At 62.9% G+C, this 56,423-nt stretch carries 53 protein-coding genes and 1 pseudogene (2 of these 54 only partly in view); 28 read left to right on the forward strand and 26 right to left on the reverse strand.

What is annotated here, in order from left to right; genetic code table 11:
- Positions 1-1,460, forward strand: partial view of a CRISPR-associated endonuclease Cas3'' gene (locus EJJ38_RS20880; RefSeq protein ID WP_420836857.1) — the 3' portion only. Its footprint begins 493 nt before the window's first position; only the last 1,460 of its 1,953 coding nucleotides appear in the window; the start codon falls outside the window, past its left edge; its stop codon occupies positions 1,458-1,460.
- Between the two features lie 283 nt (positions 1,461-1,743).
- Here EJJ38_RS20880 and EJJ38_RS01070 read toward each other — a convergent pair whose 3' ends face one another.
- From EJJ38_RS01070 to EJJ38_RS01085, 4 genes are all read right to left on the reverse strand, one after another.
- On the reverse strand, positions 1,744-2,844 hold the full coding sequence (locus EJJ38_RS01070) for an HNH endonuclease family protein (protein ID WP_127088256.1): 1,101 nt from the start codon (positions 2,842-2,844) through the stop codon (positions 1,744-1,746).
- 1 nt (position 2,845) lies between these two features.
- Positions 2,846-5,173: an AAA family ATPase gene (locus EJJ38_RS01075; RefSeq protein WP_127088257.1), complete on the reverse strand. Its 2,328-nt coding sequence runs from the start codon at positions 5,171-5,173 to the stop codon at positions 2,846-2,848.
- A 63-nt stretch (positions 5,174-5,236) separates the two neighbouring features.
- On the reverse strand, positions 5,237-6,688 hold the full coding sequence (locus EJJ38_RS01080) for a hypothetical protein (RefSeq protein WP_127088258.1): 1,452 nt from the start codon (positions 6,686-6,688) through the stop codon (positions 5,237-5,239).
- Positions 6,689-6,748: 60 nt separating this feature from the next.
- Complete coding sequence (locus tag EJJ38_RS01085; protein WP_164738363.1) at positions 6,749-8,461, reverse strand: phospholipase D-like domain-containing protein; 1,713 nt, start codon at positions 8,459-8,461, stop codon at positions 6,749-6,751.
- A 391-nt stretch (positions 8,462-8,852) separates the two neighbouring features.
- On the opposite strand from EJJ38_RS01085, the gene EJJ38_RS01090 reads away from it, so the two are divergent.
- Positions 8,853-9,911 carry a DUF2252 family protein gene (locus EJJ38_RS01090; RefSeq protein ID WP_127088260.1) on the forward strand — a complete coding sequence of 353 codons (1,059 nt, stop codon included), beginning with the start codon at positions 8,853-8,855 and terminating at the stop codon, positions 9,909-9,911.
- 58 nt (positions 9,912-9,969) lie between these two features.
- Here EJJ38_RS01090 and EJJ38_RS01095 read toward each other — a convergent pair whose 3' ends face one another.
- The 8 genes and pseudogenes from EJJ38_RS01095 to EJJ38_RS01125 all read right to left on the reverse strand — a co-directional run bounded on the left by EJJ38_RS01095 (position 9,970) and on the right by EJJ38_RS01125 (position 18,129).
- Positions 9,970-10,155: a hypothetical protein gene (locus tag EJJ38_RS01095; protein WP_127088261.1), complete on the reverse strand. Its 186-nt coding sequence runs from the start codon at positions 10,153-10,155 to the stop codon at positions 9,970-9,972.
- A 253-nt stretch (positions 10,156-10,408) separates the two neighbouring features.
- Positions 10,409-11,314 (reverse strand): branched-chain amino acid ABC transporter permease, encoded by a 906-nt coding sequence (locus tag EJJ38_RS20840; protein ID WP_338021837.1) that lies wholly within the window; start codon positions 11,312-11,314, stop codon positions 10,409-10,411.
- Positions 11,315-11,452: 138 nt separating this feature from the next.
- A pseudogene (locus EJJ38_RS20845) lies at positions 11,453-12,331 on the reverse strand (branched-chain amino acid ABC transporter permease); the annotation flags it as partial.
- A 1-nt stretch (position 12,332) separates the two neighbouring features.
- Positions 12,333-13,043 carry an ABC transporter ATP-binding protein gene (locus tag EJJ38_RS01105; protein WP_127088263.1) on the reverse strand — a complete coding sequence of 237 codons (711 nt, stop codon included), beginning with the start codon at positions 13,041-13,043 and terminating at the stop codon, positions 12,333-12,335.
- Positions 13,036-13,791 carry an ABC transporter ATP-binding protein gene (locus EJJ38_RS01110; protein WP_127088264.1) on the reverse strand — a complete coding sequence of 252 codons (756 nt, stop codon included), beginning with the start codon at positions 13,789-13,791 and terminating at the stop codon, positions 13,036-13,038. Before EJJ38_RS01110 ends, EJJ38_RS01105 begins: the two co-directional genes overlap by 8 nt.
- Before the next feature lie 93 nt (positions 13,792-13,884).
- Positions 13,885-15,084, reverse strand: a complete 1,200-nt coding sequence (locus tag EJJ38_RS01115; RefSeq protein ID WP_127088265.1) for an ABC transporter substrate-binding protein — start codon at positions 15,082-15,084, stop codon at positions 13,885-13,887.
- Between the two features lie 40 nt (positions 15,085-15,124).
- Positions 15,125-16,807, reverse strand: a complete 1,683-nt coding sequence (gene ilvD, locus EJJ38_RS01120; RefSeq protein WP_164738364.1) for a dihydroxy-acid dehydratase — start codon at positions 16,805-16,807, stop codon at positions 15,125-15,127.
- A 23-nt stretch (positions 16,808-16,830) separates the two neighbouring features.
- A complete protein-coding gene (locus EJJ38_RS01125) occupies positions 16,831-18,129 on the reverse strand; it encodes an FAD-dependent oxidoreductase (protein ID WP_245454054.1) in 1,299 nt (432 codons plus the stop codon).
- Between the two features lie 172 nt (positions 18,130-18,301).
- On the opposite strand from EJJ38_RS01125, the gene EJJ38_RS01130 reads away from it, so the two are divergent.
- On the forward strand, positions 18,302-19,303 hold the full coding sequence (locus tag EJJ38_RS01130) for a LacI family DNA-binding transcriptional regulator (RefSeq protein ID WP_164738365.1): 1,002 nt from the start codon (positions 18,302-18,304) through the stop codon (positions 19,301-19,303).
- Here the strand turns inward: EJJ38_RS01130 and EJJ38_RS01135 are convergent.
- Positions 19,260-19,823: a hypothetical protein gene (locus EJJ38_RS01135; protein ID WP_127088268.1), complete on the reverse strand. Its 564-nt coding sequence runs from the start codon at positions 19,821-19,823 to the stop codon at positions 19,260-19,262. The genes EJJ38_RS01130 and EJJ38_RS01135 overlap by 44 nt on opposite strands.
- A 53-nt stretch (positions 19,824-19,876) precedes the next feature.
- Here EJJ38_RS01135 and EJJ38_RS01140 point away from each other — a divergent pair, with 53 nt between their 5' ends.
- The 3 genes from EJJ38_RS01140 to EJJ38_RS01150 all read left to right on the forward strand — a co-directional run bounded on the left by EJJ38_RS01140 (position 19,877) and on the right by EJJ38_RS01150 (position 21,323).
- On the forward strand, positions 19,877-20,095 hold the full coding sequence (locus EJJ38_RS01140) for a hypothetical protein (protein WP_245454055.1): 219 nt from the start codon (positions 19,877-19,879) through the stop codon (positions 20,093-20,095).
- 375 nt (positions 20,096-20,470) lie between these two features.
- Positions 20,471-20,878 carry a tudor domain-containing protein gene (locus EJJ38_RS01145; RefSeq protein ID WP_127088269.1) on the forward strand — a complete coding sequence of 136 codons (408 nt, stop codon included), beginning with the start codon at positions 20,471-20,473 and terminating at the stop codon, positions 20,876-20,878.
- Between the two features lie 58 nt (positions 20,879-20,936).
- Complete coding sequence (locus EJJ38_RS01150; protein WP_127088270.1) at positions 20,937-21,323, forward strand: hypothetical protein; 387 nt, start codon at positions 20,937-20,939, stop codon at positions 21,321-21,323.
- Between the two features lie 15 nt (positions 21,324-21,338).
- Here EJJ38_RS01150 and EJJ38_RS01155 read toward each other — a convergent pair whose 3' ends face one another.
- Complete coding sequence (locus EJJ38_RS01155) at positions 21,339-21,608, reverse strand: helix-turn-helix domain-containing protein (RefSeq protein WP_338021833.1); 270 nt, start codon at positions 21,606-21,608, stop codon at positions 21,339-21,341.
- Positions 21,609-21,682: 74 nt separating this feature from the next.
- On the opposite strand from EJJ38_RS01155, the gene EJJ38_RS01160 reads away from it, so the two are divergent.
- From EJJ38_RS01160 to EJJ38_RS01170, 3 genes are read left to right on the forward strand one after another with little or no spacing between them, the layout of a single operon-like run.
- Positions 21,683-23,074, forward strand: a complete 1,392-nt coding sequence (locus EJJ38_RS01160) for a hypothetical protein (protein WP_127088271.1) — start codon at positions 21,683-21,685, stop codon at positions 23,072-23,074.
- Between the two features lie 14 nt (positions 23,075-23,088).
- The gene (locus tag EJJ38_RS01165) at positions 23,089-23,709 is read left to right on the forward strand and encodes a hypothetical protein (RefSeq protein ID WP_127088272.1); all 621 of its coding nucleotides are present in this window, start codon (positions 23,089-23,091) and stop codon (positions 23,707-23,709) included.
- Positions 23,706-24,140, forward strand: coding sequence for a hypothetical protein (locus tag EJJ38_RS01170; RefSeq protein WP_127088273.1), 435 nt, complete (start codon positions 23,706-23,708; stop codon positions 24,138-24,140). Before EJJ38_RS01165 ends, EJJ38_RS01170 begins: the two co-directional genes overlap by 4 nt.
- A gap of 436 nt (positions 24,141-24,576) precedes the next feature.
- Here the strand turns inward: EJJ38_RS01170 and EJJ38_RS01175 are convergent, their stop codons facing one another.
- The 3 genes from EJJ38_RS01175 to EJJ38_RS01185 all read right to left on the reverse strand — a co-directional run bounded on the left by EJJ38_RS01175 (position 24,577) and on the right by EJJ38_RS01185 (position 26,107).
- Complete coding sequence (locus EJJ38_RS01175) at positions 24,577-25,182, reverse strand: hypothetical protein (protein WP_127088274.1); 606 nt, start codon at positions 25,180-25,182, stop codon at positions 24,577-24,579.
- A 20-nt stretch (positions 25,183-25,202) separates the two neighbouring features.
- Positions 25,203-25,496: a PepSY domain-containing protein gene (locus EJJ38_RS01180; protein ID WP_127088275.1), complete on the reverse strand. Its 294-nt coding sequence runs from the start codon at positions 25,494-25,496 to the stop codon at positions 25,203-25,205.
- A gap of 95 nt (positions 25,497-25,591) precedes the next feature.
- Positions 25,592-26,107: a YciE/YciF ferroxidase family protein gene (locus EJJ38_RS01185; RefSeq protein WP_127088276.1), complete on the reverse strand. Its 516-nt coding sequence runs from the start codon at positions 26,105-26,107 to the stop codon at positions 25,592-25,594.
- A 258-nt stretch (positions 26,108-26,365) separates the two neighbouring features.
- Here EJJ38_RS01185 and EJJ38_RS01190 point away from each other — a divergent pair, with 258 nt between their 5' ends.
- Both EJJ38_RS01190 and EJJ38_RS01195 read left to right on the forward strand, forming a co-directional pair.
- Entirely contained in the window at positions 26,366-26,788 is a 423-nt protein-coding gene (locus EJJ38_RS01190) for a CopG family transcriptional regulator (protein WP_127088277.1), read from the forward strand.
- Positions 26,789-26,838: 50 nt separating this feature from the next.
- The gene (locus EJJ38_RS01195) at positions 26,839-28,035 is read left to right on the forward strand and encodes an extracellular catalytic domain type 1 short-chain-length polyhydroxyalkanoate depolymerase (protein WP_127088278.1); all 1,197 of its coding nucleotides are present in this window, start codon (positions 26,839-26,841) and stop codon (positions 28,033-28,035) included.
- A gap of 213 nt (positions 28,036-28,248) precedes the next feature.
- Here EJJ38_RS01195 and EJJ38_RS01200 read toward each other — a convergent pair whose 3' ends face one another.
- Positions 28,249-28,497 (reverse strand): hypothetical protein, encoded by a 249-nt coding sequence (locus EJJ38_RS01200; protein WP_127088279.1) that lies wholly within the window; start codon positions 28,495-28,497, stop codon positions 28,249-28,251.
- 595 nt (positions 28,498-29,092) lie between these two features.
- Between EJJ38_RS01200 and EJJ38_RS01205 the strand changes: the two genes are divergently transcribed.
- From EJJ38_RS01205 to EJJ38_RS01280, 16 genes are all read left to right on the forward strand, one after another.
- Positions 29,093-29,305 (forward strand): cold-shock protein, encoded by a 213-nt coding sequence (locus tag EJJ38_RS01205; RefSeq protein WP_127088280.1) that lies wholly within the window; start codon positions 29,093-29,095, stop codon positions 29,303-29,305.
- 128 nt (positions 29,306-29,433) lie between these two features.
- On the forward strand, positions 29,434-29,751 hold the full coding sequence (locus tag EJJ38_RS01210) for a hypothetical protein (protein ID WP_127088281.1): 318 nt from the start codon (positions 29,434-29,436) through the stop codon (positions 29,749-29,751).
- A gap of 8 nt (positions 29,752-29,759) precedes the next feature.
- A complete protein-coding gene (locus EJJ38_RS01215; protein ID WP_205666068.1) occupies positions 29,760-30,029 on the forward strand; it encodes a DUF1488 family protein in 270 nt (89 codons plus the stop codon).
- Between the two features lie 24 nt (positions 30,030-30,053).
- Positions 30,054-30,275, forward strand: a complete 222-nt coding sequence (locus tag EJJ38_RS01220) for a hypothetical protein (protein ID WP_127088282.1) — start codon at positions 30,054-30,056, stop codon at positions 30,273-30,275.
- A 156-nt stretch (positions 30,276-30,431) separates the two neighbouring features.
- Positions 30,432-38,975 carry a GH36-type glycosyl hydrolase domain-containing protein gene (locus EJJ38_RS01225; protein ID WP_127088283.1) on the forward strand — a complete coding sequence of 2,848 codons (8,544 nt, stop codon included), beginning with the start codon at positions 30,432-30,434 and terminating at the stop codon, positions 38,973-38,975.
- Positions 38,972-39,421: a hypothetical protein gene (locus EJJ38_RS01230; protein ID WP_127088284.1), complete on the forward strand. Its 450-nt coding sequence runs from the start codon at positions 38,972-38,974 to the stop codon at positions 39,419-39,421. Before EJJ38_RS01225 ends, EJJ38_RS01230 begins: the two co-directional genes overlap by 4 nt.
- Before the next feature lie 211 nt (positions 39,422-39,632).
- Positions 39,633-39,950, forward strand: coding sequence for a hypothetical protein (locus EJJ38_RS01235; protein ID WP_127088285.1), 318 nt, complete (start codon positions 39,633-39,635; stop codon positions 39,948-39,950).
- 808 nt (positions 39,951-40,758) lie between these two features.
- Positions 40,759-41,040, forward strand: a complete 282-nt coding sequence (locus EJJ38_RS01240) for a ribbon-helix-helix domain-containing protein (protein WP_127088286.1) — start codon at positions 40,759-40,761, stop codon at positions 41,038-41,040.
- Positions 41,037-41,321 (forward strand): type II toxin-antitoxin system RelE/ParE family toxin, encoded by a 285-nt coding sequence (locus EJJ38_RS01245; RefSeq protein ID WP_127088287.1) that lies wholly within the window; start codon positions 41,037-41,039, stop codon positions 41,319-41,321. Before EJJ38_RS01240 ends, EJJ38_RS01245 begins: the two co-directional genes overlap by 4 nt.
- 366 nt (positions 41,322-41,687) lie before the next feature.
- Positions 41,688-42,779, forward strand: a complete 1,092-nt coding sequence (locus EJJ38_RS01250) for an RES family NAD+ phosphorylase (protein WP_127088288.1) — start codon at positions 41,688-41,690, stop codon at positions 42,777-42,779.
- Positions 42,780-43,044: 265 nt separating this feature from the next.
- Positions 43,045-44,214, forward strand: coding sequence for an ABC-three component system protein (locus EJJ38_RS01255; protein ID WP_127088289.1), 1,170 nt, complete (start codon positions 43,045-43,047; stop codon positions 44,212-44,214).
- Positions 44,214-44,702 (forward strand): three component ABC system middle component, encoded by a 489-nt coding sequence (locus EJJ38_RS01260; protein WP_127088290.1) that lies wholly within the window; start codon positions 44,214-44,216, stop codon positions 44,700-44,702. Before EJJ38_RS01255 ends, EJJ38_RS01260 begins: the two co-directional genes overlap by 1 nt.
- Positions 44,702-46,669 carry a DUF3732 domain-containing protein gene (locus tag EJJ38_RS01265; RefSeq protein WP_127088291.1) on the forward strand — a complete coding sequence of 656 codons (1,968 nt, stop codon included), beginning with the start codon at positions 44,702-44,704 and terminating at the stop codon, positions 46,667-46,669. The genes EJJ38_RS01260 and EJJ38_RS01265 overlap by 1 nt, the downstream gene beginning before the upstream one ends.
- Before the next feature lie 155 nt (positions 46,670-46,824).
- Positions 46,825-48,369: an AAA family ATPase gene (locus tag EJJ38_RS01270; protein ID WP_127088292.1), complete on the forward strand. Its 1,545-nt coding sequence runs from the start codon at positions 46,825-46,827 to the stop codon at positions 48,367-48,369.
- A 56-nt stretch (positions 48,370-48,425) separates the two neighbouring features.
- Positions 48,426-49,217 (forward strand): hypothetical protein, encoded by a 792-nt coding sequence (locus EJJ38_RS01275; RefSeq protein ID WP_245454056.1) that lies wholly within the window; start codon positions 48,426-48,428, stop codon positions 49,215-49,217.
- A 170-nt stretch (positions 49,218-49,387) separates the two neighbouring features.
- Positions 49,388-49,744 (forward strand): hypothetical protein, encoded by a 357-nt coding sequence (locus EJJ38_RS01280; protein WP_127088294.1) that lies wholly within the window; start codon positions 49,388-49,390, stop codon positions 49,742-49,744.
- A gap of 242 nt (positions 49,745-49,986) precedes the next feature.
- Here EJJ38_RS01280 and EJJ38_RS01285 read toward each other — a convergent pair whose 3' ends face one another.
- From EJJ38_RS01285 to EJJ38_RS01300, 4 genes are all read right to left on the reverse strand, one after another.
- Entirely contained in the window at positions 49,987-50,772 is a 786-nt protein-coding gene (locus EJJ38_RS01285; RefSeq protein WP_205666069.1) for an abortive infection family protein, read from the reverse strand.
- A gap of 284 nt (positions 50,773-51,056) precedes the next feature.
- A complete protein-coding gene (locus tag EJJ38_RS01290; protein ID WP_127088295.1) occupies positions 51,057-51,584 on the reverse strand; it encodes a 3'-5' exonuclease in 528 nt (175 codons plus the stop codon).
- 55 nt (positions 51,585-51,639) lie between these two features.
- The gene (locus EJJ38_RS01295; RefSeq protein WP_338021834.1) at positions 51,640-52,239 is read right to left on the reverse strand and encodes a recombinase family protein; all 600 of its coding nucleotides are present in this window, start codon (positions 52,237-52,239) and stop codon (positions 51,640-51,642) included.
- A 22-nt stretch (positions 52,240-52,261) separates the two neighbouring features.
- Positions 52,262-52,468 (reverse strand): hypothetical protein, encoded by a 207-nt coding sequence (locus tag EJJ38_RS01300; protein ID WP_127088297.1) that lies wholly within the window; start codon positions 52,466-52,468, stop codon positions 52,262-52,264.
- Between the two features lie 189 nt (positions 52,469-52,657).
- On the opposite strand from EJJ38_RS01300, the gene EJJ38_RS01305 reads away from it, so the two are divergent.
- Positions 52,658-53,170, forward strand: a complete 513-nt coding sequence (locus EJJ38_RS01305) for a hypothetical protein (RefSeq protein ID WP_127088298.1) — start codon at positions 52,658-52,660, stop codon at positions 53,168-53,170.
- Positions 53,171-53,177: 7 nt separating this feature from the next.
- Here EJJ38_RS01305 and EJJ38_RS01310 read toward each other — a convergent pair whose 3' ends face one another.
- The 4 genes from EJJ38_RS01310 to EJJ38_RS01325 form a co-directional block, all read right to left on the reverse strand.
- Positions 53,178-53,741: a hypothetical protein gene (locus EJJ38_RS01310; protein ID WP_127088299.1), complete on the reverse strand. Its 564-nt coding sequence runs from the start codon at positions 53,739-53,741 to the stop codon at positions 53,178-53,180.
- 481 nt (positions 53,742-54,222) lie between these two features.
- The gene (locus EJJ38_RS01315; protein ID WP_127088300.1) at positions 54,223-54,819 is read right to left on the reverse strand and encodes a hypothetical protein; all 597 of its coding nucleotides are present in this window, start codon (positions 54,817-54,819) and stop codon (positions 54,223-54,225) included.
- 4 nt (positions 54,820-54,823) lie between these two features.
- Positions 54,824-55,030, reverse strand: a complete 207-nt coding sequence (locus tag EJJ38_RS01320) for a helix-turn-helix transcriptional regulator (protein ID WP_127088301.1) — start codon at positions 55,028-55,030, stop codon at positions 54,824-54,826.
- A gap of 269 nt (positions 55,031-55,299) precedes the next feature.
- A protein-coding gene (locus EJJ38_RS01325) for a tyrosine-type recombinase/integrase (RefSeq protein WP_127088302.1) crosses the window boundary here: on the reverse strand, positions 55,300-56,423 show its 3' portion. The gene runs 85 nt beyond the window's last position; the window shows 1,124 of its 1,209 coding nt (coding positions 86-1,209); its start codon lies off the right edge, out of view; its stop codon occupies positions 55,300-55,302.

Below are 56,423 nucleotides of genomic sequence, written 5' to 3' on the forward strand. Positions count from 1 at the left end.
GAAGCGTCACAGGCCCTCTGCCGGAGCGGCGCGACCTCGTCCCCACGGGCCCCTTCCGGCTTAAGGAGGGGCCTAAGGGTTTCACGACTTCCTTCCTGGTCCGGATGCTGTTCTCCTGCCTCGTGGATGCGGACTTCATCGCGACGGAAAAGTTCTACGCGGCAGCCAAGGGGGAGAATGTCGAGCGGGGCGGGCACATCGCCCTATCGGTTCTCCTGGAGCGCCTGCGCACCCACATGGCGGGCCTTGCCGCCCGCGCGCCGGCCAGTGAACTCAATGGCCTGCGCGCCGGCATTCTGCGCCATGCGACCGAGCAGGCCGCCCTGTCGCCCGGGCTGTTCACGCTGACGGTCCCGACCGGCGGCGGGAAGACGCTGGCGTCCCTCTCCTTCGCGCTGGAACATGCGGTTCGGCACAAGCTGGACCGCATCATCTACGTCATTCCCTATACATCCATCATCGATCAGACCGCGTCCGTCTTCCGCTCTGCCCTGGGTGATGACGCCGATATTCTCGAACACCATGCCAGCTTCGATTGGGAGGCGGCGCGCGGCAAGGGCCTGCCCGATGACGAGGCGCCCGCCGCCATCGCCAAACTTCAGCGCGCGGCGGAGAATTGGGACGTTCCCATCGTGGTGACCACGGCGGTGCAGTTCTTCGAGAGCCTGTACGCGAACCGCACCTCGCGCTGCCGCAAGCTGCACAACATCGCCAACAGCGTCGTCATCCTGGACGAAGTGCAGACTTTGCCCGTCCATCTGCTGCGGCCCTGCATGGCGGCGCTGGAGGAGCTGGCGCGGAACTATTCCACAAGCATCGTGCTGTGCACGGCAACCCAGCCCGCCCTGCGCAAGATGGACGATGCCATCCGCGACAAGCAGAAAACTCCCATCGGGTTCGACATCGATGACGCGCGCGAACTCGCGCCGGATCCGAAGGGGCTTTATGAGAAGCTGAAGCGCGTCCGGGTCGAGCGTTTGCCGGGCAAGGTGAGCGATGCGGAGGTGGCCGCGCGCTTCGCCGAGCAGCCGCAAATGCTGTGCATCGTGAACACGCGCGCCCATGCGCAGGCGCTGTTCGAGATGATCCGCGCCCTGCCGGGAGCGGCCCATCTGTCCACCCTCATGTGCCCCCGGCATCGGCGTATGGTGCTGGAGGATCTGCGCGTGAGGCTGCGCAATGGCGAACCCGTCCGCCTCGTCGCCACCTCGCTCATCGAAGCCGGCGTGGACATCGACTTTCCCGAAGTCTGGCGCGCGGCGACGGGCGCCGACAGCACGGCGCACGGGGGCGCGGATCGAAACTCCCCTCGTTTTACCAGGGCTCCCTTATTGCGACATGTCGCTCCCTCACGGGGGCGCGGATCGAAACCGGTCCAGCTGATTCTGACTGCCAACCCTGGCGGCGGTCGCTCCCTCACGGGGGCGCGGATCGAAACGCGATCCCAAACCAGTCCTTAGCGGCGATATTGGTCGCTCCCTCACGGGGGGCGCGGATCGAAACTGTTCGGCGATCAGGATGTCCCCGATGCAGCGGCGGTCGCTCCCTCACGGGGGCGCGGATCGAAACAGCTCGATGCGCTCACGGTCCCACAGGACGTCGGTCGCTCCCTCACGGGGGCGCGGATCGAAACCACCAGACGGAGCGGTTCAATCTTGAGGTGACGTGGTCACTCCCTCAGGGGAGTGCGAATCGAAACATCTACAAGCTTCGTGAGATCATCGGCAAAAGCTGGTCGCTCCCTCACGGGAGCGCGGGCGGCACAGGTGGCTGCAACTCAGTCTTGAAGGCCTCTATCCAGCTTCTGGAAAGCGAGGAGAAGGGGGCGTCCGGTGCCGCCATCTGGCGGATTTCCGCCAGGGTGCGGCCCGCATGCGCCTCCAGTCGCTCGACCGCACGGTCGCGCAGGAGCGCTGCGTCGTCGTCCAGCTTGAGCGCGCCAAGCTCTTCGGCGGTGCGGGCGAGGGTGATGACGGTGTCGCCCAGGAATTCGAGGCGCCGCAGGATGCGCGTGCGCTCCTGGACCAAGGCGAGGCGGTTGAGGCCGTAGACCTGGATCGAGACCGCGCCGCGCACGCTGATGCCCGCGGCTCGTGCGTCATCTTCGATCTTGGAGACTTCGTGCGAATAAGACGGGAGCGCACCCGTCCCGATCGCACCGACGGGGGCGGCGAACACGACGCCGATGGGCTTCTCCGTTGCCCCTCCCGCCCCCCTGCGCGGGATATTGAAGCGCAGGTGCTGGCTGGGATCGTCCCGTTCCGAACACGGGTCCAGCAGCAGCGGCTCTTCGCGTTGGAGGGCGATCTCCATCTCATGGGCGGCCGGTTCTCCGGTCACCCGCACGCCGCTGACGGGGAAGCAGGTTTCCTTCCCCGTCCTGAGAGTCCTCATGCCCTTCTTCTGCTGCATATCCAGAAGGCCGCTGAGACTGGAGAGGCTTTCGGGGGTCTGCTGATAGCGGCGCCGGTTGCAGTCGAGGCAGCTCGGCAGAAGGTTGGTCCAGGTGGCGGCCAGCCACCAATAGCCGGAATGCGCTTTGTCGCGGTCCAGCCCCTTCTTCGGCCGGAAATGCTCCACATCCACGGGCCCGCTGACCTCGTAGCGGGCCTCGCAATAGGCGCACTTGCCGTGAAAGAGGGTTTCCAGCGCATGCCGCACATCGTCACCCTTATAGGCGCTGAATGTGAAGCTAGCCGACGCCTTGGGCGCAGGCGCGGCTGCGTCTGTGTCCGTCGATGGCCGGAAATGATGGCGGGCACGGTCCAGCTCCTTGGGCCCCGGCGATGTCGCTCCCATCAGGCTCGCGGGCACGGGAACGGACATGCGGTTGACCTTGCGCATGCTACAGGCCCTCCAGAGCCGCGATGATCCTTTCGCGGGTTTTGGCGTTCAGCTCGCTGATTTCGCTGGGTCGCTTGGTCCGACGCTCCGCCAGATGAAGCTCCACGGCTTCCTGGACGATGCGCTCCACCTCGGTGGAGCCCACGGGCAGGGCGCGGGTGATCTGTGCCTTGATGGCGGCGCGCGCGTCCTGCAGCTGAGTGTCGTCCGGCGATATGCCGCCGCTCGCCTGTCGCGCCAGCGCATCCCCGAACCGCGCCAGGGCGCGCTCCGTATCGGGGGCATCGGTGGAGAAGAGCTGGAACAGGTCTGAGGTCAGCAACTGCTCGATGGTCAGGGTTCCGATGGCGGGAAGCTCGTCCAGTTGCTCCACATATTCGGGCAGGTCGTCGTCACCCGCGCCGGGGCGCAGGCTGCGCCGCAGGACCATGACCTCGCCGGACGAGAGCCCGCGCAGGCAGAGCGGATCATGGGTGGTGACGATGAAGGTCACATTGGGCAGGGCCTCGCGCAGGCCCTGCAGAATGCGCATCTTCCAGCGCGGATGCAGATGGGCTTCCACCTCGTCGATCAGCACCACGGCCCGGGCCTTGGCGAGCGACGCGCTGGTGGCGCCCTGCGCATCCAGCAGGCCGCTCATGATATCGCAGGCCATGCCGAGCACCGCGCGGAAGCCGGATGAGACCGAGATGAAGGGGGTTTTCACGGTGATGGGATCAGCGCCCGGCCGCGCCGTCCGTGTCACCAGATAGCAGTCCTTTCCGGTCTCGCCGACCTCGATCACATCCACATCCTGGTCGATGGCGAGGACATATTTCAGCGCGCGTGCCACCTCGCTCAAGGTGGGCGTGCCCTTCAGGGATGCGAGCCATTTTTCCGGGTTCGGCAGCACATAGTTCGGCTCGAACAGTGACCGGATGACCGAGGACGGGCGATCCTTCTTGTCGGCTTTCAGGAACAGGCGGAAGGCGCCATAGGCGAACACCGGCAGCGTCGGCACTGGATCGCCGTTGCGCTCCGACATGCCACCCACGTCGATGTCGAGCGTGCGCGTCCGGCCTTCCTCATAGGTCACCTCGACGCTCGCCTGCTGCGGGGCGCTCCGCTGGGTGTTTCCCATGAAGGCGGGATCGAGGATGAAGTGTTGGGTATCCGGTGTCAGGTCGTCCCGGACGCCCTGGCTGCAAAGCCCCAGGGCCATGGCTTCGAGGATGGAGCTTTTGCCGGCGGCGTTTTCCCCGAGAATGACGAGGGCCGGAGCAAGCGACTGCCTGTCCTCCATGGACACCGCATCGGTCTGGCCCGGAATGTCTACCTTCAGCTCCTCCAGCGCCTTGAAATGTCGGATGTGAAAGGAGCGCGGTCTCAAGCCTTCGCTGGCATATGGCGTGGGCGGCGGACTTCCCTGGCGTATGATCTGCTCGGGATTGGCGATCAGGTCCGTAACGATACGCCGGACCCGATCTGCGAATTCAGGCTGGTGTCGGCGCCGGGCATAGTAACCAGCGATCCGATGCTGTGAGAGGGTGGGGCGTTGCCCGCCGCCGCCGCCGAGCTTCCTGGCGATCTGATACAGCAGAAGGAACCATCCCCCGCCATAGGGCATGTCTTCGAACGCGAAGAGGCTGGCGAAGGTGAAGCGGAAATCGTCCGTGGTCATCAGCTTGGCGAGGTTCGCCTCGAATGCCTGCCGGCGGCTATGGATCAGATCCTCGCGCTGGAGGTGAAAATGCGAGATCGTGAAACTGCCGCGGTCCGTGAGCGCGACCAGCCCTCCGTCCGGGAGGGCCGCCAGATGCTTGCGGAAGTCTTCCGAACCGCACGGATCGAGCAAGAGGGGGCGCTCGTTCAGCTTTCCGGCCCATGTGCCCGCCGGATAGCGCGCATAGGCCTCCACCTCCTTTGCGGTCGGTAAGGCGCAGCGGCGCCCAATCACGGGAAAAACGGAAGCTTCCAGCGGCTCGCAGCGCTTGCAGATGCTGTAGATGTTCTGCCAGGAATTCGCGAGCCACGTATAATAGAGATGACCGCGATGGGCATCGCCCCTCGGCGCGCTCTCCGCCGGGCCGGCTTCTTCGGTCGGCCGGAAGCGGTAGGCGCGGGCGCGCGTCGGGCTCTCACAGAACGCGCAGCGGTTTCGGAACAGGCGCCTCAGGGATTCGTCCAGCTCGGGATCGCGCAGCGCATACTGGGCCATGCTGAAGCGCGTCTGAGCCGATAGACTTTCCTCGGTCAAAAAGATGTCCCGCAGGGCAAGCCGCGCCTCCGCCGTGCGGCTATCGGACAGGCAGGCCGGGGCGGGCTCGGTATCGCGATCGAATGACAGCATCACTCTCCCCCATGGCGACGAGGCTGCGCGGCCTCCCGCGAGCCGTGTTTGCCGGCGCCCGTCCTAGCTCGCCCCGTTTGGACGACCGGGAAGGCCATTGGTTGCGATCATGCCGCCGGTGTCGGCATTGCCCCAGAGGTCGCCCTCGGCCTCAAGGCGCAGGTTGAGCCCCCGGCGCAGCGCGTCCACCGGCGTGCCGGGCGAGGCATCCTGCGGGCGTATCCAGTAATCATTGTGCGTGAAGCGAAATCCGGGCTGCGGCAGTTCCAGATCCATCACGCCCGGCCCGAACAAGGGGGCTACGGGCCCGGAGATGATGTCGCCGCAGGCGACGAACCGATGGGGCTGGTAGACATTCGTCCAGACCGTGGGGCCATAGACCGCCCCGTGGTGGGGAATGGCGGCGCCGCCGGTTCGATACGAGAATTTCGGCGGCTTGCGGGTTTCAAGCTTGGGCGGGCAGGTGGGGATCTCGCGGCGCGCCTTGAACAGCTCCAGCTCTCCCGCAGTCCGTGCCACCAGGATATCCGCCTTGCTGAGAGGCGAGCCGAGCGTCACGAAATCCGTGACAAGCCAGGGAGAAATACCTTCCGACCAGCCGGCCCGCAAAGCCGCGGCATAGGCGCGTTGTGCCGTTCGGAACGCCGCGCGTCCGGCCGGATCACCGGGCGCCTCGAGAAGCTGGCCGGCGGCCTTCTCCAGTGCGGCCAGGGCCGCGACGGCAGGCGAGCCGTCCGCATGCGCGGCCTCCCACCGCTCCCGCGTCACGCGCCCGAAGGCGTGGTGCAGGATGTCGAGCCCTATGGCCGAGCCCAGGCTGTGGCCCACCAGAATGATGCGATCATAGTCCCCGGTGGCGGTGAGGCGCTCGATCACCTGGACGCCCGCGCGCATGATCTTCTGGCGCGCGTCCACATTATCGGGGTTCGGACTGAAATAGCGGGCCGCGTCGCCTGCGACCGGAGCCAGCCAGGACGCGGCGAAGAGCGACAGGAAAAAGGATACCGCTGCAAGACCGGCGGCCCACCCCTGGGGTATCCAGCGCTCGGCCACCTCGCCGGGAAGCATGGCCGCGCCGGCAAAAAACAGGCAGAGGGCGAGGAGCGCCAAGCCGACGAGCCAGGCCCAGAGCAGCGATCGCGGCACGGAACTCGGCCATCTCACGAAGAGCGAAACGAGCCAGCCGACGACCCCGTGCACGGTATTCCCGCGCATGAGATGGGCCCAATAAAACTCAAAGAAATCCACGCGGCGCTGGGGCTCGCCTTTCCAGTATCGGGTCGTGACGCGCCGCAGTTCGAAGCTGTCATTGATGGTGTCGGGCTTGGCATAGACTTCGGCGTCATAGCCATCCACGAGGCGACGGTCGGCGCACCAGGCCGCTTCGACAAAGCCCCACAGGGTTCCCATGGGTCGCTGCTCGCCCATGCCGTGGATGAGGACGATGGCCGTCTTGGGCTTGCGTCCGCCGGCTTCGGCCTGTGGCGGCAAGGGGTTGTCCGTGGGCTCATCCATGCCTGTCTCGATGTCCGTCTTGCGGGGCCGGTCGCCGGCGCTGCGGGGAGGTTTTCGCGGCTAATTGGGTGAGGTGGGGAAGAAGAGTTTCCGGCGCTTCGACTTCATGCGGGTGGGTCCGAAATTCGGCTCCACCCAGGCGGCGGTGGGATCCAGGAAGATGGGCTCCTGCCCCTCCTTGCCTTCGAGCGCGAGCTTGTTCGCGATGTTCCTGAAATAGAAATGCCGGAATATCCGGTCGAACTCCGTCATGTAAATATCTGCGACCCGCGTATCACCGCGAATGAGCAGCATGTTCTCGTCATTATTGACGAGGGAGTTTTTCGAGAAGTTTGCCGACCCGGAAATGACCAATGGATCGTCGGACAGAGGGTCGATGAGAAGGATCTTCGTGTGAATGTAAAAGACGTTGCCTTCGTAGCGATAATGGCCCTCGTCCAGGAACCACTTGTCCAACTGCCACCCGGGGATCTTCGCGCGTAAAGCGAGCTTGCCGAGGGCGGCGCCGTTGGCGATCTGGAGGTCCCGGTCCGTGGAGAGGAGCGTCTCCGCGTCCCCTTTCAGCGGCTTTTCCAGCAGGATGTAGCGCAGGAAGGCCGCATCCTTGGCGAAGACCTTGGCGAGCGTCGCGTTGACGCCGAAGGCGGCGGTGAACATCACCGTCTGCTTGGCCTCGGCGATCCGCTGGGCGTACCAGTCCAGCAGGCGGTCATTGGGCCGGGGGCTGAACAAGGGCGTGACGGAGCCCATGGGCGGAGGCCCGTCCGGCGCGGGCGTTTCCGTGTCGGTCCAGGCGCGCAGCGCGTTCCATTCCGCATCGTCCGCGAGCTGCTTCCAATAGTTCAGATAGGTGGCGGCAATGGCGGCGTCCCGCACGATGTGGCCCACATTGCTCTGCCCCAGGAAGCCGGACGGGGTGAAATTGACCGAGCCCGTCCAGACCGCGACGCGGCTGGGATCATCCGAGAGGCGCACCATGAATTTGTTGTGGGGAATGTCGTTGCGCCGGGTGCGGGTGCGCAGGATCTTCTTCGGCAGGCGGGCGGCCTTGATGGCCTTGGCATTGGCTTCCGTCGCCTGCGTCGGCTCGCGCTTGCCTTTCCGCGTTTCGTCCCCCGCTTCATAGACGATGGCGAGATCGACGCCGCGTTTATGGGCATCGGCCAGGGCGTTCAGGATGGGTGCGTAGCTGAACTCATATGCGGCGACCCGCAGGGTTTCGCCCGGCAGCGTGCCGTCGATGAAACCGAGCGCCGCTTCCAGCAGACCGCGCGACAGCCACTTCGTGGTGGGATCCTGGGGATCATTGGCGTCTTTGGGCGGCTGGTTTCCGAACTTGTCGGCGAAAGCCCGGCTGGCGATGGCGCCGCGATTGAAATAGACCGCATGGGAGCCGACATCTTCGTCTTCGGTCGTGATCCGGATTTCCAGATCCTTGCCGTAACTCAGATTCTTGGGCGTTCCATAGACCGGGCGGATAATGAAGCTGTAGGTCCGTCCCGGCTTTGCGGAATAGTCGCCCCACAGGAAACTCTGAAACGGGTGCTCAAGGCACGAATATGTCTGCCCCGAGATCGGCTGCGGCACCACGTCCTGGAAGACTTTCTGGCCGCGCAGCCAATAGGACTGGCTTTCCGTGTCGTCCGTTCGCTTGATGGCGAAGCCGAGCAAGCCTGTGCGCGTGGCCTTGTCCGCATCCATGGCCAGCAGGACCACATGGCTTCCCGCGATCGCCCGCACGTCCAGACCGTCACCGCTTGACTGTGCCCGCATGCCAGCCTCCCCAACTCCCGGTTGGTAGTCTAGTCGCGGTTCAATGCAATCGCGAGATGTATTGTGACTGCGCGGGCAACTTGTTTGCGCGGCGGGAATACCCGAAAGGCAGGCGGAGTTTTCATTAGGAAGCCGTCTAAATGAAACGCTTTGGCGTTCGTATCGCGCAAGCGGGCGGTGGGCAGTCATCCCTCTCCTTCTCACACCCGAGGGTTGAATGGGGCGTGCGAGTATGCCCCAATCCCCGTCGTGCGGCCGGGCAAAGGCGGGAGGGGGCGGTGGACAGGATCATGGCCATCAGGCATGGCATGGCATCGCCGGCGTCTTCCGGCGGGTCGTGCGTGAATGCGCTGTCCTGCGATCGCGCCAGCTGCATGGGCGGAGAGCGATGATGGGCATCATCGACGATGTCGCCGACTATGAAGCCTGGCTGCGGACGCAGTGCGCCGTGGTGGAAGGCGGACTGAAGACGAAGCACAAGCGCATGGCCAAGAACAGCCTCATGTTCTTCCGCGCCACATGCTTCCGCTTTGCCCGCCAGCTTGCCTCCATTGTGCCGGATCTCGCGGAGGCGCCGGCCGTCATCAGCGTCGGCGACGCGCATATCGAGAATTTCGGAACCTGGCGGGATGGAGAGGGGCGCCTCGTCTGGGGTGTTAACGATTTCGACGAGGCGGCGCGCCTGCCTTACACGTTCGATCTCATCCGCCTCGCCACCAGCGCGCGCCTCGCCGACACCCTGCCCATTTCGGCGGGGGACTGTGCGAAGGCCATCCTCAAGGGATATGGCGCGGGCCTGCGGAACCCGGCGCCGTGCTTCGTCACTGAGGATGCGCCCTGGATGGTGCGGCTCGTGGCGAAGGCCTCCATGAAAGCGCTCCCGCTCAGTCATGATCTGGAGGATCTCAAGCCCACCACACCGCCCGAAGAGGTGAAACGGCTGCTTCTGGCGCGGCTTCCGGAGGGGGCGAGCGTGGAGCTTTTCGGTGCCTGGCAGAAGGGCGGCGGCTCCCTGGGGCGCCCCCGCTTCGTGGCAGCGGGCACCTGGACGTGCGGTCCCGCCGTGCGCGAGGCCAAGGCGCTGGTCCCGTCCGCCTGGGAGTGGGCGTCCGGAGCCGGGACGGGCGAAACGCTGTTCAAGCAACTGGCGGAGGGGAGATACCGGTCCCCCGACCCGTTCCTGGATGTGGCCGAAGGCTATGTGGTGCGTCGTCTTGCGAACGACTCGTTCAAGATCGACCTGTCCCACACCACGGCGCGCGCCTACGGCGCCTCATTGTTCCGCGCCATGGGGGCGGATCTGGCGGCCGTTCATTTGGGCGAGAGCGGGCAGGGGACGGACATACGGGCACATCTCGATGCCCAGCGCGAGGATTGGCTGCATCGGGCGGCCCAGCGTGTCGCCTCTTATGTGGAGAGGGATTTTGCGGATTGGGTAGAAGCCTATTGAAGAGGCCGGGTGCCTGCCGGGGTATTGTGTCGATGGGCTGGTGAGCGAACATGGCAGGTCAGAATTTCAGCGAGACCGGAGCGGTGAAGGCGTTCTGGCCGGTGTCGTTCACCTGCAGCCTTGCAAGGTCGGAGGACAGCACCGTGCCGCCGCCGGTGAAGGTCACGAAGCCCGTGCCGGCAACGGCGCCCGTGAAGGCGTAGGTGCCGGAACGGTTGTAGATCAGGTTGGCGTCGTTCAGCACGTCGCCGGAGATGGGGGCGGCGGTGCCGCCGTCGCCCAGTTGCAGCGTGCCGGCCGAGATGGTGGTCTGGCCCGTTTAGATGTTGGACCCGGCGAGGATCAATGTCCCCTCGCCGGTCTTGGTGGGGCCTCCCGAACCGCCCACCGCGCCTGCCGGGGTGAAGGAGCCGGTGGCCTCGAGCACGTCCATGCGCGTGGATATGAGGAGCAGATCTTCGGCCTCCTCAGTCCAGGAGTGAATCCCGGATTCCTCCTCAAGCCGGGGGCGTTGAGAGTTTGCTTTCCCCATGGGACGCACCGGCATTCAGCTTGCCGGAGCGTTTCATCAGGTCGCTGCTCCAACCCTGTATCTCGCCCACGATCCCGCGCCGGAACACCAGCACGCAGATGATGAAGACCAGTCCCTGGATGATCGTCACCCAGGCGCCGAACTGGGCGAGGTAGTTCTGCAGGCCGGTGATGAAGAAGGCGCCGACCACCGGGCCCAGCAGCGTGCCAAGGCCGCCGATGAGCGACATGAGCACCACCTCGCCGGACATGGACCAGAACACGTCCGTGAGCGAGGCGAGCTGGAGTGCCAGGGCCTTCGTGGCCCCCGCAACGCCCGCGAGCGTCGCGGAGAAGACGAACAGCATGAACTTGTAGCGGTTCGCCTCATAGCCCAGCGAGACGGCGCGGGGCTCGTTGCCCTTCACCGCGGAGAGGACACGGCCGAAGGGCGAGTGCACGATCCGCACGATGGCCAGATAGACCAGGGCGAACATGGCCAGCACGAAATAGTACATGGTCATGTCGCTGGAGAGGTCGATGAGGCCGAACAGGTGCCCGCGCGGCACGCTCTGGATGCCGTCCTCGCCATTGGTGAAGGGCGCCTGGAGACAGAAGAAGTAGACCATCTGCGCCAAAGCCAGCGTGATCATGGAGAAGTAGATGCCCTGGCGGCGAATGGCGAGGCCGCCAATGGCCGCCCCGAGCCCGCCCGAGACCAGAGCCGCCGCGAGGATGGAGAGCTCCGGATTGAAGCCCCACTGCTTGGCTGTGTAGGCGCTGATATAGCTCGCCATGCCGAAGAAGGCGGCGTGGCCGAACGAGAGCAGGCCGCCATAGCCGATCATCAGGTTGAAGGCGCATGCGAACATGGCGAAGCACAGGGCCTTCATGAGGAAGATGGGATAGACCGCGAAGGGCGCCACCGCGAACACCGCCAGCAGCACCGCGAGCGGAATGCCCAGCGTCTTCAGGTTGCCCCGCTCGGACCGTGCGTGGCCGTTGTCCGCCTGCGCCGCCCCGCCGGTTTCCTTGCCGAACAGGCCCGCCGGCTTCACCAGAAGCACGAAGGCCATGACGAGGAAGATCACGGTGCTGGATGCCTCGGGATAGATCACCTTGGTGAGCCCTTCGAGGATGCCGAGCCCGAAGCCGGTGACCACCGAGCCGAGGATGGAGCCCATGCCGCCGATCACCACCACGGCGAACACCACGATGATGAGGTTGGAGCCCATGAGCGGGTTCACGGAATAGATGGGCGCGGCCAGCACCCCCGCGAACCCCGCAAGCGCAACGCCGATGCCGTAGGTGAGCGTGATGAGCACGGGCACGTTGATGCCGAAGGTGCGCACCAGAGTGGGATTCTCGGTGGCGGCGCGCAGATAGGCGCCGAGCCGGGTCTTATCCACCGCCAGCCACACGCCGATGCAGACCACCACGGACGCCGCCACCACCCACAGCCGGTAGATGGGCGCATAGAGGATGCCGAGGTCCAGGCCGCCGGTGAGGATCTCAGGGACCGCGTAGGGCATTCCGGAGACGCCGTAGAGCTGGCGGAAGAAGCCCTCGATGAGCAGCGAGATGCCGAACGTGAACAGCAGGCCGTACAGGTGATCGAGCTTGTACAGGCGGCACAGCATGGTCCGCTCGATGATGATGCCGACGATGCCCACCACCAGCGGGGCGAGCAGCAGCGCCCACCAGTAGCCAAGCCCCAGATAGGTGAGGCTGAGCCAGGCCACGAACGCACCCATCATGAACTGCGCGCCATGGGCGAAGTTGATGATGTTGAGCATGCCGAAGATGAGCGCCAGCCCCAGGCTGAGGATGGCGTAGAAGGCCCCGTTGATGAGGCCGAGAAGGAGCTGGCCCGACAGCGCGGCCAGCGGAATTCCGAACAGCGTGGCCATGTCAGACCCCCAGATAAGCTTGAATTTCGGGCATGCGCCGCGTGACATCGGAGGCCGCCACCTCGTCCACCACCTTGCCGTGCTCCACCACGTAGTGGCGGTCGGCCACCTTGGCGGCGAAGCGGAAGTTCTGTTCCACCAGCAGGATGGTGAAGCCGCGCTGCTTGAGGCTCAGGATCACCTCGGCGATCTGCTTCACGATCACCGGGGCGAGGCCCTCGGTGGGCTCGTCCAGCAGCAAGATGTTGGCGCCGGTGCGGATGATGCGGGCGATGGCGAGCATCTGCTGCTCGCCGCCGGAGAGCTTCGTGCCCTGGCTGGAGGCGCGCTCCAGCAGCCGGGGGAACAGCCCGTAGACTTCCTCGTCCGTATAGCCCCCGGCCTTCAGGCGCGGCGGCAGGCGCAGATTCTCGGCGACGGTGAGCGAGGAAAAGATGCCCCGCTCCTCCGGGCACAGGGCGATGCCGAGGCGTGCGATGCGCTCGGAGGGCAGGCGGATGGTCTCCGTGCCCGATACGCGGATGGAGCCCTCCCGCTGGCCGAGAATGCCGATGATGGCGCGCAGCGTGGAGGTCTTGCCCGCACCGTTGCGGCCGAGCAGCGTCACCACTTCGCCGGCGCGCACCGACAGGTTCATGCCGTGCAGGACGTGGGATTCGCCGTAGTGACCGTGAAGGTCGCTGATGACCAAGAGATCGGACGTGTCAGGCATCCACCCCTCCCATATAGGCTTCGATGACGGCCGGATGGCGGGAGATCTCCTGGTAGGAGCCCTCCACCAGAACCTGGCCGCGGGTGAGAACGGTGATGCGGTCCGACAGCTCGGCGACCACGTGCAGGTTGTGCTCCACCATGAGGATGGTGCGCCCGACCCGGATCTTCTGGATAAGGGCGACGATCTGGTCGATGTCGCCGTGGGCCATGCCGGCCATGGGCTCGTCCAGGAGCATCACCTCCGGCTCCAGGGCGAGGGTGGTGGCGATCTCCAGGGCGCGTTTGCGGCCATAGGGCAGGTCGCCCGCCGCCACGTCCGCGAAGGCGCCGAGGCCCACCATGTCCACCAGTTCCCGGGCGCGCGGCAGGTCTCCGTCGAGGCGCCGTTCGCTGCTCCAGAAATTGAAGGAATTCCCGCCCCGTGCCTGGAGCGCGATGGCCACGTTCTCGATGCAGGAGAGCTGCGGGAAGGTGGAGGAGATCTGGAACGAGCGGACGAGGCCGAGCCGTGCCACATGGGCCGCCGAGAGGGCGGAAATGTCCCGTCCGTTGAACAGGATGGAGCCGCGTGTCAGCGGCAGGAAGCGGGTGAGGAGGTTGAAGCAGGTGGTCTTGCCTGCTCCGTTGGGGCCGATGAGGGCGTGGATGGACCCGCGCTCCACGGAGAGATCGACGTCATCGACCGCCTTGAAGCCCCGGAACTCCTTGGTGAGGCCCTTCGCCTGAAGAACGATGCCTGCGCTCATGAATGGTCCTCGTGCATGCGGGCGCGCGCCGCCGTGGGGAGCAGCGGTGCTGCTCCCCCGACCTCGTGCGCGGCTGCGGAAAAGGGGCTTGGGCTACTTCACCAGCGCGCAGGAACCCGCGCCGAGCGGGCGGAACGCCTGGTCGGCGGGCACTGTCGCCAGCAGCTTGTAGAAGTCGTACGGCCCCTTGGATTCCGCCGGGCTCTTGACCTCGAACAGGTACATGTCGTGGATGGCGCGGCCATCGGCGCGCACCTTGCCCTTGCCGAACAGCGGATCGTCGGTGGGGATTTCCTTCATGGCCTCCACCACCTTCAGGCCGTCCTTGGCGCTGCCCACCTTCTGCACGGCCTTGAGGTAGTGCATCAGGCCCGCATAGACGCCCGCATGGACCATGTTGGGATAGCGCCCGTTATTGGCGGCGGCGAAGCGCTTGGAGAAGGCGCGGGTCTCGTCGTTGAGATCCCAGTAGAAGGCTTCCGAAAGCAGGAGGCCCTGCGCCGTCTGGAGCCCCAGCGCGTTGATGTCGTTCAGCACCATGAGCATGGCCACCAGCTTCTGGCCGCGCTTGGTGATGCCGAACTCGGCCGCCTGCTTCACCGCGTTGATGGTGTCCGCGCCGGCGCTGCCGAGGCCGATCACCTTGGCGCCGGAGGATTGGGCCTGGAGCAGGAAGGAGGAGAGGTCGGCGGTGCCGAGCGGGTGCTTCACGGTGCCGAGGATCTTGCCGCCGGCCGCCTTGATGGCCTCCGAAGCATCACGCTCCAGCGCATGGCCGAAGGCATAGTCCACGGTGATGAAGTACCAGGTGTTGGCTCCGGACTTGGTCACGGCATTGCCGACCGTATTGGCCTGCGCCCAGGTGTCATAGGTCCAGTGCACCGTGTTGGGCGAGCAGTCCTTGCCGGTGAGGTCCGAGGTGCCGCCGCCGGAGACGATGACCACCTTGTTCTTCTGCTTGGCAATGCCCGCCACGCCCAGCGCCACCGCCGAGTTGGGCACGTCCATGATCACGTCCACATGGTCGGTGTCGAACCACTGGCGGGTGACGTTGACGCCGATGTCCGCCTTGTTCTGGTGGTCCGCCGAGACCAGCTCGATGGGCATGCCGGCGACCTTGCCGCCGAAATCCTCGATGGCCATCTTCGCCGCCAGCACCGAGCCGGGGCCGGCGAAGTCCGCCTGCACGCCCGACTGGTCGTTGAGGACGCCCACCTTCACGCTTTGCGCTGACACAGGGCCCGCCATGGCGAGCGCCGCAATGGCCACCGAGGCCAGGATCGTTTTCTTCATCTCTTCCTCCCGATTGAATGTCTGTTTTGTTTTTTGGTCGTCAGGTCTGCGCGCGTGCGGGCTTGAGCACCGCGCCCTTGGAGAGCGGCTGGACCATGGCCGCGTATTGCCCGAGCCAGCCGCGGATGTGGCTATGGTCCGGCGCCTTCCAGTGTGTGCGGCGCTCCGCCAGGACCGCCGGAGACACGTCGAGATCGACACGCCGTTCGGTGATGTCGATGGAGATGGTGTCTCCCTCCGCCACGAGGCCGAGCGGGCCGCCTTCCGCCGCCTCGGGCATCACCTGGCCGATGGTGATGCCGCTGTTGAGGCCGGACAGTTCGCCGTCGGTGACCACCGCGACGCCGGAGCCCAGCCCCGCGCCCACCAGCGCCGCCATGAAGCTCGCCGCGAACACGGTGCCCGGGCCGCCGCGCGGGCCCATGCCGCGCAGAACCACCACGTCACCCGTACGGATGGAGTGGGTCTCCAGCGCCTTGATGGCCTGGCTCTCGTCCTCATAGACGCGGGCGGGGCCGGAGAAGGTGCGCACCGCAGCGGGCACGGCCGAGACCTTCACCACCGCGCCGTCCGGCGCCAGCGTGCCGCGCATGATGGTGAGGCCCGGCTCGTTGCGGAACGGGTCCGCCAGCGGGCGGATCACGTCGCTGTCGGGCGCGGGCGCCTCGTCCAGGATCTCGCCCACCGTGCGGCCGGAGACCGTGACGGCGGTGAGGTCCAGCACGTCGCGCAGCTCGCGCATCACGCCCCGGCATCCGCCCGCCTCGTCGAGTTGCTCGATGCGGTGGGGGCCGTTGGGGCGGACGGTGGTGATCTGGGGGATGTGGTTCAGCGCCTCCAGTTCGGCGATGACGTCGATGTCCAGCTCCGCCTCCGAGGCGACGGCGGTCAGGTGGCGCACGCAATTCACCGAGCAGCCCGTGGCCACCGCCACGCGCAGGGCGTTGCGGAACGCGCCGGGCGTGAGGATGTCGCGCGGGCGCAGGTCCTTCTCGATGAGGTCCACGATGGCGGCGCCCGCACGGGTGGCGGAGGCCGTGAGCGCGTCCGATCCCGCCCGGATGGGGGCCGAGCCGGGCAGGGCCATGCCGATGGCCTCGGAGAGCACATGCATGGTGTTGGCGGTGGCAAGGCCGGCGCAGACGCCGGGGCCGGTGATGGCCGCGCAGGTCATGGCCTTGAGGTCGCCCAGCGAGATGGTGCCCGCCTTCAGCGAGCCCACGCTCTTGTAGACTTCCTCGATGTCCACATGCTGGCCCGCGCAATGGCCGCCGAGCTGGTAGCCGCAGGGGACGATGATGGAGGGAATGTTGAGGCGGGCGGCGGCCATGAGCTGGCCGGGCGTGGTCTTGTCGCAGGAGGCGAGCAGCACCATGCCGTCAAGCTCGGCGCCTTCCACCTGCACTTCCACGTCGTTCACCAGCAGGTCGCGGCTCGGCATGAGGTAGCGGGCCTGACGGCCCGCGCTCGTCACGAAGTCGGACGGGGCGACCGTGCGGATCTCGAACGGCAGGCCGCCCGCCGCGCGGATCGCGTCCTCTACGATGCGCACCACCCCGTCCAGATGGGCATAGCAGACGGAGAGTTTACTGGAGCTGTTGACGATGGCGATCTTGGGCTTCAGGAGGTCTTCCTCCGTGTAGCCCATGGCGAGCCACTGGGCCCGCCGCACGGCCCATCTGGTGGTTCCCGGTTCAAAATTGCTGCGCAGATCCTTGGGCATGTTGTTCTCGTTGTCTGTTCGTCTCAATCAAGCGCCGCGCCGAGCCGGTTCAGCTCGGATCGGATATCGGCGCCGGTGGGCATGCGGGAGGGGTCCGCGCAGAGCTGGTCGGCCACCAGGCCCATGGCCTGGCCGTAGCCGAAGCACTGGGCGGTGACGCGCGCGGAGGCCATGGCCTCGTGCTCCGCCGAGAGGCAGCGGCCCGCCATGATGAGGCCGGTGCCGGTGGCGGGAATGAAGCAGTTGAGCGGAACCTCGTAATAGTCGTCGAGGATCCAGTGCAGCTTCGGCTTGGCGCCGGAATGCAGCTCGATGGGCCAGGGCGAACGGCAGATGCCGTCCGGCCGCTTGCGCGCCGAGGTGACGTCGTCATTCATCAGCCGGTCCACGCCGACGATCTGCCAGGTCTGGCGAATGCCCACCTGCACGCCGGTATCGTTGACGAAGGACGCCTCGCAGCCCGCGATATGGTCGCGGATGAAGCGGGCATATTCGCGCACCTGCCGGCGCCCCTGCACTTCCGCCTCGCTGAGGTCGGCGGCGCGGGTGGCGTCCAGCTCCCGCCCGTCCGCGCCGATGATGCGGGTGGCGTTGCACAGAAGCTCGCCGGGCCGGGGCGTGGTGAACAGGAAGATCTTCGCCCGCGGCAGGTGATAGGCGCCGGACGCATTGAGGTCGGAGATCAGGTGGGAGACCCGCTCGTCCAGGATGGAATCCGGACCGTGCGCCTCCAGGAAGCGCGGCACGTCCACGCCCAGCACCCGGAAGATCATGGTGGGGTTCTGGATCGCCCCATCGCGCCCCTTGGTGAGGGCGCGCCCGGCCATGGCCGCCACGTCCGCGTCGCCCGAGGCATCCACGGTAATGCGCGCGCGCACCTCCAGCGGCCCCTGCTTGGTGAAGACATGGACGCCCGCCACATGGTCCCCGTCCGCGATCACGCCGGTGACGGTGGCGTGATAGAGCACGCGGATCTTTGCCTCGGCGCCAAGGAGATGGTCCGCCGCCTCGCGCCAGACATGGGGATCGTGGACGCGCGTATAGGTCTTGCCATACGCCACCGGCCCGGTGATGCCGCCCTTTTCCTCCATGAGCCCCAGGAATTCGTCCACGAAGCCGTGGGCCACCTGCTCGGGCGGGGCGTTGCGGCGATCGGAGGCCGCGTAGAGGCCGCAGACCGTGCCCGAGAGCCCGGCCACCGCCGCCCCGCCGCTGAACCCGTACCGCTCCAAGAGGATGACGCTGCGTCCCCGGCGGGCGGCGGCGACAGCGCAGGCAAGCCCGGCCGCTCCTCCTCCCACCACCAGCACGTCGGCGCTCATAACCTCCCTAGGTCTTATATCGACCATTTCTATTATCCTGTTAGCGCTAACCAATTTGTTAGCGCTAACCATTATCTGTTGTCAAGCCAACGGAAACACATATGTTGCGAGCAGATGTCCGGGGCTTGAGACGATGCGGCAGAGACGGAACGGGGGCGCAAGCGGAGCAACCATGGGAGACGTGGCGCGCCATGCGGGCGTCTCCGCCATGACCGTGTCGCGCGTGCTGCGGCAGCCGGAGCTTGTGAACAAGGACCTGCGCCTGAAGGTGGAGGCGGCCATTCGCGAGACCGGCTACATCTACAATCTGGTCGCCTCCAGCCTCGCCTCGCAGCGCAGCGGCACCATCGCGCTCATCCTGCCCACGGTGGCCAGCTCCATCTTCTCCGACAGCGTGAAGGGCGTCGCCGATGTGGCCCGCACGCGCTCGGTGCAGATGATCATGGCGGAGACCAACTATTCCTCCGCCGAGGAAGAGAAGGTGATCGAATCCCTCCTGCGCCGAAGGCCGGACGGGTTCATCATTGTCGGCGTCTCCCACACGCGGGCCACGCGGACCATGCTGGAAAAGTCCGGCGTGCCGGTGGTGGAGACCTGGGATTCGACCTCCACGCCCATCGACAGCCTTGTCTCGCTCTCGAACTTCGACGCCATGAAGGCGATGACCGCGTCGCTCGCGCAGCAGGGCTTCCGGCGCATCGCCTTTGTGGGCACCGTCACCCGCGACCGGCGCGCCCAGATGCGCGCGAAGGGCTACATGGCGGGCCTTGCGGAGGCGGGGCTGCACGAGGCGGTGATCTTCAACGCCCGCGACGTGACGAGCATGGGTGCGGGTGCGGAGGTGGCCGCGCAGATCATCGCCGCCTCACCGCGCCCCGACGCGGTGATCTGCCTGAATGACGTGATCGCCGCCGGCGTGCTGCTTGCGCTCCAGCGCGCGGGCCTGCACGTTCCTCGCGACATGGCGGTGGCGGGCTTCGGCGACTTCGACTTCGCGCGCCATCTCATCCCCGCTTTGACCACGGTGGACATTCCCAGATACGAGATCGGCCAGCGCGCCGCCGAGATCCTGCTGGATCGTGTGGAGGGCAAGCAACCTCGCCCTTATACGTGCGAAGTGAGCTACCGCATCACGGTTCGCGAAAGCACAGAGCGATGCGCGCGATCCAAATAACGTGATGTGACATGCCCTCCGAATCCCCGCCGGGGATAAGCTGGGTTCTTCGGCCAGGACCATGCCGTGCAACTGTTTCAGCGAAGAACAGATCCTCTCGCTGCCGAAGACGCACGCGGCGGGACCACGCCAGAGACGGCGCGACTGAATTTTCGTCGTTGCGGTCCCGTCCCCGAGTTTTCCTGAGCACCCCGGATCGAGCGACATCGAAGACTTCTCCCGCGGGCGGTTCTCGGCGCCGGCCGCCAAGCTGCCGGCCGTGCGGGAGATGCGCGTTGGCGGGTTCCAGACTCAGAAGTCCATCACCGCCGAGAACTTGAAGGGCCTCGGAAGGCCGGTCGAGACCCACCCATCGTTCAGGTGTCACCGCCTGCTCGTCATAAGCCTGCGCGATGCTTCCATCCGGCTTGAACACGTCAACCGCGATTCGCTGATAGTGCACGCCGGCGGTGAACAGGATGCGCCCGTCAAAGAAGGAGAGCGTGTCGGTGAGCGTCCGCGGGGAGAGCTTGCTGCGCACCGCGCCGAAATCCAGCTTGCGGGTGAAAGGGGCCGTAGAGGACGGCGCCGGACATGATCGCCGCCATCCCTGAACAAGTTTGGAATATGGACGCCCGAGCGGGCGCCATTACCGAAGCCGAAGACGCTGGGGCTGATCTCGATCAGATCCGTGGCGCCGTCGGTCATACCCAGGCTTCCACCACGGCCCGCTATTCGCGCGGGGCGCTCGGGAAGAGCCGCAAGGTCGCCGAACTCCGCCAAGCCCATCGGGCCGGGCAGAACAAGGCGTAAACAGCGATGGGGAACGTCATGAGGAACGTGGGGAATGCGTGGTTCAACGGTAGGCCGATAAACCCTTGTTGAAGCTCGCGAAGTTGGAGCGGGCGATGGGAATCGGATTCAAGCTATAAGTTATTTATTTATATAGATAATAATTTTTCTGATTTCTTTTATGCCCACAAAAATGCCCACACATGGCCAGCGTACGCGCGTGAGGCGCTCTATCGCCTGCGTGGAGTTCATTTCACATCCTATCACGGAGGCGCTCAAACGGGCCTCCTCCGCCGTGAAAGACGTGGTTTTTCAATGCATTATTGACATTTAGACGGTAATATGATATTCTCATAGGGGCGGAGTGCGCCGCCTCCTTCTCGAAGGAGCTCCCCTATGAACGACAAATCGAACGTCACGCCTCTCGCCGCCGCCAAGTCGCCGGAGAAGGCCGCCAGCGGCAAAGCCGGCACTGTTGTCGCCTCTGCCGAGCCGAAGGCCGTGACGGCCTCTGTGCCTGCCTCGGACGCTGGCGGCGGCGCCAAGGCGAAGGCCGCAGATGTGCCGGCTGCGCCTGCGGCTAAGACGGCCTGGCAGGATGGGCCGTGGCAGGCCGTCGCCGCCGGGGAGGTCGTCCTCGTCGCCGACAACAGCGATGGCGAGTTTCAAGGATGGTGGCCGGCCAAGGTCATCTCGCGATCCGGCGACTTCGTCACCTGCGAATTCCTCGGCTACGAGAGCATGGGCCGCTTTACCAAGCCGCTCAGCGCGCTGAGTCTCATGCACCCTGCTCACAAGGACTGAGCCGAAGGAGGCGCCGCTTCGCGGCGCCTCTCTCATGTCTCGCATGCGGAGGACATCCATGAGCAGGACGCAAAGGCGCCGCCGCGCGGGTTGGCGGCCGGCGAGCACGATTGTTCGCGATTGCCTGATCTATGCCCAGTCAATCGCCGCGCTGAAGGCGGCGCACGAGATGGATCCCGACCCGGAGGGGCGATACGCGGTTCATCACGCAGAGCATCTGCGCGAGCGAGGGGCCCGGGCGCTGGAGCGCCTGACACAGACCGAAGCCGCCACACCGGATGAGCTGAGAGGAAAGGCCAGGGTGGCGGCCCTCTTGATCGCCGATGGACATGGCGCCCTCGAGGTGGAGGTGGAGGCCTTCATGACAGCTCTCCTTCTCGACATCGAGTTCTGCCTACAGGGCGCGATCTTCGTCCCAGGCGCGTCATTCGAGCCATGGCGATGACCGGCCTACGCCACGTCACTTCGACTTGAGGCGTGGCGCGCGCTTGCGCTCCGTGAGGGGCGGACGGGCGTCTTCATCCTCTTCGAACAGCGCCTTGATGCTGACGCCCAAGGCCTCGGCCGCGTGCCAGACCGTCACCACCGTGGGGTTCCGGCGGCCGGCTTCCAGGCTGCTGATATAGGCGCGGTCCACGCCCATGCGGGCGGCGACGTCCTCCTGGGACAGCCCGGCGGCGAGCCGCAGCCTTCTGACATTCGTCCCGACAAGTTGCCGCGCATCCACCATGGGGTGGAAACGGCCTAATTGTGCACTCTTGTGCTACGCACTATAATGCACGTTATGGGTGAGGAGCATTGCAGATGGGGGAATTTCGAGGATTGTCGGCGACAGGCTTTGCCTGCCTCGCCGCGACACTGGTTGTGATGGGCGGCACGCCCGCCGCAGCTCAGGCTTCATTCGAGTTCGGCTACAAGGACCGGACCTTTGCGCAGGAGTTCGAACTTCCGCCTGAGGATGCGACCTCCGCGCTGCGAGCGTTCCAGATTCAGCAAGCGAAGCGCGCCTTGGCAAATCCGGTTCTCTTGTCAGCGTCCGAAAATTCTGAGGCCAGGCGCTTTCTCGGAGGCCTCTGTGCGGAGGATTATCTCTCAAGCCGTAAGAGCTCCGTTCGGTGGACCCCGGAACTACGCGCCATACTCGATCTTCCAGACACTTCGTCGAGCCCGTCTTCGTCACGGTCTCCCTTTTGCAGAATGCAGTTCAGCGCCTTTCACGCGGCGCTTGTTGATCCCGGCTCGACCGATGCGCAACTTGCCTGGCTCGCGGATACCATGCGCCGCCGCTTTGCGACGGACTGGCTATCTAATCAGGAAATGAGCGATCCCGGCGTACAGCGCGGCGCCGATAAACTAAAAGAGCTGCGGTATCGGACAGGGCTTCTTCAGGACAAGGGGATGCCGCTGCCGGACGACATCTTGGATCAAATCGAGCGCGGCGTCGCGAAAAGCCAGATCATGGCGCTTAAGGATCCTGCCGTGGCCGCCGCCCTCGATGCACGATTGGCGGCCATTGAGAAGGACGCACCGGCGGCTATCCGAGCGCAGAGACAAGCCGATAAGGAGAAGGCCTACATCAAGGAGTTGATGGACGCTGCCGATGGCGCCGTCGCGGGAGCCAGATTTCGGCTCGATGAAGCGAAGAGCTTTTACGAGAACGCGGCTATACGCGCGCGGCTGGATCCGAACACGAACAGCGATGCCGCGCAGAAGGCGGCGTCCTGGGCCGAGCGGATGAAAGAGCAGGAGGAAAAGCTGCGTGCGGCCATAGCCGCGCGTGAGAAGCTTGTGGCTCATCTCGCGAAGGCCACGACTTCGCCGCAGGCTCAACCTGCATCGCCGCCACCTCTAGAGCCGCCGCAACTGGCCGCAATCGAAGACGACGGCGGTTGTGCCGAAGGCCAGCGGTGCCGCGTCGTCGAGAAAACCATCGTCTGCATGACGCTGGACCGCCTCCAGTCGGTCCTGGCGCAGCCTGCAGGGGCGAAGCGCCGTACGGTCCTTCGCGTCCTCACCGCGAGAGGCGAGTGCGCCACGCTCGAAGCCGGCGTTGGCGTCATCGCGCGGGGCAACGTCCACCACGTCACCCCCATCGGTGAGGCTCCCGTCGAGGCCATCACGGTGACGCTGGGTACCGGGCAGGCCGGCTTCATGCTCGCCAGCGCGCTCGGTATCGCGCGCCAAGCCGGCCAGTAAGGCGAGGCTCGATCATGAAAGTCTGGCTGAGAAACCCCAAGACGGGTGCGCTGAAACGCGTCCCAGTCTCAACCTATGCCCCCTATTGGATCTTCGCCGGTTGGGTCGCCGTCGGTGCATGTGGGGGTGCGCTGGCACTGCTCGTTCATGCGGCCTATCCCGCCTGGTTCCGCCCTCAATCGATTGCGGCGGGGCTTGCTGGCGGCTTGGTGGCCAGGATCATCATCACCCTGCGCAACCGGGGAAGCGCACTCATCGCGCGGGGCTGGCAATTTGCCGAACCTGAAAGCCTGGAAGCGCGTGCGGCGGCCATTGAATGGCGGCTGCCTTCAGAGACAAGGAGTGCGCCGCTGAGCAGGCCTTTCGTGCTGAACGAGGCGGCCTTCCTCGCCGATGCTGCCGCGCTTCCTTCTCAAACCCGCCGCCCTGCGCCAGTCCCCATCACCCCCATATCCGGAGGAACGAAGTTCATGCGTTTCATCATGTATGCCGTGGCCGTTCTGGCCTTTCTCGCGGGCATTGTCTCGGTCGTGTCCATGCGTTCGGACATTCAACTGGGCATGAGCCTGACGTCCTTCATCGGCAGCTTCATCCTGCTCGGCCTCGGTCACATCATGGGAAGGCTGGCGCGATGAAGGCCGTGACGCTCGTCGCTCTCTTCGCCGCCACTGCACTGGCTGTACCGGCCAATGCTCAGAGCCGAGATCCAGCCACCGGTTGGCAGTGCTTCGACAACATGGACCAGTTGAGGGCCTTCGAGACCGAAGGTCCCATCCGGCTGAACAACATCTCCATCCGGGAGGCGCCGGACATGATGTCTGGCGTCTCGAAGATCACCTTCAAGGCGTCCATCGCCAATCGAAGCCGAGCGCGCGTCGTCGCCTCGGTGGAGGTGATCGGGTCTGCGGGCGCCACCTCATTGTTCGCCATATCGGCCCGCCCGAGCTTCGATGCCGTGAATCCGGGCGACAATGCCGAACTGACCCAATCCATCTTCGCCGAGAAGGACACGCTCGCTAGGGCCGATGGCGGGTGCATCAAATTCGTGGCCTTCCCGACGAAATAGCAGCGCGCCCATCTATGTCGGGCACTCACACACAGATCCGGCGTAAGCTCTAAGGCTGGGGAAGTTTCTTCCTCATTCTGCCGCTTCTGTTCAACTTAGTCCCACGGATCTAGAATAGAAGGGCGAGACTTTGGACACGCGGCTATTTCTTATCGTGACCATGATCATATAATTCAATAAAATAATATTCTTTTCCATCAAGTGTAATGGGCCGATACAGATATCCAACTTCGCAATACGGGCCAGCATATATGCGCTCCACCACACTGCGCTCCGTTGGATATACGGCTGCGGGCGCTGCATCGAGCACAAGAGATACTTCGCTCAGATAGCCGGTATTGTGCTCTATCGTGCGCACAGGTCACTTGATTAATGGCAGAGCCCCGCAAAGGTGCGGGGCTCCTTTTGGTTCGCTTCGAACTGAAACCCGCAGAGTTCAGATCACGCGGCTTCGAGCCTCCACGATCCGATCGCGCGCGGGAACAGGCTCGTTCTCGTCAAATGCCGTCCAGCCCTCGCCCTCATACTCGCCGCGCCGGCCGGCAAGATCGACGGCCTTATGGTGATCAAGAATGGCTTGAATGCGGGGAGCGTCCGTATCATCGACCCGCGCCGTTACAAGCGTGCCGCCGCGGCGCACGCCTTCCGCGTAGACGTTAGCCTGATCTTCGGGAACGCCCGACTCGGTCAACGCACCGACGATGCCTCCGGTGGCCCCACCCGCAATGGCGCCCGCCACCGCACCGGCTGCGGTAGCCACCAGCCAGCCGGCTGCGACCACAGGGCCAACGCCTGGAATGGCCATGATGCCCAGCCCCGTGAGAAGGCCACCGGCGCCCCCGACAGTAGCGCCAATACCTGCGCCAATACCTGCATCGGAGGCGACGTCCTTCTTGTCCAGATTCTTGTCGCGATGGTAGTCGTCGGCGTTGTTGGCCACGATGCTGATCTCGGAGCGGGGAACCTGCGCCGCCTCCAGCGCGGCCACGGCCGCGGTAGCATCGTCATATCGATCGAACAAAGCTGATACCGTGGTGGTCATGGTGTCCTCCTGACAATGGGTCACTTGCTGACGACGTTGCCCTGGAAATCGAGCATGACAGTCGTCGGCATCCCGCTCTTGGTGGCCGTGCCCTGCCAGATGCCGTTGGCATCCTTCTTGAGGCCCGAAACGGAACTGAAGCCCGCTTTTTCGATGCGCTCCTTGGCCTGAGCCTCGGTGAAGCTGTTGGCGCCCTGGACCGGGGCTGCGGGATTGGCCTCCTTCGGCGCCACGGCGGGCGTGGTCGCCGTCTGCGCGAGCGCACTGACGCTTGTCGCGACAAGCAGGACGGCTGGGAGCATGAGGTGTTTCATAGGGTGTTTCCTTGTGAATCTGAGGTGAGCCGCCACGCGGCAAGACGGCGTCCGTAGCCATGGCGGAACGGCGGTGCTTTGCCGCAGTGGAGTGCCTAGGAGGCCTTCGCCTTGGAGACATGGGCGTTGCTGTTCACGCTCGCCTCGGCGATTTGTGTCAGCAGGGCGTCTGCCTTTTTTTCTTCCTCGAGTGTCAGGTCGAGGAGTTTCGCCGCATCCGTGAGACCGAGTTGCGTCGCCCAGGTCTTGAGCATGCCATAGCGCGCGATCTCATAATGCTCGATGGCCTGCCCACAGCCGATCAGGACCGCGTCTCCGGCGGGCGTATCGCCGAATTCCTCGAGATCTTCTTCCATCTCTGCGGTGATGCCCTGCATGGCGTCGCACGTTTTCGCGCGGGGCGGCTTGCCAAGCATCTCAAACACCTGGACGAGGCGCTCCACATGGGTGGTGCTCTCCTCACCGTGCGTTTCAAACGCCGCTTTCAGTTCCGGCGACTTGGCCGCCTTCGCCGATTTCTTGCAGGCCTTTACGGACTGTTTTTCCGCGTAATACACATCCTTCAGCGTTTCATGGAACGCATCGGATAAATTCTTTTCAGCTATGGCCATCGCCGATCTCCTGTTATTTTTCTCGTTCATCACGACGATCAACGTGTACTGGAGACAACTGAATTTATCGATGATAGGTTCCAGTCGGATATTATATAATTAGCAGTTATTAATGGTTAAGTTTGGGCTTTACTTATCACTAAATGCATCTGTCATTAAAAGTCAGCTGCCCTCGGCCTCCTCCCCTTGCAAATGATCCCGCCCACCTTATTTGCCATCCATGTGGATGGTGTATGGATGGTGGAGGGAGCGAAGCGGATGGCACAGGTCAAGTCGTCACCGAGCCGCGCAAAGGTGGCCGAAAGTGAAAAAATCACCATCAACCTGGGTCACGTAGACCTGGGGCAGATCGACCTTTTGGTGGACGAACGGTTCTATTCCAACCGCACGGATTTCATCCGCACCGCCATCCGCAATCAGATCGAACGCCACAACGACGCGGTCAGGAAAGCAGTGGAAGTCCGCCGTCTCGAACTCGGGCTGCGCCACTATGGCCGGGCTGATCTCGAAGCGGCAAAAGCGGCAGGGCAGACCTTGCATATTCAAGTTCTCGGCCTCGCCGTGATCGACCCCGACGTGCCGCCGGATCTCGCCCGCGACACCATCGCGTCCATTCGCGTGCTCGGCGCCCTGCAAGCCAGCGGGGCGGTGAAGGCCGCGCTGAGCGGGCGCATCCTTTGAGGCTTCCCACAGGTGAGAAGCCTTCCTCATGCCTGATCGGACCTTCTTTCATGAAGCCCTTGCACACCATAGACATGTTCGAAGTCACCCGCCTCACGCGCGCGGGGAGGCTTCATGAAGCCATGGCCATGCTGCGGGGAGAGGCGCAACCCGATGCCTCTCCCGATGCGAAAACGGCAGGGCCTGAAGATCATCGCCTCGCCATCGATCTGAGCCCGCCCGTCGGCGGTGAAAACTCGTGGAGGTTTGCAGAACGGGCGACTGCGGCCCCTGGATCCATCGGCATGGAAGAAATGCGCCTTCCGGAAGGAATGCGAAAATGGATGGGCCGGCTATTGCCTGCGCATCTCAACTCTCCGGACCTTGGCCGAAGCGGAATCGCAATCCCGGACGGAGCGAGGTTCGAGGACAGGATCTTCGTCAACGAGGCAGGAAGCCGTGCTTATAAGCTCTATGTGCCCAGCGTCTTGCGTGATGAGGCGCTGCCGCTGATTGTCATGTTGCACGGCTGTACCCAGTCGCCGGACGACTTTGCGACCGGCACGCGCATGAACGAGGTGGCCGAGGAGTTCGGCTTCTTCGTTGCCTATCCGGAACAGTCCAAGTCCGCGAACGCCTCGAAGTGCTGGAACTGGTTCAACGGCACTGACCAGCGGCGGGGGAGGGGGGAGCCATCACTGATCGCTGGTATCGCCCGCGAGGTGATGCATGATTTTCCTGTCCGGGAAGGGCAAGTTTACGTTGCCGGAATGTCGGCAGGCGGCGCGGCCGCTGCCATCATGGGAGAGGCGTATCCTGACCTCTTCGCTGCGGTCGGCGTGCATTCCGGGCTGGCTTGCGGCTTAGCCAGCGACGTAGCAACTGCTTTCGGAGCAATGCGCGACGGCGGCTCCACGTCGGGGTCATCGCGGCGCGGCGCGGGCAGAATTCCGCCGACCATCGTCTTCCACGGAGACAAGGATGGCACGGTGAACCCCGTGAATGCCGATCAGGTAATCGCCCGCGCGAAAGCCGATGCTAAGCTTACCAGCATCGCCAACCACGGCACGGCGCGGGGCGGGATGCGCTTCACAAGAACAGTCACGATGAATGAGGTGGGCGACCCGGTGCTCGAGCAGTGGACCCTTCACGGTGCGGGCCATGCCTGGTCGGGCGGAAACTCCGCAGGTTCCTATACGGATCCGAGCGGGCCCGACGCCAGCCGCGAGATGGCGCGGTTCTTCCTGCAACAGGCGCGAAGGGGGTGAGCCGATCAGGCTAGAGGCCGTGAACGCTTGCCGTTTGCCGGAATATCCCGTCACCCACCGCGGCGACGTATAGGCCTCTGGGGGGGCAGCCCCATCACGAAGATGGTAAGCCTGTGGACGATTTTCAGCCGGCATGCAGCCGGGAATCGCCCACGGCGCGGTGCTGGAATGGTTCACCGGTTATTGATAGCCGCGGCTGTGCCAGCCGGCGCATCAGCCGTCTTCGAATTGGGAGGGCAGCCGCCCGGTCTTGAACAAGACGACGGGTTCATCATCGTAATCACCCGTCTCCGCATCACCTGAAGTGGAAAAGGCAACGACGCCAATCCGGAGCAATGCCAGCCGCTCGGCCGTTCTTTGCGCAGCCGGGGCCGATTTGCATGAAATAGGCGTGTCGGCGACCAGGCGCTGCCCTTTTCCAGCCTGGAATGCCTGAACGACATAGACCGTCTCACGAGTCATGTGATGTCCTTATCCGCTCGCACCATCTGCGAACAGGTTCCCTGTTGCGTCCGCGACAAACCTTGCCGAAGCGTCATGCGCCCGAATGAAAGTTGCAGCCGGTCTGACACCGACAAGACTCGCCATCACGCACAGGTCGGGGCTTTCATTAGACGATGAAGTTCGAAGATTACCGGATTGCGGAAGCGGCAGTTGGTCGTGTGCTGAAACGTCAGGCTGATCAACGAAAGTTCCCGTGTTGCTGGGCCTTGGCAGAAACGCGAGATGGACGCCCGGCATTGGCCTTAAGTTTTACCGAGGCGTTCCGATTTTTCGAAGGCTGCCTGCATATAGGGGGGAATGCCGCAGTTATCAGGGGTTAAGCGATAATATTTTTTATTTTTCTCTTCCACTAATGGTTATAATTTCCGAGTTTTCAAAATTGAAATTGCTTTTTTCTCAGTATCGGTTATTTTGAAATCGTCGATGCAGGGCATAATGAACCGAAGCTGACGCGGATTGAAGCCGTGGATAAGCCTGTGTTTTGCCGGAAAACGCGATTTCGACGGTCGGATTCATTCGACAAGCTAAATCTTGAGATTTGAAAGGGTTTCCCATGACTGAGGGAACCGTGAAGTGGTTCAATGCCCAGAAGGGCTTTGGATTTATCGCTCCCGATAACGGCGGCAGCGATGCATTCGTCCATATCAGCGCCTTGGAGCGCTCGGGGCTCGGCGATCTGCAAGAAGGCCAGAAAGTGGGCTTCGATCTCGTCGCCGACAGCAAGAGCGGCAAGATGTCGGCCGATAACCTCAAGGCCTTGGACTGATTTCTGGCCGGTGGCTCTAGGTTTCCTGCGAAGCCGCCGTCCACCGATCTCGTCTCATACGTGCCGACCACGGATGCACTGGCGGCGTTGATGAAGACGACGGTACCCCTCAGGCGAGGAGACGCAGGATGACGATCAGGACCACCGAAACGACGGTCACATTCGATCATCCCTTCAGGCTGAGCGGTGCCGACGGTCTCCTCCCCGCGGGGACCTATCGCGTGGTAATGGACGAAGAGCCGATCCTCGGCCTCTCCTTCCTCGCCCACCGCCGCACAGCGACGATGCTCCACACGCCGGCCCTCTCGGCGCCGCAGGGCAGAAGCTCAAGCCTCTCCACCGATCAGCCGGAGCTTGACCGCGCCCTGGCGAAGGATCGGCAGCAGACGGCTGTACATCCGGATGCTCCGAGTCCCGGCGCTGCCAATAGGCCGGCACGCTCTTGAAGTGGGGAATGCAGATGTCGCTCCAGTTTCCCAACGCCAGCCGCGTTTATGACAGTGTCAGGTGCTGCGTCACGTTCTGGGGGCATGATTCCACGTTCGAGATCGCATTCCATGTGGATGAGGATGTTCTGCGTCGGTTCAACCCTCATGAGGGCCGGGATGAGGCCGCCTCGTTGCGCGCCTTTGATGTGAACCGCCGCCAGATCGAGCGCGCCGCCAGCGGAGTCTACGCGCGGCGACATAAGAGCTCCCACCGCCTCTCCACCGCTGATTTCTAGGCTCCGGCTTCAGAGGAGATCGCAGTGAGCAAGGGACTGAGCATCTCCTTTCAACCTCTCGACGCCGACCACGTCCGCGCACGGATCAATTGGCGCGAGCAGGATGTCGGAGGTGGATCACTGGTCATTGAACTCATCGTCCGCAATCGGGCGTCGGCGCCGAAAAGCGAAGCGGAGCTTGAGGCCGATACACGGGCCTTGGCTGTGCGCTTCGCCCGCGCCTTCGCCGACACCCTCGATGAGTGAAAGAAACACGGTGGGCTGCCTACCGCCCGCCTGCACCTTCGGCCGGGCGTCCCCGGAGTGAGTTGCTGCCCGGCTTGAGCCGTTGGGTTCGCTGCGCGCCTGTCGTGGCTCCGTCTCCGAGCGCCCGCCCCCGGAGGGCGTGGCTGAAAGGCCCACTTGATTTCCTTCTTTCTGCACCTCATCGGGCATGCGCCCCCGGCGTCCCTGTGGAGCGACCGCAAGCCGATCCGCGATGAACTTTTCAGCGTCGAACGATTGGAAGAACACGCGCGCAGTCTCGCCCGCGCGCAGCCCGTCGAGCAGAGGCTCGCCAGAGGGCACTCACTTTCGGGACGTCTCGCGGACAATGGCGCGGCTTTGCTGGATGCCTATCGCGCAATCGCCCGGGCCATCGATGAAGGGGGAGCCATAACGCCCTCTGCAGAATGGCTGATCGACAACTATCATCTGGTCGAGAAGCAGATCCGGCAGATCCGCTCCGACCTGCCGCCGGGCTATTACCGCCAGCTTCCGAAGCTCGCCGCAGGGCCGTTCACGGGGTATCCGCGCGTCTTCGGGGTGGCCTGGGCCTTCGTGGCCCATACCGACAGCCGCTTTGATCCCGAGATGCTGAGGCGGTTCCTGAACGCCTATCAGGAGGTGCAGCCGCTGACCATCGGCGAATTGTGGGCGGTCTCCATCACCCTGCGTATTGTCCTGGTGGAAAATCTGAGGCGCCTTGCCCGGCTGATCGTCGATGAGCGCGCCTCGCGTCGCGAGGCGGACGGACTTGCCGATCGGTTGCTCGGTGCCAGCGGGCATGTCCCCGAGCCGGTTCCGGCCGTGCTCGCCGCATACGAGCAGACAGCGCTGCCGGATGCGCTGGCTGTCCAGCTGGTGCATCGCCTGCGTGATCAGGATCCGCGGATCACCCCGGCGCTCACCTGGCTCGACCAGCGGCTGGCGGCACAGGGTACGACCGCGGACGCCGTGGTGCGCGACGTGCAGCGCAGCCAGGGCGCGTCGAATGTCACGGTGCGCAATATCATCACCAGCCTGCGGCTCATCTCCGACGTGGACTGGAAGGACCTGTTCGAGCGCGTCAGCCTCGTGGACGGGGTGCTTGAAGCCGGAAGCACCTTCGAGGCCATGGATTTTCCGACGCGCAACCTCTACCGCAGCGCCATTGAGGAACTGGGACGCGGCTCAGGCGTCACCGAGCTTGAGGTGGCGACGAGCGCCATTCGCGTCGCGGCGCGCGCCCACCCGACCTCGGACTCGGCCGGAGATATCCGTAGGGCAGATCCGGGCTACCATCTCCTGTCCGGCGGACGTCCCGCCTTCGAGGCCAATATCGGCTTCCGCCTGCCGCTCAGCAGCGTGTCTGCACGCCTGAACAGAGCCTTCGGCATCGTCGGCTATGCCGTCGCTGTCCTCTGCGCGGCGGGGCTGCTGCTGGCCTTGCCCCTCGCCGCGCTTGCCGGGATGGGTCTTGGTGCACTGATCCTGGGCATTTTGGCGGTCCTGGGCGTGATCCCGGCCATCGATGCGGCGGTCGCGCTGGTCAACCGAGCGGTCTCCCTCGGCTTCGGCGCGGTCGTCCTGCCCGCCCTGGAGCTTCGCGACGGCGTGCCGTCCCACCTGCGCACGCTGGTGGCGGTGCCGACGCTCCTGACCACGCTTTCGTCCGTCGAAGAGCAGGTGGAGCACCTGGAAATCCATCATCTTGCCAGTCCCGAAGGCGATCTGCACTTCGCGCTGTTGTCCGACTGGACCGACACCGAGAGAGAGCATGTGCCGGGCGATGAAGCGCTCGTCGCAGCCGCGCAGGCGGGCATCGACCGTCTCAACCAACGCTACGGCCCCGCGCCCGGTGGCCCCCGGTTCCTCCTGCTCCATCGCCGTCGCGTCTGGAACGCGGGAGAAGGCCGGTGGATGGGCTGGGAGCGCAAGCGCGGTAAGTTGCACGAACTGAACCGCCTGCTGCGCGGCGCCACCGACACGACGTTCCAGAAGTCCCCCGTCGAGATCCCTGCGGACGTCCGATATGTGGTGACGCTGGATGCCGACACGCGGCTGCCGCGCGACACCGTCCGCCGACTTATCGGCAAGATGGCCCATCCCTTGAACCGCGCACGCTTCGACCCGGCGGCGGGACGAGTGGTCGAGGGCTATGGCGTCCTCCAGCCGCGCGTCACGCCATCGCTTCCGGTCGGGCGTGAAGGCTCCCTGTTCCAGCGCACCTTCTCCAGCATGAGCGGCATCGACGCCTACGGCTCAGCGGTGTCCGACGTCTACCAGGACCTGTCCGGCGAAGGTTCTTACGCCGGAAAGGGCATTTACGACGTCGATGCCTTCGAGGCCTCGCTCGCCGGCCGCGTGCCGGACTCCACTTTGCTGAGCCACGATCTGTTCGAGGGCGTGTTCGCGCGCGCAGGCCTTGCCTCCGATGTGGAGGTGGTGGAGGAATTTCCCGCCCGCTACGACGTCAGCGCCCTGCGCCGCCACCGCTGGGCGCGGGGAGACTGGCAGCTTCTGCCCTGGATCCTGGGACGCGGCCCGCTGCCCGCCGGAACCGATCCGGCCTATGGCGCCATCCCCGTGATGGGGCGCTGGAAGATGTTGGACAACCTGCGGCGCAGCCTCTCCGGGCCGTTCGCCGTTGCCGCCCTCGTCGTCGGATGGACGCTACCGTGGGCCGCCGCGCTCGCCTGGACCGCGTTCGTGGTCGTCACCCTCGCGCTGCCGAACATCATCCCGGTCGTCGCCGCCATCCTGCCCCGTCATGGCAGCATCACCCCCGCCAGCCACCTGCGCGCGCTCCTGGGCGACCTTCGCCTCGCGCTGCTCCAGTCCTTGCTCGCTCTGGTGTTCCTGGCCCACGAGGCGTGGCTGATGGGCGATGCGATCGGGCGCACCCTGTGGCGCCTGTGCGTGACGCGAAAGCATCTTCTGGAATGGGTTCCTGCCGCCCAGGCGAGCCTGTCGCGGCGGCTCGACCTTGCCGGATCCTATCGCCGAATGGCCGGCGCCCTCGTCATCGTGGCCATGGCGCTGATCGTCGCCGCGATCGCGGGGCATGGCGCCTGGCCGCTGGCAGGCGCCTTCGCGGCTTTGTGGATAGCCTCGCCGGCGGTAGCGCGCTGGATCAGCCTTCCTCCTCCGGCCGCCGGCAGCCAGCAGGTTTCTGATGCCGAGGCCCGCACCCTGCGCCTCACCGCCCGGCGGACATGGCGCTTCTTTGAAAGCTTCGTGACCTCGGCCGACAACATGCTTCCGCCGGACAATTTCCAGGAAGATCCGGAGCCTGTCCTGGCGCACCGGACGTCGCCCACCAATCTTGGCCTTTATCTGCTTTCAGTCGCCAGCGCCCGAGATTTCGGGTGGATCGGCACATACGAGGCCGTGGAGCGGCTGGAAGGGACGCTGGCGACCATGGGGGGCCTCGCCCGTTTCCGCGGTCACTTCTACAATTGGTACGACACGCGCGACCTGCGCCCGCTGGACCCGAAATACGTCTCCACCGTGGACAGCGGGAATCTCGCGGGTCATCTCATCGCGCTTGCCGGCGCGCTCCGGGAATGGCGCGTCTCAAGCCCCGATCCGGCGACACGCGGGTCGGGAATTGCGGATGCCCTCGATCTGGCGCGGGAGGAGGCGGCGCGCCTCAATGATGGCCGCCGCACACAGACGGTCACTTTGCGCCAGTTGGACGACGCCCTGGCTGCACTGGCTCTCGCGGTGCGCGCGCCAGAGGAAGACGATCTGCCAGCGCATCTCAACCTGCACGCCGCCGAGGCGGCCACGGTGCTCGACATGGCCCGCGCACTCGCCACGGAGCGCGGTGATGCGGCCGGCGCGGACATGCTGTTCTGGGCCGAGGCCAGCCTCCACGCCATCGAGACGCATCGCCGCGACTTCGCAAGCGGCGCGGACGCGCAAGCCGCCCTGGCGGCGCGCCTCGCGGCGCTCGAAGAAACAGCGCGCACCATGGCGGTGGCCATGGAGTTCGGCTTTCTCCTGGATCGGGAGCGCAATCTTCTGTCCATCGGCTTCCTGGCGCCGGAAGGCACGCTCGATCCCAGTTGCTACGATCTCCTGGCATCCGAAGCCCGGCTCGCGAGCTTCTTCGCCATCGCCAAAGGCGATATCCCGGCTCGCCACTGGTTCCGCCTGGGCCGCTCGGTGACGCCGGTCGCGCACGGCGCCGCCTTGATCTCGTGGTCCGGCTCCATGTTTGAATATTTGATGCCGTCCCTCGTCATGCGCGCGCCGGCAGGCAGCCTTCTCGACCAGACCAACCGCCTGATCGTCAAGCGCCAGATCGACTATGCGGCGAGCCTGGAACTGCCCTGGGGCATTTCGGAATCCGCCTACAATGCGCGCAACCTGGAATTCACCTACCAATATTCCAATTTCGGCGTGCCAGGGCTCGGGCTGAAGCGCGGGCTGGGTGAGAACCGCGTCGTGGCGCCCTATGCCACCGCACTCGCCAGCATGGCCGACCCGCAGGCCGCTTGCGTCAACTTTGCCCGCCTGACGGAGATCGGGGGCCGCGGCCGCTATGGCTTCTACGAAGCCCTGGACTACACGCCGAGCCGCCTTCCTGAAGGCGCAAGCCTCGCCATCGTTCGCGCCTTCATGGCGCATCACCAGGGCATGTCCATCGTTGCCATCGCCGATACCCTTCTGGGGGGCATCATGCGCGCCCGCTTCCATGCAGAGCCCATGGTCCAGGCGACGGAGCTGCTGCTGCAGGAGCGCACGCCGCGCGACGTTGCGGTGCTGCGCCCCTGGTCGACCGAGGTGAGGTCGGGCGCGCGGGCCAGAGAATTGGAACCCAACGGCAGCCGGCGTTTCTCCTCCGCCCAGCAGCCGACACCCGCGACGCATCTGCTCTCCAACGGACGCTACGCCGCGATGATCACCGCGGCGGGCTCCGGCTACAGCCGCTGGAACGGCTTTGCTGTCACGCGGTGGCGCGAGGACGCCACATGCGATGATTTCGGCTCCTACACGTTCATACGGGACGTGCGTAGCGGGGATGTCTGGTCCGCTGGCTTCCAGCCAAGCGGGGCCGAGCCCGACGCCTACCATGTCGCCTTCCACGAGGATCGCGCCGAGTTCGCGCGGCACGACGGCACCATCGAGACCACGCTGGACGTCCTCGTTTCCGCGGAGGACGACGCCGAAGTGCGGCGCGTGTCCATCTTCAATTTCGGCAATCGCGTGCGGGAACTGGAGATTACGTCCTATGCCGAGCTGAGCCTGGCGCCCCAGGCGTCCGACATCGCCCACCCGGCCTTCTCCAAGCTGTTCGTGGAAACGGAACACCTTCCCGACATCGGCGCTATTCTGGCCACGCGGCGCCGGCGCGCGCCATCGGAACCTGAAATATGGGCCGCGCATTTCAGCGTGCTGGAAGGTGACGCCGTGGGCGGCGTGGAGGTTGAAAGCGACCGGGCGCGCTTCCTCGGTCGTGGCCACGATGTCCGCACCCCCATCGCGGTGATCGACGGGCGCAGCCTCTCGAACACGATAGGCATCGTGCTCGACCCGATCTTCGCCTTGCGGCGGCGCGTGCGGATCGCGCCTGGCGCCGTGGCGCGCATCGCCTTCTGGACCATGGCCGCTTCCACCCGCGAGACGCTGCTGGACGGCGTCGACAGGCATCGTGACACCAATGCCTACGGGCGCGCGGCAACCCTCGCCTGGACACAGGCCCAGGTGGAGCTTCATCATCTGGGGATCTCGGCGGGGGATGCTGCGCTCTACCAGCGCCTTGCGGGCTATGCCCTCTATGCCGCCCCGACGCTGCGCCCGGCATCCCCGACCATCCTGCGTGGCAGCGGTCCGCAATCGGGTCTCTGGGCGCAGAGCATCTCCGGCGACCTGCCGATCGTGCTGCTGCGCATTGCCGATATCGATAATCTCGACCTCGCCCATGAACTGCTGAAGGCGCACGAATACTGGCGCATGAAACAGTTCGCGGTGGATCTCGTAATCCTGAACGAGCGCCAGTCCTCCTACGTGCAAGACCTCCAGATCGCACTGGAAACGCTGGCCCGTACCAGTCAGTCGCACCCGCAGGCCGCACGGGATGGGCCGGTGGGACGGGTGTTCGTGCTGCGGGCCGATCTCATGCCGGTGGAAACAGGCCTGCTGCTGTCCTCCTCAGCCCGCGTCGTACTGGTGGCCCAGCGCGGCAGCCTTGCGGAACAGCTCGACCGGATCGTTGAAAACACGACCTCCGTAAAACGGCATCCCAAGCGCCCCGCGATGACTCCCGAGCTGCCCCCGCCTTTGCCGGAGCTGGAATTCTTCAACGGGCTCGGCGGTTTCGCCGACGGCGGGCGTGAATATGTGACGATCCTCGGCCCCGGTCAGTCGACGCCCGCCCCCTGGATCAACGTCATCGCCAATCCCGATTTCGGCTTCCAGGTGGCGAGCGAAGGCAACGGCTACACCTGGTCCCTAAACAGCCGGGAAAACCAGATCACGCCCTGGTCGAACGACCCCGTGGCTGACCAGGCGGGAGAAGCCTTCTATCTGCGCGACGACGACTCCGGCGCCGTGTGGACCCCCACCGCGCTGCCCATCCGAGACGAAGCCGCGACCTATGTGGCCCGTCATGGGCGGGGCTATAGTGCCTTCGCACATTCGGCCCATGGCATCGCCGCGGACCTCGTTCAGTTCGTGCCCTTCGAGGGCTCCATCAAGATATCCCGCCTCACATTGCGGAACCTGTCGAGCCGCCCCCGGCAACTCTCGCTAACCGCCTATGCAGAATGGGTGCTCGGCCAGTCGCGTTCCGCCACCGCCCCCTTCGTGGCCACCGCCATCGATCCCGATACCGGTGCCATGTTCGCGCGCAATCCCTGGAATGCCGACTTCGGATCGCGCGTCGCATTCCTCGACATGGGCGGTCATCAGGCGGGCTGGACCGGCGACCGCCGGGAATTCATCGGCCGCAACGGGACCTTGGCCGATCCGGCCGCGCTGCGAAGCGCCGCCCCACTTTCCAATGCGGTGGGGGCGGGCCTTGACCCGTGCGGCGCCATGAGGACGCGGATTGTGTTGCCGCCACTCGGCAGCGCCGAGATCACCGTTTTCATCGGCGAGGCGGCCGACACGCAGGGCGCGCGCGATCTGATCCGCCACTATCGCGCCGCCGATCTTGGCGCGGTTCTCACCGAAGTGACCGATAATTGGGACGGCATCCTGGGCACGGTGAAGGTCCGCACGCCGGATCGCGCCATGGACATCATGCTGAACGGCTGGCTGCTCTACCAGACCTTGGCCTGCCGGGTCTGGGCGCGCTCCGCCTTTTATCAAGCGAGCGGCGCCTACGGCTTCCGCGACCAGATACAAGACGGCATGGCGCTCGTCGCCATCCGTCCGGACTTGACGCGGGCCCATCTGCTGCGCGCCGCCGCACGGCAGTTCGTGGAAGGCGACGTCCAGCATTGGTGGCTGCCCCATTCCGGACGGGGCGTGCGCACGCGCATTTCGGACGATCGCGCGTGGCTGGCCTATGCCACCGCCCACTATGTGAGCGTAACCGCGGACGCCGGCATCCTCGACGAACAGGTGCCTTTCCTGGAAGGTCAGAAGCTCGCCCCGGGCGAGCACGAGAACTTCTTCCCACCCGGCATCTCGGATGAGACCGCGTCCCTGTTCGAGCATTGCGCCCGCGCGCTCGACCGGAGCCTTGCGCTGGGCCGCCATGGCTTGCCTCTCATGGGCACGGGCGACTGGAACGACGGCATGAACCGCGTGGGGGAGGGCGGGGAGGGCGAGAGCGTCTGGCTCGGCTGGTTCCTGCATGCCGCCCTCACTCGCTTCGCCCCGCTGGCGGACGCACGCGGCGATACAGACCGCGCGGTCAGATGGCGGGCTCATGCGGCCGGCCTTAAGCTAGCCCTGGAATCCAAGGCCTGGGATGGCGACTGGTACCGGCGCGGTTTCTTCGACGATGGAACCCCGCTCGGTTCGGCCATGAACCAGGAGTGCCGCATCGACTCCATCGCGCAATCCTGGGCGGTCTTATCGGGCGTATCCGAGCCTGGACGGGCCCAGCGTGCCATGGCTGCGGTGGAGCGGGAACTGATCCGGCCGGGAGACGGCCTCGCCCTCCTGTTTACCCCGCCGTTCGACAAGACGCCGCTCGATCCCGGCTACATCAAGGGTTATCCGCCGGGGATTCGGGAGAATGGCGGCCAATACACCCATGCAGCGCTCTGGTCGGTGATGGCGTTCGCAGCGCTGGGAGAGGGAGACAAAGCAGCCGCGCTGTTTTCGATGCTCAACCCCATCAATCATGCCCGCAGTCGTTCGGAAGTTCTGCGCTACAAGGTGGAGCCCTATGTCCTCGCTGCCGACATCTATGCCGAACCGCCCCATACCGGGCGAGGCGGCTGGACCTGGTACACCGGCTCCGCTGGCTGGATGCAGCGGGCGGGCATGGAGAGCATCCTCGGGCTTCGGAGGCACGGGAGTGCATTAAGTTTGAACCCGTGCATTCCCCGATCATGGCCTCGGTTTGAGATGACGGTCCGCCATGGTTCTGCGCAATACCTTATCTGCGTCGAAAACCCCTCCGGGGTAGGCCACGGCCTCGTCTCCGCCGAAATAAATGGGGTCGCGATCGGAGTGTCCCCTTTGCTTATTCCTCTCGACGCTGGCGCCGGATTTCACTCCGTCACGGTGACGCTTGGATGAAGATCGCTCGAGCTAAAATGCGGATACCTTCGTGGAAATTTATAGTGTTTGCTTGCGGGTTACTCGCGAGTTCTTCCGATGCTGCGGGCGCCGACTGCCTTTCCTACTCTACTCCGGTGCAGCTCGAAGGGGTTTTGGAAAGATTGCACACGCCCGGCTTTCCAGCGTTGGCGGGCACCGGAAAGAGCAGGAGCGACACGACTTTCATTCTCCGTCTGTCAAAGCCCGTCTGCCTGTATGAGGATGTCCAGAATGCGCAAAACTTTGCAAACCCGCGCATTACAGCCGTGGAAGCCCGCTTCGTTGAAAGCGATTTCAAGACGGCTCTTCTGCGCGAGGGACGGACCGTGATGCTGTGGGGAGAGCTGATTCCGGGTAACTCCGTGACAAGCCGTCTCCCGGTTTTGTTGATGAAATCAAGCTTCAGAAAATCCAACGTCAATTGACGGCGGAAATCTGAGGTACTTTTCTATTTATTCCGTTAGGCCGGTATGTCAGCCGACCACATGACGATTTGCGCTCTAAGAGACCAGAGCTTTTCTGGTGGCTTGAACGAAAAGGTGTCTGAGGTGAACTGCGCCAATACAACTGCCCGTCGCGGCTGACGCGCCCAATCGGACCGTGACTATCCCCCACCACGTGTGCGATGCTGTGAAGATGGCGCAGACGATGTCACAGCGCGGGGAAGCCGCGGGCCAAATGAACTCCGCTCTCGACCAGTGGGATGAGGAAGGCGGCGCACCGGCCATGCCTTGGCCATTGCGGCCGGACATGGATCATCTGTCGGACATGGAGCGTCGCATTTTGGAAAGTCTCGGCGCTGCTTTGGTCGGAGAGTGGGGCAGCCTTCAGACCGACATCCAGAGAGCCATTTTTCATCGCTTAGCTTCGGACACGGCGCACGGTGGCGATGAGCTGAAAGCCCAGGTCGCGCGCTTCCTGCATGATCACAAGAGCGTCTACCCGGCGCCCTAAGCGCTTTGTCAGACGCAAGCGCTTGTCCTTTTGAGGACTTGACCGACTGCGGGAAAAGATCTGCCGATCACGATCGAAGGAGATGAGACGTGTGAAGAATGAGCAATAGCCTCTCACGGCTTCCGAAGAATCTTGCAGGCCGGTTCACGAATCCGTTATTTTGGTTTGTGCTCATAGAGGCCCTGTCCAGCATAAACTTTCTCCTCAGTACCCTGATCGCTATGTTTCTCACCAGCACAGTCTGAGTGATTTCGTTTTTCGCCTTCTGGAATATGCACGCAGTACTAAAGATCGGCGAGATCGGTTTATCGCGATCATTCAAGTGTTGGGTCCAACGACGGACTAATGGCGATTTTTTTCTTCGGAATCACCCTCGAACTGAGTGGGAAGTCAACTGGGGGCGCACATCGGCCGCCAGCCTTTTTCAAGAAGGCTTCAGGTCACTGTAATTTGTATCGCGGCAATCAATTTAAGAGAAATCGCTGTAATTTCTCTCCGCCACCATCCGCAAATGAAGGTCATTTGCGTTTTCGATAAGACAAAATCACTGCACGCGTTTCAAAATTCAAAAATTTTGAGACATCTGAGGCGTGCAGCAATCACAATGACTTAGGCGTTTCATATCTTAGTCTCGAAAGTGTCGAGACACGGCTCGCGGCATTACACCCTCACAGGCTTCGCTCGGCGAGCCACCTTTGCTGGCATGTGGGCATTGAATGAGGATGAGGTAGGTTAGCGCAGGCTGCGAAATCCTCCCTTGCGTGCGGTAGTAAACTTGCCTACTTTTGGACAAAGGGAGAACCGTCTGATGGCCAACGTCGAGAAGGTGAGTGTCGCGCTCACTCCGGAAATGGCGGCGATGATGCGCGAGGCGGTGGACACCGGCGAGTACGCGTCGGCGAGCGAGGTCATGCGCGAGGCGTTGCGCGATTGGAAGCATCGGCGGGCTCAGCGTGCCAAGGCCGTCGAAGAATTGGGCCGCTTGTGGGATGCTGGTATGGGCAGCGGGCCGGCCGTGGATGGCGAGGAAGCCTTTGCCAGAATTAAGAAGAAGCTCGACGCCAAGATTGTCCAGCGTGGAGAAGAATGAGTTACCGTCTTCGACCGCAAGCCGAGGCGGATATCGAGGCCATCACCCTTTATATCGCGGAAGACAACCCGTCGGCGGCCATACGCTGGTACGAAGAGTTGCACCGACATTGTCAGCAGATCGGAGACATGCCGGGCATCGGCGTTGCGAGGCCGAAGGTACGACCTGATCTGAGAAGCCTACCGGTCGGCAATTATTTGATTTTGTACCGTCAGGTCGATGAGGGGGCGGAGATCGTACGTGTCGTGCATGGGGCACGACAGTGGGAAGATATTCTCTAAACCGCCGCTGTTGACCCAAAGGAATCCTCCAGGCACGGCGCCACGAACGGCCGCTTTGCGCCGCCATTGCGGTCATTGATCTGCTAACAGCCGTGGTCTGAAAGCGGACATTCGCGAGGAGGAGGAGGACGACGACGGCACCTTTGCGCCATTTGCGGAAGTTAGAAGCCTTCGAGATTGCGCACGTTCGTGTGATCAGGCGATATGCTCTCCTTAGTCTGGCCGAGCGTGATAGCGCATCCAACTCACCATTGGGCCAGCGGCTTTTTTGCTCGCTCATTTGATCCATCCGAAGCGGCTCTATCGGCCGCCCGAGCGCTTTGACCTCTGCCTTGCGGCGGCCTAAGCTAGGTAGCTTAGGCTTGGATGCGTCAGCCCTGGAGGATCCTGCTGCGCAACATCACACGGCCCTGCCCGTTAGATGAAGCCTTCGAGCTTCCGTCCGGCTACGGCCCGTTCCTCCCAATCTCTGCAGAGGACGTCGACTCATTCAACGAGGCGTTCTCCGACGAACTTGACTCGTCCTTCTCGTCGAGCATCGCCTGCTGCGACGACTGCTACGCTGATTTCCGGGCCCACTGGCCGGATGTCACATTCCGTCGCGATGGGACCGAGCTGATGTCCATGGACACACACTGGGCCGTAGACGCGTCTCGCTTGTCGGGTGTGTCGACGCCGGCCGAATATTCAACGCTGCGAAGGCTCGTGCAGTGCCCTCGTTGCCTAGCCTTCGACAGCGCTAACATCTATCTCTTCGAACACCGTTTCAGTGCCGGCCGCGAGATGGAGTACGATATCGACACGTTGATCACTATCGGTAGCGTGACGCCATTTCTTTTGCTTGAACACAGGTTCGCTCAGCGCGTGCTCGCGGAAATCCGCGAGGAGGGTGCCCGAGTAAAAGCCGAGGTTCTCACGCAGCCCCTTTACCGCGCGAGGCTTTATGACGACGTCGCCGGTCTCCATCAAGCGCCCGACGATTTGGCGACCTATGGTCCGGCGCCAGCGTCCGGCACCGTCGAAGGCCGCTTCAACCACGCAGGCAGTCCGATGCTCTACCTCGCCGATGCCGGGGCGGTCGCCGCAAGTGAACTCGGTGCCGTCGGCCAAGCCTGCTTCGTTGGAACGCTGCGGATCCTAGCGCCCCTCAAGATTTTCGACCTCATCAGCCCAGACGGCGGGTCCGTGGATTCGGACCTCTTCGACGCCCTGGCGAACTCGGCGCTCCTAGCTGCCCCCAGGACGGGCGACGGCTGGGTCAAACGCCAATATGTCTTCTCCCGGTTCGTCGCCGATTGCGCCCGCGCGGCGGGTTTCCACGCGATCCGCTACGGCTCGACGAAGATGCAGACCGGCGTGAATTACGTTATTCTCGATACACCAGACGATCTCGCGTCCCTGGTGCGGCTGGAGGGCCACGCCCGCACAACCTGCCCAGCCCCGGCGCATCGCTACTAGACCCTCCAGCGAGCCCGCCCACTCGTCGGTGGCGGCGCCCCACGATCTGCGCCAGCTTCGGATGTTGTGCCACGCGCCGTGAGCAGTCATTCACTGTCGGCCGCAAAGACGACATCCAGCATGCGCTCGAAAGCCGGCTTTCAGATCGGCGTTGTCAGCCCAACGCTAGTGGCCAAGCTTGCACAATCAACGATCTCGCTGTTCGGCGAGAGCATGGCTACAATGCCAAATTGTAGCCTGATTCCACGGTTGCGCGAGAAGACACATGAGCCTAGTTGAACTGGAGAAGCCGCCGCAGACCGCTGCCGCCGGGCAGTACCTGGGCTTTTCGCTTCAGCAACTTCGAGCCTGCTTCCACCTGTTTTCTGCAGCCGACGGCGACAGCGTATCCCTCGAGTATCTTGATGACGTCGCGGTCCACCGGTCAGACGGCTCCCTTCTGCTCGAGCAGGACAAAAGCACGCTCACCGGGAATCCGGCGGCCGACAAGGCCATGGACCTCTGGAAAACCTTCGCGAACTGGGCGACGCTCTGCACCGACAAAGTGATCGATCCCGCGAAGACGGACTTCCGGCTGTTCATCACGCCCACGAAGACCGGCACGATTGTCGCCGAGATGAGCGCCGCCACGACGTTGGCGGCCTGTTCTGCGGTGCTGGCAAGAATCGGGAAGTTGGTTAACCCCAAGAAACCGGACGTCGGCTGCGCGCCGCAGGTTCGAAAGTTCCTCGCGGCGAAGCCTGAAATCTGCAGCGCCATCATTGCCCGGTTCAGTCTCGTCTCGGAGACCGACGCCCTTGAAGGCGTACGACAGTTCGTCCGAGCGGGCCTCCCTCAAGCGGCCGTGGATGACATGACCGCCGCGGCGATCGGCATCGCACGTGATCGCTATGACCGCCTGTTACGCGAGGGAGAAACTCGGAAGATCGAGGCCGTGGTTTTCCGCCGTCAGTTCCAGGCATTCACACGCAAATCCAACTTGGCGGGCTACCTCACATCCAAGGGTTCGGTCCCCGCTGATGAGCTAGTGGCCATGCTCGTCAGTGACGCGCCCACATTCGTTCGCCAGCTTCAGGCGGTCCAGGCCTCAAACGACTTGTTGACCTCAGCGGTCAGTGACTATCTCCGAACCACTTCCGATAAGATCGAATGGGCTGCGGAGGGCGTAGTCGTCGCCCAGTCGTTCGATGAGCTCGATGGTCAGTTGATCCGCAAACATACCCTGGTTCGTGACGAGGTGGAGGACGTCCATTCGAGCCTCAGCGAGCCTGAACGGGGACGCCGGGTCTATCGGGAGTGCGCCAAAGTTGAGCTCCCGCTAGATGGCCAGACCTTGCCGTCCCATTTCATCGCTGGCGCCTTCAACGATCTGGCCGATGGCCTGCGCGTGGGATGGCATCCCGCCTATGCATCCCTGTTCAAGGGCGACGCCTAATGACCGAAGTGCCCCTGACCCCGGTTGAGCTCGTTCAGAACCCCGCCCTAGGCGCCCTTCTCCTCTGGACCTTCTGTCAGGCCCATCAGGCCGAGAGGATCGGCGAGGTCTCGCCCATGACGCCCTTATTCCTGGCGCTCCCGATCACCCTGCATGGACACACGATGCGCGTCGTGAAATCCACCAACCAGAGCTCGGGGCTGGCCAAGTTCGTCGCAAAGCTCGCCGAGGAGCGCGAGCATCTGCTCGCCGTTCATACGCGCGCCCTCGCCATGCGCAATCTGACGCTCCAGTCGCTCGGTTCAGGGATCGTAACGGGCCTGCTCACCGTGGACTATGACAAGGCTCTGGTCCGCGCCAACCAGGCCAGCCCCCCCAAACCGCCGGAGCGTCTCAAGTATCACGTCGCAAGCGCGGAAAAGCTTGGCCGGTGGTTTGCGCGCCTGCCAGCCAACCAAGTCTTCTCTCTTCTGCAGGTTGAGGCCTGATGCACTTCCAGATCCTCAAACTGGTCCTATGGTCGAAGGCAGGGCATCCGCCACGGATCGTCGAGTTCGAGCCCGGGATCGTCAATGTAATCAGCGGTGCCTCCAAGACCGGAAAATCTGCCGTCATTCCCATCATCGACTACTGCCTCGCGTCGGGAAAATGCAGCATCCCCGTCGGTGTCATTCGCGAAGCCTGTTCTTGGTTCGGGATCGTCATAGACACGCTCGAAGGGCAGAAGCTCATCGCCCGTCGCGAACCGGGAGAAGCCCGCCAGACCGGGGATATGTTCCTGCTCGAGGCCGACGAGATTGAGGTCCCCGAGGAAACGCCCGTCAAGAACATCACGGCGGACGCCGTCAAGCGCCGCCTCGACAAGCTTGCCGGGCTTTCGCAGCTCGGATTGAACCCAGACGCAGAAATCGCCCGCGTGAGCTTCCGCGATCTCATGGCCTTCACCTTCCAGCCGCAATACATCGTCGCCAACCCGATGGTGCTCTATTTCAATGCGGACACGACCGAGCATCGCGAGAAGCTCAAGGCGATCTTCCCCTACGTCCTCGGGGCCCTGACGCCGCCGATGCTGGCCGCACGGTGGGAAATCGATCAACTCAATCGAGAGCTCAGGCGGAAGGAAGCAGCGCTGAATGCGGCCCGTACAGCCGTGCGCGCTTGGCAGACGGAGACGCAAGGTTGGCTCCGCACAGCCATGGAGTACGGCCTGTTGCCTGCCGATACCCCGATCCCTGAAGACTGGAACGTCATCGTCGATCTGCTGCGCAAGGCGTCTCAGTCGAACACGCGCGGGGCGGTCGCGACTGTGGCCTCCATCGACGGGGCTTTGGCGCAGTTGCAGGGATTGAAGGAGGCCGAGAGCAAGGCGGCCGCCAAGCTCTCCGACGAGCGTCAGCGCTTGAACGAAATCCAGCGTCTGCTAAGCAGCAGCGAGGCTTATGGATCCGCGATCCGCATTCAGCGGGACAGGCTCGACATCGCCGGCTGGCTGAAGGCGCGCGCCGCCTCCAGCGACGACCTCCTTGTGGCCTTGAGCGACAGCGGGCGGGATCGTCTCGATGCCTTGACCGAAGCTCTGGCCAGCCTCGACGTTCAGCTTCGCACCAAGCCCGAGATGTCCGACACTTTCGACCTCGAGCGAGTTCGACTGCGAGGCGAGGTGGAGAAGGCGACAGCCACGCTCGCCCAGATCCGCCAGCAGATCGTCTTGCTCGAGCAGCGGTCGGAACAGGTTCGAGCGATCACGTTCCGCCAGGACAGTATCGAACGCTTCGTGGGACGACTGGAACAGGCCCTCCAATCCTTCGAACGATCACAGGACGGGTCCGCTCTGGCCGATGAGATCGTAGTGTTGCGCCAGCAACTCGACGCCCAGAGGGCGATCTATTCCGAGGCCGCCGTCCAGCGCAAAATGACCAACGCGCTGCTGCAGGTCGAGAAATACGCTGGGGAGATCATTCCCCACCTCGATGCGGAATGGCCCGATGCTCCGATCCGGATCTCGGTGCCCGACTTGACCATCAAGGTCGTGCAGACTGACCGCGAGGACTACCTCTGGGAGATCGGGAGCGGCGCGAACTGGCTCGGCTACCACCTAGCCGTGACCCTCGCCTTGCAGCGCTTTTTCCTGAACGACGTCAATCATCCGGTACCGGGCCTCCTGGTCTATGATCAGCCGAGCCAGGTTTACTTCCCAAGCGGGTTTACAGTGACGGACGTCGAACAGCCGACAGGCCGAACGCGAGACCAGGACATCGCCGCCGTCCGCAAGGTTTTTGAGACCCTGGGTTCAGAGATCGTCCGGGCGAAGGGACGTCTCCAGGCCATAGTGCTCGACCATGCGGGCTACGATGTGTGGGGCGAGATTCCTGGCGTCGCCCTGGCGCAGGCCTGGCGCGGCGATCAGAAGCTAGTCCCACCCGAATGGCTCCAGCAGGAGCCGAATTTTAACTAGACTGGGTTGCGTTCATCGCGATTCAGCCCGCTCCGAGGGGCACTTCGATTCTGGCAGAAAGTGTGGAAGCGCTAAATAATTTTACCGTCGTGATAGGGGAGATTCTGCAGCCGTAAGCTTTGCGAGACTGCGGTTGTGGGCGGGTAAGGGGCGAAATGTTTTTTACAGTCATCGGCGTTGGCGCGAGGGTTCCGGCGGGAGTGCGCGATTGCGCTTACCTTTCCCGCGATAACTGGGACGACTGGGGCAAGTATCGGACGATGTTTTACCTCCGCGTGGCCGACGCTGAAGGTACGGTCCACGATGTAGGATCGGTGAAGATCGGCCAAGTCGGTTTACGGCCTGCCGGAATCGTCGAGCCAGGCCAGCGAGCTCCCGAGCTTCCAGATGAGTTCGATGCCCTGGACGACCGATTCTTCTCGCTCGGTCAGGGCGAGGACTATTACGTCACGCTCAACAGCTTAGCCCCCGAGTTGCGGGTACGCGTTCTGCGCGGACTACGAGACGTCGCCTCCGATCTTCCACTGTTCGATGCTCGCCTCGACGAAGACGTCATGGGCAACTCGCTACTGCGGGACATCCGGCAGGAAACCGTTCGCAGCCGGTTGAACCGCATCACGCAAGGCAATGCTGCGCTCACCAAATTTCACTTCCAGTACAGGCTCCCCAACGCGGAGATTGTTCCGCCAGCGGTATTGGATTTCGAGGTTCGCCCCGACTCCGTTCCACCGACAAACGTGCATGTCCTTATCGGGCGCAATGGTGTTGGTAAGTCGCGCTGCATCCGAGGCCTTACCGAGGCGCTGTTGGGACGCGCGGGCGACCCCAATCAGCCGCCGGGAACGATTCAACTCATTCGAAGCGTCATAGAACCGGAGTGGTCGTTCGCGGGGTTGGTGCTGATTTCGTTCAGCGCTTTCGACAACTACGATCTTGATCCCGCCTCAACCGACAACATGGGTTCGACCCAAGTCGGTTTGCGCCACAAGATCACGGTCGACGGGCATGACCAGTTCAGCATGAAAACGCCGGCCGAGCTGGCGGTCGATTTTCGCCGCAGCCTTTCGCGTTGCCGCAACGGCCTCAAGGCCGAGCGTTGGCGGGACGCCGTTCGAACACTGGAAACCGACGACCTGTTCGCCGAAGCCGATGTCACAGCGCTGCTCGCCGAACCCCCAGGACCGAACTGGAACGAGCGGACGCAGGCCCTGTTCGAACGCCTCAGCTCCGGCCATGCGATTATCCTGTTGACCGTGACCCGCTTGGTGGAGTTGGTCGATGAGAAGACGTTAGTCCTGTTGGACGAGCCGGAGGGCCATCTTCATCCGCCTCTGCTGTCTGCTTTCGTGCGATGCCTCTCCGATCTGCTCGTCAAACGGAATGGCGTGGCCATCATTGCCTCGCATTCTCCAGTAGTTCTTCAAGAGGTACCGCAGTCTTGCGCGTGGAAGCTTCGGCGCAGTCGCGGAGTGTCGGTTGCTGAGCGACCGACCTTGGAGACCTTCGGCGAGAATGTCGGGCTACTGACGCGCGAGGTTTTCGGCCTAGAGGTGACGCGAACTGGATTCCACCAACTGCTTCGCCACGCAGTGGACGAAGGGCGCTCGTACGACGCCGTTGTGAACTACTTCAATGGTCAGCTCGGCGTCGAGGCGCGTGCCATCGTTCAAGCGATGATCGCCGAGCGGGACGCTGGCTGATGCGTCGCTTAATGCCACCGCAGATCTCTGCGCATCACGCTCTGACGCGATGCATAGTGAGCATCCGCGACAACGACCTAACGAGTCGTCTCACGCAAGTGATGCCGACCATCGTGGCTGGCGAAGGGACGTATGACGCCCACGGCCAAGCCTCCACCCTCTATCTCATCCCGGGCACCGACGGGGTCGATGGGCTGGTGACCACGGCCGAGATGGAACGCGTCTACAAGAACACATTCGTCAAAAGCGTCGCCACGCGCGAGCTCTACGGCGCCCTCAAATCCGCCCCTGAGAACGACATCTGTCCCCTTTGCTCGCAGCGGACGGTCTCGCAGCTAGACCACCATCTTCCGCAGTCGGCCCATCCGGCGTTGACGGTGACACCGCTAAACCTCGTCCCGGCCTGTAGTGAATGCAACAAGACGAAGTTGGCGGCCGAGGCCGGGCATGCGGGCGAGCAAACATTCCACCCATATTTCGAAGATACCGACGACGCGCGTTGGCTGTTCGCGGCAGTCCAGCAAACGAACCCCGCCTCCCTGATCTTTTATCCCGAGCCTCCGGACGACTGGGACGCCGTGAAGGCCGAGCGGATCAGGTGGCATTTCGGCACGTACAAGCTGGCGGAGCTTTATGCGTCTCACGCTGCCGTCGAATTGAATGACATTAAGTATGGCCTCCAAAAGATGGCGGAGCGAAACCCGCCAGAAGCGATCAGCGAGCACTTGCATAGCGTCGCAGCTAGTCGGGCAGCGGCGCACGCCAACTCATGGCGAAGGGCTACCTACGAAGCTTTAGCCGCTTCAGAATGGTTCTGCTGCGGAGGGTTCGCTCAAGGCGAAGCCTAAGCTTAGAACTCCGGCGCTCTTCGAGAGCACGTCTCAGTATCCCCCCCGAAGCGGGCCTTCGGAAGGCCCGCTTCGGGTCAGTTGCTGCCCTCAACATTCATCGGCGGCATGTCCGCTTCTCGTTTGACCTATCGAGATCTGAATTTTCTGCCGGTCGATGACGAAGCCTCATGGATGACGTAGTCGAGCCCTTTTGGGCGCTCGTCGAGGGAAGAGAGTGGACCAATGTCCGAAAGGACATTGAGGGCGCGGTTCGTCAGCGGGATACGGGCGGTCCGAACGCCGCGCTCCTGGCTTCCCGGGCACTCGAAAGCGCTATCAAGATCATCAGCGACCGGAAAGGTTGGACGCGAGGCAATGAGCGAGGTGGGGCGGACTATGTTGACAACCTCGCGTCCGGCGGTCGCTTCATCGACGCATGGGAAGGAAACCTGCTCAAGCGCTTCTTTGCCGAGGTGAGAAACCCCGAAGCGCATGGTGCAGGTAGCACTCCGCAGCCGGCATTAAACGAGCATCAGAACGTCTAGGTTATCGAGTCTGCATGATCTCAATAAAGAGTCTGGTTCGGCGAACCTGAGGGTGATCCACTTCGAATCGCGGGAATGCCACCGCGCTAAGATGAGTAACCCGTGAGCTGAATTCCATCGCCAGGTCTTAGGGTTCGATCACGGTGCTGCGCCGCGACCCGACCTTGTGAACTGCCGTAAAGAGCCCGAAACGCACTAACGCCCTGCCTGGAGCCGAAAGCTGAAAGATTGCTCCCGGCCCATCACTCCTCAAAAGACCGACCATCTACCGCCTTGATATATCGTAGAAGTGCAGCAACGCTGTCGAAAATGAAGCGCGCCTCATCTTGTTGGATCAGATGTGGATTGTCGTGCGCGAACGACTTGTTGTTTCGAATCGTATTGAATGACTCGAAAACGCTGATTGAGCTTTTGACTATGCGCTCCGACATCTCGGTTAGGTTGCGCTGCGACGTTAGCATTTTGACGTACCGGCCAGCCCTGGCGTGCAGTGCATCGTTTTCTCCACACTCGCCGCCACCATGCTTGCGTACCAGCGAAGCAAATCTCTTCATGCAGTAGGTGTGCAGACGGTCAAGACCTGCCTCGGGCTTCTTCGCATCGAGGTCGCGACGAATCGCCGCAATTAGCTCGTCCAGTGTCTGGCTCGGCTCGAACACCTCAAATGCTGATGCGTCGATATGATCGCTTGCGCCCTCAAATATCGCGACAATCGCAAAGTAGTTGTCGCCGATACCGACACTGGGCCACGATAAGGACTCGCGATACTCCCATAGCTCCCGCAACGCCTTCGCAACCACGCCCGCAGGCGCCTGTTCAATAAAGGAGCGCAGCCGCTTTGCCTTTGACGTTCCCCGGCCGTCGAAGAGGTTCGAGATCGCGGTATCGATACCAAGCTTTTCGAAGAAAAAATCTGCGAAGGTTCGATCGTTGAAATTGAGAACGTAGCCAGTATCCATAGCGAGCGCCTTTTCGAACGGATCGCGCAGGTGCCTAGGTATTAGCTGCTCGTAAGTACGTGATGTCATGCGAAACTCTTAGGCCGGATTGCAAATACTTACGAAATAGGCGCGGATAGGTCCTGACATTTTGCTGAGCATCTGCTTTTTCGATATCCGCCGAAGGATGGTTAGGCTGGCTCAAGTTTACCTCAAGATGTTCCGTCGCCTAGATATCAACGTCTGAAATCCGCTGCCCAGCCGCTAAGAGCCGACATTCCGCTTGCGGCCCCAAACCGGCCATTCGTCGTCGTCGCAGCGAACTTTTGCTTCTGGCGCTTGGCAACCGAACGCGTTCGGGTGCCCCTCTGTGCCTACTCCCTCTCAGCAAAACCAAACGCTATCGCCCGTAGAAGCGCCCGAGCATCCCCTTCGGCGCGGTGGCTAGAAAGCGTGCGCTCGATCCATTCCATCGCATGGTATCGGACGGGATCGGGCAACTCGCGGAGGAGAGCCTGCCAACTGCGCAGTTCGAAGGCGGGTTTGATATTTCCGGCCTCGAACAGCATCCCCATCCAATGGCGGTCGAATTCCAGGGCATCGCACCACACGGTGCCGGCCCCAAGCCGAACATTCAGGGCCTTGGCAACCGCCGTTGGCGTTTCGGCATCGACAAGTTCCAACGTGTCGATGCCGTGGATCAGGCTTGCGTGCTCATCCCAGTGTCCGTCCTCTTCCCATTCCTTCAGGGGACGAATGAGGGCGGACCAACTGGATATCGGCTCCCCATGTGAAGGCCATACGGCGATGCCGACTTCGATCGGATACCCGCCGTCCTCGAGCGAGCTGGCCTCGAAATCCAGTGTGCGGAGCGGCCATAGGCGGGCGATGGATTCGATCAAAGGCATTCCTCCGAGCACTGATTGAATCGTTGTGATCATATAGCGCCGATAGCATCTATGGCGCAGCGACCCGGGAAATGGTCGCCTTGCTTACCCCCATAATGCGGGCAATGTGCCGGACGCTTTCACCCTCTGCCTTCAAGCGGGACACGTAGGCCTGCTGATCGGGCGACAGCTTGGGTTTGCGGCCGAACTTGATGCCGCGTGCCTTTGCCCGCGTACGGCCTTCCCCGGTGCGCGTACGGATGAGTTCACGCTCGAACTCTGCCAGCCCTCCGAGAATGGTGAGCATCAGGCGCCCGTGCGGGGTCGTCGTATCGGCCCATGCGTCCGATATCGAACGGAATGTCGCGCCCTTTTCGGCGACCTCTGCCAGGACATTCAGAAGGTCGCGTGTCGAGCGGGCGAGGCGGTCCAGGCGCGTAACGATCAGAACATCACCGGGCTTGAGCTTCGCGAGACATTTGCGCAATTCACGGCGCTCGGTCTTCGCGCCGCTGGCTGTCTCGGAGTAAATAACCTGGCACTCTGCAGATTTAAGGTGCGCAATCTGACTATCTAAAGACTGACCATCGGTTGATATGCGCGCGTATCCGTAAATCATGAATTCAATATAATAAACTTCAGTTCTTATGCAATAAAAAAGGCAAGTCATCAAATGATGACTTGCCTTAGCTTCACTCGCTCTCCATCCACTCGATAAACTGCTCCCAAGTCACGGCGACGCCGCTCTCTCGTCTGCTCTTACCTTTTGCCCAGATCAGACCCGTGCGAGTTAGATACACATCGCCCAGCAGCTGACCATCATTGTCGTTCACTTGGAATTCGATACCTTTGTTCTTCACTTCGAGTTCGACGTGAAAATCCTTGATGACAACTTTCATATCAACAACCGCTCCCTCAACGCCTGATTGTGAGAGGGAGTTTTAAGGCGCTCGGGAAAAAACGTCATTGTCTAGGTTCAGTTTGCGCGCGTCCTATCCACAGGCGCGTAAAGACCCTTTTGCTCGCATTTTCTTCTATTTCGTGCGTTATATCGCGCTTAAGAGGAAGCATGACCTCCGGGAGCAACAATGACCGACGCTGAGTATGATGAAGAGGCCGAGTTCGAGCAGCTAGCCAAGCGCGCTCAAGAGCTCAAAGCGACCGATCACTCGGCGCGCGTCTTCTTCGAGGTTATGGCCCAACGCGAGCGGGATCCGTCAGCCACGAGCATCGAGAACCTAGCGAAGATCATCCGGTCTGACCGTGCTGCGGCTGTTGAATTAGCTCGCGCGTTTCAAGATGCCCAGTTCGGGAAGTTTATTGTCGGCCGGCGGGGAAGTGTTTCCCGCTTCGAATGGTGGTGGAGCGCAACAAGCCTGGCGCAGGTGGCGCTTGGGACGGACACCGATATCCCACGCGTTGATCCCACCCAGGCCGGAGATGACGAGGCGAGTGAGGAGGCCCGGGAAAAGGACGGCGACGAAAAGCCAGTGCGCACGCCTTCACCGCCTCTCATGTTGACCATTCCCCAAGCCAAGGAAGCGCTGTCGCGCACGTTGGGTGTACCGGTCGAGAGCATCGAGATTATCATTCGCGGCTAATGCGCTATCAGGCGCCTATTCGCTTCTTGGAACGTCTGGGCAGCCTCCTGCACGCCTCGTCATAGCCTTTGTCCGTTGGATTAACGGTGGTCTTGCGCTCTTCGGGCAGGACAAGAATGGTGTCCATGGAGAGCTTGTTTCCCACGGTTTTGAAAGCGTATTCAGTCATGTAGTCGGGCGTATGGACCACACGCCCGACCCACAGACGGGCAATGTGCGTCTCATCGATAAGCTGATCATGATTGGCTTTGGCCCACAGGTGGAATTTGCGCTTGAACCGCGACACAGGCGGCTGAAGAAACATTGCGTGAAAATGCAGCCCATCATTGATCGAGACATCTTGAATGCTCGATTTTTCCGTCTTGGGTACGGGTAGATCAGGGGCCGCGAGCATGATTGGGAGCTTATTGCGCTCCCGAATATCGTTGGGACGATGGGCGAAGCGGGTGACGATGCGGCTGTAGAAGCGCCGAATATCCCCTTGGGCGAGCGGTATAAAATTCTCCTTAGGAGAAAAACTGACAGGCTGAAACATGAAGCTCAGAAAGAAGGGCTTGTATCCTTGATCCACGAGAGCCTTTACCCATTCTCCGTATGAGCGGCGAAGTCTATTCGAGTTAAAGAAGTCGCTCTGATTAAAAACGCTTTTGTACATACGGATAATACCCCAGTCTGTATCAAATATTTCATCTGATCAATGTAATAAAGGCACTGTCGTGCAATGATTATAGAGATCACATTCAACAATTGATCTATTTACGAATGGCTCCTCATGGCTCCTATGCAAATCACATCTATTATTCACATATTAAATACAGTAAATTTATGTGAATAATAGATGTGATTTGCATGTCGGGGCATGTGCTTCCGCGTCTCCTGCGAAGACGGGGTCGGGCGCGGAATCCGGATTGCCTTGAAACTGCGTTTTAGGCCGACAACATACTTAACAAGATCGCTCAAAAGACCCTAAGGGCCACAAAAGGCGGGCCTAAACAAAAAAAAGGCCCCTCCCGAGAGGGAGGAGCCGAGCATCAGTTCCGGAATTTTCCTTTCTAGACGCTCTCTGATTTTATCAGTTTCGTCACCTCGAACAGAGAGCGGGATTTATCGATCAATGTGGCGTAGATCTGAACCTGCTGTCCGATCTCGTATTTTTCGATGCGCTTTAGGCGCTTCTCGTCAAAGGTGAATTTCACCGCCGCCGGCTTCGAAGGCGAGGCCTTTTGACGAACTTGGCGAGGATCCATCTTGGCAGCCTCCTCGGCTATTTTCTTGTAGCCGCCGCGGAGCGCGATTTCGCGAGGCATATCGGCAAAAGACACCTCCTGATGCTGATGCAAATATTCAGCGCAGCGAGCGCGTGAGGCGGCAAGTTGATACGCTTGCTGAGATCTTGCGTTCGCCATATACATCATAGCCGCATGAATTGTATTCTTCGGTGGATGGACTCCATTCCAGAATTTCTTGCGCTTGAACGCGTCCAGATGCTTCTCTTCGCTCTGCAGGGCGTAGCCAATCTCTGCTGCCTCCGCGATGAGTTCTCGCACCTGATTGCGGTAACCCAAATTTGCTGAATTGTAACGCTTGCGAAGTGCCTCCAGAAGCTTGAGAGGCCCGCTCGAGTATTTGGTTGTGGACTGCTTCTTCATCTTTTCACTCCTTCACGTCAGGATTAATGAGGGCAAGGATTTCGCTTTCACGCCAAACGCGGAGGCGCTGTCCGATGTGGACGGGGCGCGGAAATCTGCCGTCCTTGATGCCACGCCACCACGTGGCACGAGACACCGGAATTGGGCCTTCGGGGCCAATCACCTGCTGAAGGCGAAGAAGGCGCACGGAAGTGTTGGAGGCAGTTTTCATCGCGAGCTCCGGATTTGGGGTGCACGAGGCCGTTCGCCGCAAAGGCGTTTTTCAAGCCGCATGTGTCGGGGATTGGCCACGTGGGCCGGGAGAGGGCGGGTTTTCCTGATCAGGGAAGATGGCCCGCTAAGGTCCTTGTTGTGCGCTTAGGGGGCGTTTAGGATGCAGTCATATCAGGCCTTTCCAATGGGATAAAATCATCCCATATGAATTCTTATAAGCCCATATAACCGCTTTTCAAGCTTAAAATTTAAAATGCCCAAAAAATCTCATTCCGTCGGCGATCTTATTTTCAGTGCCCGAAAATCATCCAGCATGTCCGCCCAAGCCTGCATCATCGCGACGCGCTCCGGCCAGTAGGTGGCGCGGTTATAAGCGCGCCGCACGGCATTGGGCTCCACATGCGCCAAGGCCGCTTCGATCACGTCCGGAGGGAAGCCGCGCTCGTTCAAGATCGAGCTCGCCGTGGCCCGGAAGCCGTGCGCCGTCATCTCATCTTGCGTGAAGCCCATGCGCCGAAGGGCGCTATTGAAGGCGTTCTCGCTCAACGCTTTCTTATGCGAGCGGATCGAGGGGAACACGAGTTCGCTGGTTCCCGTGATGGGGTAAAGGTCGTCGAGCACCTGTATCGCTTGGCGAGACAGCGGCACCAGATGCGGCCGGCGCATCTTCATCCGATGCTCCGGGATCGTCCATACCCCCTTCTCGAGGTCGATTTCCTTCCATCTTGCGCCGCGCACCTCTCCTGGCCGGCAGAAGGTCAGTGCGTTGAACAACAGCGCAGCGCGGACGGAGGGCCAGCCGGTATAGGTATCGATGGAGCACAGAAGGGCTCCAACGTCTTTTGGCTCGATGAGCGCGGCCCGATGCACCACCTTTGGAGGGCGAAGAGCGCCGCGTAGAGACGCTGTCGGGTCTGATTCCGCGCGCAAGGTCGAGATGGCAAGGCGGAACACGCTGCCGATGGTCGAGCGAAGGCTCCGGGCTGTCTCCAGCCTACCGCTGCGCTCGACGCTCTGGAGAACACTCAGCACTTCCACAGGTGTGATGTGCGAGATTGGGCGATTGCCCAATGCCGGGCCGGCCAGTTTCTCGAGGAACCATCGGTTCTTTGTCAATGTCGCCGGTGCGCAGCCCTTGGCGCTAAGTCTCTCGAGATACTCCGCCGCAATGAGACCGAAGGTGTTCTCGGCCGTCGCAGCCGCTTCGATCTTGGCCTTCTGCCGAACAACCGAGGGATCTTCGCCGTCCGCGAGGGCGCGTTTGGCTTCGTCGCGTTTTTGTCGGGCGTCGGCGAGGGAGATAGTGGGGTAAGGGCCGAAGGAGAGCTGTTTTGCCTTCCCCGCGAAGCGGTAGGCGAGGCGCCAGAGGCGGCTGCCGGAGGGGGTAACGA

The sequence above is a fragment of the Aquabacter cavernae genome (assembly GCF_003993795.1).
Taxonomy (GTDB): domain Bacteria; phylum Pseudomonadota; class Alphaproteobacteria; order Rhizobiales; family Xanthobacteraceae; genus Aquabacter; species Aquabacter cavernae.

Coding starts and splice junctions, on each gene's coding strand:
- EJJ38_RS01105 (WP_127088263.1), bottom strand. CDS start 13,043: ATGCCTGACACGTCCGATCTCTTGGTCATCAGCGACCTTCACGGTCAC.
- ilvD (WP_164738364.1), bottom strand. CDS start 16,807: ATGCCCAAGGATCTGCGCAGCAATTTTGAACCGGGAACCACCAGATGG.
- EJJ38_RS01255 (WP_127088289.1), top strand. CDS start 43,045: ATGAGCCTAGTTGAACTGGAGAAGCCGCCGCAGACCGCTGCCGCCGGG.
- EJJ38_RS01200 (WP_127088279.1), bottom strand. CDS start 28,497: ATGACTCGTGAGACGGTCTATGTCGTTCAGGCATTCCAGGCTGGAAAA.
- EJJ38_RS01145 (WP_127088269.1), top strand. CDS start 20,471: ATGAACGACAAATCGAACGTCACGCCTCTCGCCGCCGCCAAGTCGCCG.
- EJJ38_RS01110 (WP_127088264.1), bottom strand. CDS start 13,791: ATGAGCGCAGGCATCGTTCTTCAGGCGAAGGGCCTCACCAAGGAGTTC.
- EJJ38_RS01070 (WP_127088256.1), bottom strand. CDS start 2,844: ATGCGCAAGGTCAACCGCATGTCCGTTCCCGTGCCCGCGAGCCTGATG.
- EJJ38_RS01090 (WP_127088260.1), top strand. CDS start 8,853: ATGGGCATCATCGACGATGTCGCCGACTATGAAGCCTGGCTGCGGACG.
- EJJ38_RS20840 (WP_338021837.1), bottom strand. CDS start 11,314: ATGAAGGCCCTGTGCTTCGCCATGTTCGCATGCGCCTTCAACCTGATG.
- EJJ38_RS01215 (WP_205666068.1), top strand. CDS start 29,760: ATGCAGATGTCGCTCCAGTTTCCCAACGCCAGCCGCGTTTATGACAGT.
- EJJ38_RS01210 (WP_127088281.1), top strand. CDS start 29,434: ATGACGATCAGGACCACCGAAACGACGGTCACATTCGATCATCCCTTC.
- EJJ38_RS01260 (WP_127088290.1), top strand. CDS start 44,214: ATGACCGAAGTGCCCCTGACCCCGGTTGAGCTCGTTCAGAACCCCGCC.
- EJJ38_RS01155 (WP_338021833.1), bottom strand. CDS start 21,608: ATGGTGGATGCGCGGCAACTTGTCGGGACGAATGTCAGAAGGCTGCGG.
- EJJ38_RS01125 (WP_245454054.1), bottom strand. CDS start 18,129: ATGAGCGCCGACGTGCTGGTGGTGGGAGGAGGAGCGGCCGGGCTTGCC.
- EJJ38_RS01270 (WP_127088292.1), top strand. CDS start 46,825: ATGTTTTTTACAGTCATCGGCGTTGGCGCGAGGGTTCCGGCGGGAGTG.
- EJJ38_RS01205 (WP_127088280.1), top strand. CDS start 29,093: ATGACTGAGGGAACCGTGAAGTGGTTCAATGCCCAGAAGGGCTTTGGA.
- EJJ38_RS01190 (WP_127088277.1), top strand. CDS start 26,366: ATGGCACAGGTCAAGTCGTCACCGAGCCGCGCAAAGGTGGCCGAAAGT.
- EJJ38_RS01245 (WP_127088287.1), top strand. CDS start 41,037: ATGAGTTACCGTCTTCGACCGCAAGCCGAGGCGGATATCGAGGCCATC.
- EJJ38_RS01080 (WP_127088258.1), bottom strand. CDS start 6,688: ATGGATGAGCCCACGGACAACCCCTTGCCGCCACAGGCCGAAGCCGGC.
- EJJ38_RS01185 (WP_127088276.1), bottom strand. CDS start 26,107: ATGGCCATAGCTGAAAAGAATTTATCCGATGCGTTCCATGAAACGCTG.
- EJJ38_RS01320 (WP_127088301.1), bottom strand. CDS start 55,030: ATGAAAACTGCCTCCAACACTTCCGTGCGCCTTCTTCGCCTTCAGCAG.
- EJJ38_RS01230 (WP_127088284.1), top strand. CDS start 38,972: ATGAAGATCGCTCGAGCTAAAATGCGGATACCTTCGTGGAAATTTATA.
- EJJ38_RS01165 (WP_127088272.1), top strand. CDS start 23,089: ATGAAAGTCTGGCTGAGAAACCCCAAGACGGGTGCGCTGAAACGCGTC.
- EJJ38_RS01115 (WP_127088265.1), bottom strand. CDS start 15,084: ATGAAGAAAACGATCCTGGCCTCGGTGGCCATTGCGGCGCTCGCCATG.
- EJJ38_RS01295 (WP_338021834.1), bottom strand. CDS start 52,239: ATGACTTGCCTTTTTTATTGCATAAGAACTGAAGTTTATTATATTGAA.
- EJJ38_RS01240 (WP_127088286.1), top strand. CDS start 40,759: ATGGCCAACGTCGAGAAGGTGAGTGTCGCGCTCACTCCGGAAATGGCG.
- EJJ38_RS01300 (WP_127088297.1), bottom strand. CDS start 52,468: ATGAAAGTTGTCATCAAGGATTTTCACGTCGAACTCGAAGTGAAGAAC.
- EJJ38_RS01195 (WP_127088278.1), top strand. CDS start 26,839: ATGAAGCCCTTGCACACCATAGACATGTTCGAAGTCACCCGCCTCACG.
- EJJ38_RS01250 (WP_127088288.1), top strand. CDS start 41,688: ATGCGTCAGCCCTGGAGGATCCTGCTGCGCAACATCACACGGCCCTGC.
- EJJ38_RS01235 (WP_127088285.1), top strand. CDS start 39,633: ATGGCGCAGACGATGTCACAGCGCGGGGAAGCCGCGGGCCAAATGAAC.
- EJJ38_RS01265 (WP_127088291.1), top strand. CDS start 44,702: ATGCACTTCCAGATCCTCAAACTGGTCCTATGGTCGAAGGCAGGGCAT.
- EJJ38_RS01160 (WP_127088271.1), top strand. CDS start 21,683: ATGGGGGAATTTCGAGGATTGTCGGCGACAGGCTTTGCCTGCCTCGCC.
- EJJ38_RS01285 (WP_205666069.1), bottom strand. CDS start 50,772: ATGACATCACGTACTTACGAGCAGCTAATACCTAGGCACCTGCGCGAT.
- EJJ38_RS01315 (WP_127088300.1), bottom strand. CDS start 54,819: ATGAAGAAGCAGTCCACAACCAAATACTCGAGCGGGCCTCTCAAGCTT.
- EJJ38_RS01180 (WP_127088275.1), bottom strand. CDS start 25,496: ATGAAACACCTCATGCTCCCAGCCGTCCTGCTTGTCGCGACAAGCGTC.
- EJJ38_RS01140 (WP_245454055.1), top strand. CDS start 19,877: ATGATCGCCGCCATCCCTGAACAAGTTTGGAATATGGACGCCCGAGCG.
- EJJ38_RS01075 (WP_127088257.1), bottom strand. CDS start 5,173: ATGCTGTCATTCGATCGCGATACCGAGCCCGCCCCGGCCTGCCTGTCC.
- EJJ38_RS01305 (WP_127088298.1), top strand. CDS start 52,658: ATGACCGACGCTGAGTATGATGAAGAGGCCGAGTTCGAGCAGCTAGCC.
- EJJ38_RS01280 (WP_127088294.1), top strand. CDS start 49,388: ATGGATGACGTAGTCGAGCCCTTTTGGGCGCTCGTCGAGGGAAGAGAG.
- EJJ38_RS01085 (WP_164738363.1), bottom strand. CDS start 8,461: ATGCGGGCACAGTCAAGCGGTGACGGTCTGGACGTGCGGGCGATCGCG.
- EJJ38_RS01150 (WP_127088270.1), top strand. CDS start 20,937: ATGAGCAGGACGCAAAGGCGCCGCCGCGCGGGTTGGCGGCCGGCGAGC.
- EJJ38_RS01170 (WP_127088273.1), top strand. CDS start 23,706: ATGAAGGCCGTGACGCTCGTCGCTCTCTTCGCCGCCACTGCACTGGCT.
- EJJ38_RS01130 (WP_164738365.1), top strand. CDS start 18,302: ATGGGAGACGTGGCGCGCCATGCGGGCGTCTCCGCCATGACCGTGTCG.
- EJJ38_RS01175 (WP_127088274.1), bottom strand. CDS start 25,182: ATGACCACCACGGTATCAGCTTTGTTCGATCGATATGACGATGCTACC.